The sequence below is a fragment of the Comamonas humi genome, assembly GCF_054782535.1.
In genome coordinates, this window is sequence record NZ_BAAGSH010000008.1 from 168006 (window position 1) to 222291 (window position 54286).

The 54286-nt window shown below is 67.9% G+C and carries 55 protein-coding genes and 8 tRNA genes (2 of these 63 only partly in view); 40 read left to right on the plus strand and 23 right to left on the minus strand.

The features are described from left to right. From ACYVKR_RS10655 to ACYVKR_RS10670, 4 genes are all read right to left on the minus strand, one after another. Positions 1-614: the 5' portion of a tryptophan--tRNA ligase gene (locus ACYVKR_RS10655; RefSeq protein ID WP_460480868.1), read on the minus strand. It extends 685 nt beyond the left edge of the window; 614 of the gene's 1299 nt are visible here — the first part of the coding sequence; its start codon is at positions 612-614; its stop codon lies beyond the left edge, outside the window. Positions 615-733: 119 nt separating this feature from the next. Then, positions 734-1396 carry a site-2 protease family protein gene (locus tag ACYVKR_RS10660; protein WP_460480869.1) on the minus strand — a complete coding sequence of 221 codons (663 nt, stop codon included), beginning with the start codon at positions 1394-1396 and terminating at the stop codon, positions 734-736. 130 nt (positions 1397-1526) lie between these two features. After that, positions 1527-2162 carry an L-threonylcarbamoyladenylate synthase gene (locus ACYVKR_RS10665; RefSeq protein WP_460480870.1) on the minus strand — a complete coding sequence of 212 codons (636 nt, stop codon included), beginning with the start codon at positions 2160-2162 and terminating at the stop codon, positions 1527-1529. A 4-nt stretch (positions 2163-2166) separates the two neighbouring features. Next, the gene (locus ACYVKR_RS10670; RefSeq protein WP_460480871.1) at positions 2167-3036 is read right to left on the minus strand and encodes a 3',5'-nucleoside bisphosphate phosphatase; all 870 of its coding nucleotides are present in this window, start codon (positions 3034-3036) and stop codon (positions 2167-2169) included. Between the two features lie 190 nt (positions 3037-3226). On the opposite strand from ACYVKR_RS10670, the gene ACYVKR_RS10675 reads away from it, so the two are divergent. The 5 genes from ACYVKR_RS10675 to ACYVKR_RS10695 are packed head-to-tail and all read left to right on the plus strand — an operon-like array spanning position 3227 to position 6699. Then, the gene (locus ACYVKR_RS10675; RefSeq protein ID WP_460480872.1) at positions 3227-4060 is read left to right on the plus strand and encodes a type 2 periplasmic-binding domain-containing protein; all 834 of its coding nucleotides are present in this window, start codon (positions 3227-3229) and stop codon (positions 4058-4060) included. 48 nt (positions 4061-4108) lie between these two features. Further along, entirely contained in the window at positions 4109-4774 is a 666-nt protein-coding gene (locus tag ACYVKR_RS10680; protein ID WP_460480874.1) for an amino acid ABC transporter permease, read from the plus strand. Between the two features lies 1 nt (position 4775). Further along, positions 4776-5546 carry an amino acid ABC transporter ATP-binding protein gene (locus ACYVKR_RS10685; protein ID WP_460480875.1) on the plus strand — a complete coding sequence of 257 codons (771 nt, stop codon included), beginning with the start codon at positions 4776-4778 and terminating at the stop codon, positions 5544-5546. A gap of 26 nt (positions 5547-5572) precedes the next feature. Then, positions 5573-6043: an Lrp/AsnC family transcriptional regulator gene (locus ACYVKR_RS10690; protein WP_460480876.1), complete on the plus strand. Its 471-nt coding sequence runs from the start codon at positions 5573-5575 to the stop codon at positions 6041-6043. Further along, positions 6043-6699: an aspartate/glutamate racemase family protein gene (locus ACYVKR_RS10695; protein ID WP_460480877.1), complete on the plus strand. Its 657-nt coding sequence runs from the start codon at positions 6043-6045 to the stop codon at positions 6697-6699. Before ACYVKR_RS10690 ends, ACYVKR_RS10695 begins: the two co-directional genes overlap by 1 nt. Positions 6700-7464: 765 nt before the next feature. Here the strand turns inward: ACYVKR_RS10695 and ACYVKR_RS10700 are convergent. From ACYVKR_RS10700 to sigJ, 6 genes are all read right to left on the minus strand, one after another. After that, positions 7465-8244, minus strand: coding sequence for an ABC transporter ATP-binding protein (locus ACYVKR_RS10700; protein WP_460480878.1), 780 nt, complete (start codon positions 8242-8244; stop codon positions 7465-7467). A gap of 2 nt (positions 8245-8246) precedes the next feature. After that, positions 8247-8960, minus strand: a complete 714-nt coding sequence (locus tag ACYVKR_RS10705; protein WP_460480879.1) for an ABC transporter permease — start codon at positions 8958-8960, stop codon at positions 8247-8249. After that, a complete protein-coding gene (locus ACYVKR_RS10710) occupies positions 8957-9643 on the minus strand; it encodes an ABC transporter permease (RefSeq protein ID WP_460480880.1) in 687 nt (228 codons plus the stop codon). Before ACYVKR_RS10710 ends, ACYVKR_RS10705 begins: the two co-directional genes overlap by 4 nt. Before the next feature lie 54 nt (positions 9644-9697). Beyond that, positions 9698-10468: a type 2 periplasmic-binding domain-containing protein gene (locus tag ACYVKR_RS10715; protein ID WP_460480881.1), complete on the minus strand. Its 771-nt coding sequence runs from the start codon at positions 10466-10468 to the stop codon at positions 9698-9700. A 114-nt stretch (positions 10469-10582) separates the two neighbouring features. Continuing rightward, on the minus strand, positions 10583-11344 hold the full coding sequence (locus tag ACYVKR_RS10720) for a type 2 periplasmic-binding domain-containing protein (protein ID WP_460480882.1): 762 nt from the start codon (positions 11342-11344) through the stop codon (positions 10583-10585). Between the two features lie 91 nt (positions 11345-11435). After that, the gene (gene sigJ, locus ACYVKR_RS10725) at positions 11436-12314 is read right to left on the minus strand and encodes a sigma-70 family RNA polymerase sigma factor family protein (protein WP_460480883.1); all 879 of its coding nucleotides are present in this window, start codon (positions 12312-12314) and stop codon (positions 11436-11438) included. Between the two features lie 159 nt (positions 12315-12473). Here sigJ and ACYVKR_RS10730 point away from each other — a divergent pair, with 159 nt between their 5' ends. Further along, positions 12474-13145: a 7-cyano-7-deazaguanine/7-aminomethyl-7-deazaguanine transporter gene (locus ACYVKR_RS10730; RefSeq protein ID WP_460480884.1), complete on the plus strand. Its 672-nt coding sequence runs from the start codon at positions 12474-12476 to the stop codon at positions 13143-13145. A 271-nt stretch (positions 13146-13416) separates the two neighbouring features. Here ACYVKR_RS10730 and ACYVKR_RS10735 read toward each other — a convergent pair whose 3' ends face one another. From ACYVKR_RS10735 to ACYVKR_RS10760, 6 genes are all read right to left on the minus strand, one after another. Beyond that, the gene (locus ACYVKR_RS10735; protein ID WP_460480885.1) at positions 13417-14418 is read right to left on the minus strand and encodes an aromatic ring-hydroxylating dioxygenase subunit alpha; all 1002 of its coding nucleotides are present in this window, start codon (positions 14416-14418) and stop codon (positions 13417-13419) included. Between the two features lie 58 nt (positions 14419-14476). After that, complete coding sequence (locus tag ACYVKR_RS10740; RefSeq protein WP_460480886.1) at positions 14477-15625, minus strand: BMP family ABC transporter substrate-binding protein; 1149 nt, start codon at positions 15623-15625, stop codon at positions 14477-14479. 177 nt (positions 15626-15802) lie between these two features. Next, positions 15803-17146, minus strand: a complete 1344-nt coding sequence (gene argG / locus ACYVKR_RS10745; RefSeq protein WP_460480887.1) for an argininosuccinate synthase — start codon at positions 17144-17146, stop codon at positions 15803-15805. A gap of 73 nt (positions 17147-17219) precedes the next feature. Further along, positions 17220-17537: a pyrimidine/purine nucleoside phosphorylase gene (gene ppnP / locus ACYVKR_RS10750; RefSeq protein ID WP_460480888.1), complete on the minus strand. Its 318-nt coding sequence runs from the start codon at positions 17535-17537 to the stop codon at positions 17220-17222. 107 nt (positions 17538-17644) lie between these two features. Next, positions 17645-18370, minus strand: a complete 726-nt coding sequence (locus tag ACYVKR_RS10755) for a glycine zipper 2TM domain-containing protein (RefSeq protein ID WP_460480889.1) — start codon at positions 18368-18370, stop codon at positions 17645-17647. Positions 18371-18474: 104 nt separating this feature from the next. Then, positions 18475-18831: an arsenate reductase gene (locus ACYVKR_RS10760; RefSeq protein WP_460480890.1), complete on the minus strand. Its 357-nt coding sequence runs from the start codon at positions 18829-18831 to the stop codon at positions 18475-18477. A gap of 150 nt (positions 18832-18981) precedes the next feature. Between ACYVKR_RS10760 and ACYVKR_RS10765 the strand changes: the two genes are divergently transcribed. The 29 genes from ACYVKR_RS10765 to ACYVKR_RS10905 all read left to right on the plus strand — a co-directional run bounded on the left by ACYVKR_RS10765 (position 18982) and on the right by ACYVKR_RS10905 (position 41617). Continuing rightward, complete coding sequence (locus tag ACYVKR_RS10765) at positions 18982-19683, plus strand: FadR/GntR family transcriptional regulator (protein ID WP_460480892.1); 702 nt, start codon at positions 18982-18984, stop codon at positions 19681-19683. Between the two features lie 351 nt (positions 19684-20034). Further along, positions 20035-20805: a Rossmann-fold NAD(P)-binding domain-containing protein gene (locus ACYVKR_RS10770; protein ID WP_460480893.1), complete on the plus strand. Its 771-nt coding sequence runs from the start codon at positions 20035-20037 to the stop codon at positions 20803-20805. A 7-nt stretch (positions 20806-20812) separates the two neighbouring features. After that, a complete protein-coding gene (locus ACYVKR_RS10775; protein ID WP_460480894.1) occupies positions 20813-22060 on the plus strand; it encodes an enolase-like domain-containing protein in 1248 nt (415 codons plus the stop codon). A gap of 32 nt (positions 22061-22092) precedes the next feature. Further along, positions 22093-23106, plus strand: a complete 1014-nt coding sequence (locus tag ACYVKR_RS10780) for a TRAP transporter substrate-binding protein (RefSeq protein ID WP_460480895.1) — start codon at positions 22093-22095, stop codon at positions 23104-23106. Between the two features lie 108 nt (positions 23107-23214). After that, positions 23215-23808, plus strand: coding sequence for a TRAP transporter small permease (locus tag ACYVKR_RS10785; protein ID WP_460480896.1), 594 nt, complete (start codon positions 23215-23217; stop codon positions 23806-23808). Beyond that, positions 23805-25085, plus strand: a complete 1281-nt coding sequence (locus tag ACYVKR_RS10790) for a TRAP transporter large permease (protein ID WP_460480897.1) — start codon at positions 23805-23807, stop codon at positions 25083-25085. The genes ACYVKR_RS10785 and ACYVKR_RS10790 overlap by 4 nt, the downstream gene beginning before the upstream one ends. Positions 25086-25164: 79 nt before the next feature. Next, a complete protein-coding gene (locus ACYVKR_RS10795) occupies positions 25165-26184 on the plus strand; it encodes a DctP family TRAP transporter solute-binding subunit (protein ID WP_460480898.1) in 1020 nt (339 codons plus the stop codon). 79 nt (positions 26185-26263) lie between these two features. Beyond that, positions 26264-27301 carry an L-idonate 5-dehydrogenase gene (locus tag ACYVKR_RS10800; RefSeq protein WP_460480899.1) on the plus strand — a complete coding sequence of 346 codons (1038 nt, stop codon included), beginning with the start codon at positions 26264-26266 and terminating at the stop codon, positions 27299-27301. 719 nt (positions 27302-28020) lie between these two features. Beyond that, positions 28021-29001, plus strand: a complete 981-nt coding sequence (locus ACYVKR_RS10805) for a 2-dehydro-3-deoxygalactonokinase (protein ID WP_460480900.1) — start codon at positions 28021-28023, stop codon at positions 28999-29001. Positions 29002-29009: 8 nt separating this feature from the next. Beyond that, entirely contained in the window at positions 29010-29648 is a 639-nt protein-coding gene (locus ACYVKR_RS10810; protein WP_460480901.1) for a 2-dehydro-3-deoxy-6-phosphogalactonate aldolase, read from the plus strand. 28 nt (positions 29649-29676) lie between these two features. After that, positions 29677-30825 (plus strand): D-galactonate dehydratase, encoded by a 1149-nt coding sequence (gene dgoD / locus ACYVKR_RS10815; RefSeq protein WP_460480902.1) that lies wholly within the window; start codon positions 29677-29679, stop codon positions 30823-30825. A gap of 161 nt (positions 30826-30986) precedes the next feature. Further along, entirely contained in the window at positions 30987-32309 is a 1323-nt protein-coding gene (folC, locus tag ACYVKR_RS10820; RefSeq protein WP_460480903.1) for a bifunctional tetrahydrofolate synthase/dihydrofolate synthase, read from the plus strand. Between the two features lie 8 nt (positions 32310-32317). Then, on the plus strand, positions 32318-33280 hold the full coding sequence (locus tag ACYVKR_RS10825) for an SPOR domain-containing protein (RefSeq protein ID WP_460480904.1): 963 nt from the start codon (positions 32318-32320) through the stop codon (positions 33278-33280). Positions 33281-33312: 32 nt separating this feature from the next. After that, positions 33313-33852, plus strand: coding sequence for a CvpA family protein (locus ACYVKR_RS10830; RefSeq protein ID WP_460480906.1), 540 nt, complete (start codon positions 33313-33315; stop codon positions 33850-33852). A 17-nt stretch (positions 33853-33869) separates the two neighbouring features. Then, entirely contained in the window at positions 33870-35375 is a 1506-nt protein-coding gene (gene purF, locus ACYVKR_RS10835) for an amidophosphoribosyltransferase (protein WP_460480907.1), read from the plus strand. A 29-nt stretch (positions 35376-35404) separates the two neighbouring features. Continuing rightward, positions 35405-36619: a PLP-dependent aminotransferase family protein gene (locus ACYVKR_RS10840; protein ID WP_460480908.1), complete on the plus strand. Its 1215-nt coding sequence runs from the start codon at positions 35405-35407 to the stop codon at positions 36617-36619. A 2-nt stretch (positions 36620-36621) separates the two neighbouring features. Next, complete coding sequence (gene gltX / locus ACYVKR_RS10845; protein ID WP_460480909.1) at positions 36622-38019, plus strand: glutamate--tRNA ligase; 1398 nt, start codon at positions 36622-36624, stop codon at positions 38017-38019. 64 nt (positions 38020-38083) lie between these two features. Then, positions 38084-38159 (plus strand) — tRNA-Ala (locus tag ACYVKR_RS10850). Positions 38160-38172: 13 nt separating this feature from the next. After that, positions 38173-38248, plus strand: a tRNA-Glu gene (locus ACYVKR_RS10855). A 44-nt stretch (positions 38249-38292) separates the two neighbouring features. Next, positions 38293-38369 (plus strand) — tRNA-Asp (locus ACYVKR_RS10860). Between the two features lie 11 nt (positions 38370-38380). Continuing rightward, positions 38381-38456: transfer RNA gene (locus ACYVKR_RS10865), tRNA-Ala, on the plus strand. Positions 38457-38483: 27 nt separating this feature from the next. Then, positions 38484-38559 (plus strand) — tRNA-Glu (locus ACYVKR_RS10870). A gap of 44 nt (positions 38560-38603) precedes the next feature. Then, positions 38604-38680 (plus strand) — tRNA-Asp (locus tag ACYVKR_RS10875). 47 nt (positions 38681-38727) lie between these two features. Then, positions 38728-38803 (plus strand) — tRNA-Glu (locus ACYVKR_RS10880). A gap of 44 nt (positions 38804-38847) precedes the next feature. Next, positions 38848-38924 (plus strand) — tRNA-Asp (locus ACYVKR_RS10885). A gap of 157 nt (positions 38925-39081) precedes the next feature. Then, positions 39082-39807 (plus strand): ferredoxin--NADP reductase, encoded by a 726-nt coding sequence (locus ACYVKR_RS10890; RefSeq protein WP_460480911.1) that lies wholly within the window; start codon positions 39082-39084, stop codon positions 39805-39807. A 22-nt stretch (positions 39808-39829) separates the two neighbouring features. Beyond that, entirely contained in the window at positions 39830-40540 is a 711-nt protein-coding gene (locus ACYVKR_RS10895; RefSeq protein ID WP_460480912.1) for an RNA polymerase sigma factor, read from the plus strand. A gap of 112 nt (positions 40541-40652) precedes the next feature. Then, positions 40653-41219 (plus strand): ferritin-like domain-containing protein, encoded by a 567-nt coding sequence (locus ACYVKR_RS10900; protein WP_460480913.1) that lies wholly within the window; start codon positions 40653-40655, stop codon positions 41217-41219. Positions 41220-41224: 5 nt separating this feature from the next. Then, positions 41225-41617, plus strand: coding sequence for a c-type cytochrome (locus ACYVKR_RS10905; RefSeq protein WP_460480997.1), 393 nt, complete (start codon positions 41225-41227; stop codon positions 41615-41617). A gap of 10 nt (positions 41618-41627) precedes the next feature. Here ACYVKR_RS10905 and ACYVKR_RS10910 read toward each other — a convergent pair whose 3' ends face one another. The 5 genes from ACYVKR_RS10910 to yjgA form a co-directional block, all read right to left on the minus strand. After that, positions 41628-42398: a 3-hydroxyacyl-CoA dehydrogenase gene (locus ACYVKR_RS10910; protein ID WP_460480914.1), complete on the minus strand. Its 771-nt coding sequence runs from the start codon at positions 42396-42398 to the stop codon at positions 41628-41630. A gap of 201 nt (positions 42399-42599) precedes the next feature. Next, positions 42600-43649 carry a type 2 periplasmic-binding domain-containing protein gene (locus ACYVKR_RS10915; protein WP_460480916.1) on the minus strand — a complete coding sequence of 350 codons (1050 nt, stop codon included), beginning with the start codon at positions 43647-43649 and terminating at the stop codon, positions 42600-42602. Positions 43650-43998: 349 nt separating this feature from the next. Continuing rightward, on the minus strand, positions 43999-44925 hold the full coding sequence (locus tag ACYVKR_RS10920) for a ketopantoate reductase family protein (RefSeq protein ID WP_460480917.1): 927 nt from the start codon (positions 44923-44925) through the stop codon (positions 43999-44001). Beyond that, on the minus strand, positions 44922-45512 hold the full coding sequence (gene mog / locus ACYVKR_RS10925) for a molybdopterin adenylyltransferase (protein ID WP_460480918.1): 591 nt from the start codon (positions 45510-45512) through the stop codon (positions 44922-44924). Before mog ends, ACYVKR_RS10920 begins: the two co-directional genes overlap by 4 nt. Before the next feature lie 43 nt (positions 45513-45555). Beyond that, complete coding sequence (gene yjgA / locus ACYVKR_RS10930) at positions 45556-46224, minus strand: DarP family protein (RefSeq protein WP_460480919.1); 669 nt, start codon at positions 46222-46224, stop codon at positions 45556-45558. A 71-nt stretch (positions 46225-46295) separates the two neighbouring features. Between yjgA and pmbA the strand changes: the two genes are divergently transcribed. From pmbA to ACYVKR_RS10945, 3 genes are all read left to right on the plus strand, one after another. Continuing rightward, positions 46296-47696, plus strand: coding sequence for a metalloprotease PmbA/TldD family protein (gene pmbA, locus ACYVKR_RS10935; RefSeq protein WP_460480920.1), 1401 nt, complete (start codon positions 46296-46298; stop codon positions 47694-47696). A 106-nt stretch (positions 47697-47802) separates the two neighbouring features. Further along, the gene (locus ACYVKR_RS10940; protein ID WP_460480922.1) at positions 47803-48510 is read left to right on the plus strand and encodes a riboflavin synthase; all 708 of its coding nucleotides are present in this window, start codon (positions 47803-47805) and stop codon (positions 48508-48510) included. A 69-nt stretch (positions 48511-48579) separates the two neighbouring features. Next, positions 48580-49776 (plus strand): alpha-hydroxy acid oxidase, encoded by a 1197-nt coding sequence (locus tag ACYVKR_RS10945; protein ID WP_460480923.1) that lies wholly within the window; start codon positions 48580-48582, stop codon positions 49774-49776. Here ACYVKR_RS10945 and ACYVKR_RS10950 read toward each other — a convergent pair. Beyond that, positions 49766-51070: an MFS transporter gene (locus tag ACYVKR_RS10950; RefSeq protein WP_460480924.1), complete on the minus strand. Its 1305-nt coding sequence runs from the start codon at positions 51068-51070 to the stop codon at positions 49766-49768. The two genes, ACYVKR_RS10945 and ACYVKR_RS10950, sit on opposite strands and share 11 nt — an antisense overlap. A gap of 76 nt (positions 51071-51146) precedes the next feature. After that, positions 51147-52115: a Bug family tripartite tricarboxylate transporter substrate binding protein gene (locus ACYVKR_RS10955; RefSeq protein WP_460480925.1), complete on the minus strand. Its 969-nt coding sequence runs from the start codon at positions 52113-52115 to the stop codon at positions 51147-51149. A gap of 198 nt (positions 52116-52313) precedes the next feature. On the opposite strand from ACYVKR_RS10955, the gene ACYVKR_RS10960 reads away from it, so the two are divergent. Together ACYVKR_RS10960 and ACYVKR_RS10965 are read left to right on the plus strand one after the other, a co-directional pair. Then, the gene (locus tag ACYVKR_RS10960) at positions 52314-53276 is read left to right on the plus strand and encodes a chromate resistance protein ChrB domain-containing protein (protein WP_460480926.1); all 963 of its coding nucleotides are present in this window, start codon (positions 52314-52316) and stop codon (positions 53274-53276) included. 14 nt (positions 53277-53290) lie between these two features. Then, a protein-coding gene (locus tag ACYVKR_RS10965; protein ID WP_460480927.1) for a chromate transporter crosses the window boundary here: on the plus strand, positions 53291-54286 show its 5' portion. Its footprint extends 156 nt past the window's final position; 996 of the gene's 1152 nt are visible here — the first part of the coding sequence; the start codon lies at positions 53291-53293; the stop codon falls past the right edge of the window.

Here is a 54286-nt window from a genome sequence, read left to right on the forward strand (position 1 = left end):
TTGCTCATCTTGCGGCCGTCGAGGCCGGGCAGCGTGGCCACGGCTTCCTCGATCACGGCCTCGGGCAGCGTGAAGAATTCGCCGTAGAGGTGGTTGAAGCTCGACGCCATGTCGCGCGCCATCTCGATGTGCTGGATCTGGTCGCGGCCCACCGGCACCTTGTGCGCGTTGAAGGCCAGGATGTCGGCGCCCATCAGCACCGGGTACATGAAGAGGCCCGCGGAGACGCCGTCGTCGGTGTCACGGCCGGCCTCGGCGTTCTTGTCCTGCGCGGCCTTGTAGGCGTGGGCGCGGTTGAGCAGGCCCTTGCCGGTGACGCAGGTGAGGAACCAGGTCAGCTCGGGGATCTCGGGCACGTCGGACTGGCGGTAGAAGGTGACGCGCGCCGGGTCCAGCCCCGCGGCCAGCCAGCTGGCCGAGATCTCCAGCGTCGAGCGGTTCACGCGCTCGGGCTCCTGGCACTTGATCAGCGCGTGGTAGTCGGCCAGGAAGTAGAAGCTCTCCACGCCGGGGTTCAGGCTGGCCTGCACCGCGGGGCGGATCATGCCGGCGTAGTTGCCCAGGTGCGGCGTGCCGGACGGGGTGATGCCGGTCAGGAAGCGGGTTTTCTGCATAGGATAGTCAGGCGATTTTCTTGAAAAAGTGAGCTGCTTGCGCTTGTCTGGCAATGGTTTTCAATATTTTTCTGTTTGAAACCTAGATGTGACGAGCGCTGGCAGCTATGTTTTTGTGATTACAGCAGCCACGAGAAAGGCGTCAGCACCAGGCCGATGACCAGGTTGCCGAGCTTGAGCAGCGGGCGCATCCACACGGTGCTGACCACGCCGGCGATCACCAGGCCCATGACGATGAAGAAGCCGTAGGGCTCGATGCGCGCCACGACCGACGCTGGCTTGTAGGGCAGCAGGCCGACCAACACCCGGCCGCCGTCGAGCGGCGGCAGCGGGAACAGGTTGAAGGCCCACATCACCAGGTTGACCAGCACGCCGGCCTGCGCCATGCGCAGGAAGAAGGGCTCGTCCACGCCCGCCACGCTGAGGATGCCGAAGACCACGGCCCAGGCTATGGCCTGCAGGAAGTTAGACGCCGGGCCGGCCAGCGCCACCCAGACCATGTCGCGCTTGGGATTGCGCAGGTTGCCGACCTGCACCGGCACTGGCTTGGCGTAGCCGAAGACGAAGCTGCCCGAGGTGGCGAAGTACAGCAGCAGCGGCATGGCGATGGTGCCGATGGGGTCGATGTGCTTGAGCGGGTTGAGCGTCAGGCGCCCCATCATCGCTGCGGTGTCGTCGCCGAAATGGCGCGCGGCATAGCCGTGGGCGGCCTCGTGCACGGTGATGGAGAAGAGCACCGGCAGGGCGTAAATCAGGATGGTCTGGATCAGGTCTGCGTTCACGGGGCTATTGTCGCAAAGGTTGGTGGCGGCCTGCGCCGGGGCAGGGCCGTTTTTATAAGGGCATTGGCCTGCGGCGCCGGCCGGGTGGGCGTGCGCAGCTATTTTTCGGGAAGCACGGGCGGCCCGGAATTCACAGGCCGAGCGCCGCCAGCGGGCCGCGCCCTTCGCGCACCACCACCGGCGCCCCGCCCGAGGACATGGGCGTCAGGTCGAGGATGGTGGTGGGCTCCAGCGGGCAGGGGCCGGCGTCGACCACCAGCTCGATCTGCGACTCGAAGCGCTCGCGGATCTCCTGCGGGTCGTTCAAAGGCTCGGTCTCGCCGGGCGGGATCAGCGTGGTCGACAGCAGCGGCTCGCCGTGCAGCTCCAGCAGCATCAAGAGGCCCTTGCGGTCGGGCACGCGCAGGCCGATGGTCTTGCGCGACGGGTGGCTGATGCGGCGCGGCACTTCCTTGGTCGCGTCGAGGATGAAGACGTAGGGGCCGGGCGTGCCCAGCTTGAGCAGGCGGAACTGCGAGTTGTCCACCATCGCGTAGTTGGCCAGCTCCGACAGGTCGCGGCACAGCAAAGTGAGCATGCGCTTCTCGTCGATCTGGCGGATGCGGCGCAGCCGGTCCACGACCTGCTTGTTGTCGAGCTGGCAGACGAAGGCGTAGCTGGAGTCGGTGGGGACGGCGAGGATGCCGCCGGCCTTGAGCATGGCGGCGGCCTGCTTGAGCAGGCGCGGCTGCGGGTTGTCGGGGTGGACTTCGAAATACTGTGCCATGTCGTCAATGCAAAGGGGCGGATGGCGTGATGATGCGCGGGATCAGTGCATCCCAGACGGCGGGCAAACCCGCGGGCAGCGGCGGCAGCGCGCCGAAGTCGGTGTGCGACTCGGTGGGGCTGTGGAAGTCGCTGCCGCGCGAGGCGTACAGGCCGAACTCGCGCGCCATGCCGGCGTAGGTCTGGTACTCGTGCGGCAGGTGGCTGCCGCAGACCACCTCCACGCCCAGGCCGCCGTGGTTCTTGAACTCGGAGAACAGCGCGAACTCCTCGGTGGGCGTGAAGCCATAGCGCGCCGGGTGCGCGATCACCGCCATGCCGCCGGCCTCGGTGATCCAGCGCACCGCATCACCCAGCCGGGCCCAGCGGTGCGGCACGTAGCCGGGCTTGCCTTCGTTGAGGTAGTGGCGGAAGACCTCGTAGGTGTCGCGGCAGACCTTGGCCTCGACGAGGAAGCGCGCGAAGTGCGTGCGCGAGATCAGCTCGGGGTTGCCCACATGGGCCAGCGCGCCTTCGTAGGCACCGGGGATGCCGGCCTGGGCCAGGCTCTCGGCCATCTCGCGGGCGCGCCGCTCGCGCCCGCCGCGCGTGGCGGCGAGGCCCTGGCGCAGCGCCTCGTCGCGCCAGTCGACGCCCAGGCCGATGATGTGCACCGTGGTCTCGATGAAGGTGACCGAGATCTCGACGCCCGAGAGGAAGGGCAGCCCGAGCTGGGCGGCGGCCTGCGCGGCGCGGTCGAGGCCACCGATCTCGTCGTGGTCGGTCAGCGCCCACAGCGTCACGCCGCGCGCATGGGCGCGCTGCGCCAGCGCCTCGGGGCTGAGGGTTCCGTCCGAGACGGTGGAGTGGCAGTGGAGGTCGGCGTTGTCGTACATACGGAACTGGTCATTCTAGACCCTGGCGTCGGGCTATCGCTGTCGCCGGAATGATGAGAAATCTAGGTGACACTTGCCGAAGTGACTGCGCAATCGGGCTATGTGGCGGGACTACACTGTGGTTTTTTCGTTGTCATCGGGCGGTCTGGCGGCAGGTGTTGCGGGTCCGGCGCCTTCTCAGGAGAGCAATATGTTGTCGATCAAGCAATGGGTGCGCGCCACCGTCATCGCCACTGCCGCCGTGGCCGCGGCATCGGCCGCGCTGGCCGACGAGACCGCGATGGAACGCGTGCAGCGCACCAAGGAACTGCGCGTGGGCGCCATCGCCGGGGCGATTCCCTACTTCAGCAAGGACATCGTCACGCAGAAGTGGGAAGGCTTCGGCCCCGACTTCGGCGAGAGCCTGGCCCAGAAGCTCGGCGCCAAGGTGAAGTTCGTCGAGACCACCTGGGGCAACGCGGTGCTGGACCTGCAGGCGAACAAGATCGACGTGATGTTCGCGCTGGCGCCCACGCCGCAGCGCGAGGAGGTGGTGGGCTTCTCCAAGCCGCTCTTGAACAACACCTTCACGGCGGTTTGCAAGAAGGGCTTCCCGGCCGTCAAGAGCTGGGAGCAGTTGGACAACCCGAACACCAAGGTCGTGGTCGACGTGGGCTCGAACCAGGACCAGTTCGCCACCCGCGCGCTGCCCAAGGCCAACATCGCGCGCCTGGATACGTCTGGCGCGGCAACCATGTCGGTGCAGACCGGCCGCTCCGACTGCCAGGTGCTGGTGGTGCTGCTGTCACAGCCGCTGATCGCCAAGCGCCCCGACGTGGGCTCGGTCTACATCCCGCAGCCCATCCAGACCGCCAACACCAACGTTGGCGTGCGCAAGGAGGCCGACAAGGCCTTCGTGAACGCGATCAACGCCTGGCTGGACGAGTCGCGCGCCAAGGGCGAGATCCAGTCCGTGGTGCTGAAGAACATGGAAAAGCTCGCCGGCGTGAAGCCCGAGAGCTTCCCCAAGGAAGTGAAGTTCTGACCGTTGTGAGCGCGCGGGGCCTGGCCCCGCGTGCGGGGATGTGTGTCTATGTATGAATGGGACTTTGCCTCGCTGTGGAAGTACCGCACGCTGCTGATCGGGGGCATCGGCTACACGCTGCTGTTCACTGTGATCTGCGTGATCGGCGGGCTGGCGATCGGCATGGTGGCGGGCATGGGGCGGCTGTCGCGCCACAAGTGGGTGGCGGCGCCGATGCGTGCCTATGTCGAGGTGTTCCGCTGCACGCCGGTGCTGGTGCAGCTGGTGTGGTTCTACTACGCGCTGCCGGTGCTGACCGGCATCGAGATGACCGCGCCGGTGGCGGCGGCGCTGTGCCTGTCGCTGTATGGCGGGGCCTTCTATTCCGAGATCATCCGCGGCGGCATCATCTCCACCGACGTGGGCCAGACCGAGGCCGGCCAGGCGCTGGGCATGACGCGCGGCCAGGTGATGCGCCGCGTGGTGCTGCCCCAGGCCTTCCGCAAGATGGTGCCGCCGCTGGTGAGCCAGTCCATCATGCAGCTCAAGAACACCTCGCTGCTGTCGGTGCTGGCCGTGCCCGACCTGCTGTACCAGGGCCAGGTGATCGCGCACGACACCTACCGCCCGCTGGAGGTCTACACCTTCATCGCGGTGGCGTATTTCATCATCCTGTTCCCGATCACGCTGTGGGCCAAGCGGCTGGAGCATGGCGAGGCCAAGGGAGAGCACTGAGATGGGCGAGCCACTGATCCGCATCCGCGGCTTGAAGAAATCGTTCGGCGCCAACACGGTGCTCAAGGACATCTGCCTGGACGTCGAGCGCGGCCAGGTGGTGGCGCTGATCGGGCCCTCGGGCTCGGGCAAGTCCACGCTGCTGCGCTGCATCAACCTGCTCACCGTGCCCGATGGCGGCGAGATCCGCGTCGATGCGCAGGCGCTGTCCTTCGGCGGAGCCGCGCCGCAGCTGCCGTCCGACAAGGTGCTGGCAGGCTTTCGCGCGCGCACCGGCATGGTGTTCCAGCACTTCAACCTGTTCCCGCACATGACGGTGCTGGGCAATGTGATGGAAGGCCCGGTCACGGTGCTGCGCGTGCCCAAGGCCGAGGCCGAGCAGCGCGCGCTGGCGCTGCTCGCCAAGGTGGGCCTGGCCGAGCGCGCGCACATGATGCCCGACAAGCTCTCGGGCGGGCAGAAGCAGCGCGTGGCCATCGCCCGCGCACTGGCCATGCAGCCCGGCGTGATGCTGTTCGACGAGGCCACCAGCGCGCTCGACCCCGAGCTGGTGGGCGAGGTGCTGCAGGTGATCCAGTCGCTGGCAGAGGGTGGCATGACCATGATCCTGGTGACGCACGAGATCGCCTTCGCCCGCGAGGTGGCCGACAAGGTGGTCTTCATGCGCGACGGCGTGGTGGTCGAGGAAGGCCCGCCGGTGCAGGTGATAGACAACCCGCAGCAGGAAGCGACGCGCAGCTTCCTGGGCCGCATCATTGGCCACGCTGCATAAGCAAGAGGATGGGAGAGAGTGTTTCCATGGATCTGAGACTGGATGAGGTCGACCGTCGCCTGCTGGCGCTGCTGCAGGCCAATGCCCGCGAATCCACCGCGCTGCTGGCGCGCAAGATGAACCTGGCGCGCACCACCGTGGTGGCGCGCATCGCGCGGCTCGAGAAAGAGGGCGTGATCGCCGGCTACGGCGTGCGCCTGGGCGCGCGGCTGGAGCAGTCCGCCGTGCGCGCCTACTGCGGCATCAGCGTGATGCCGAAGATGGCGCAGTCGGTGATGAAGGTGCTGGAGGGCTTTCCCGAGGTCGAGGAGGTCTCGGCCGTCTCGGGCCAGCACGACTACATGATCTTTTTGCGCTGCGACTCCAACGAAAAGCTCGACGCGCTGCTCGACCGCATCGGCCTGATCGAGGGCATCCGCCAGACCTACACCTCGGTGGTGCTCAGCCGCAAGATCGACCGGCGCGGCGCCATTGCCGCACCTTCGGAATCCGTTTGATGCGGCCCTTCCTCGGCATCCTGATGCTCGACACGCGCTTTCCGCGCCCGCTCGGCGATATCGGCAATGCGGGGACGTGGGAGCAGCTGGGCGTTCCGGTGCGCATGCAGGTGGTGCAGGGCGCCTCGCCGGCCAAGATTGTGCAGCAGGCCGCGCCCGAGTTTGCCCAGCCCTTCGTGCGGGCCGCGCAGGCGCTGGTGGAGCAGGGCGCCGCGATAGTCTCGACCAGCTGCGGCTTCCTGGCCGCTTACCAGGACCTGCTGCAGGGCAGCGTCCCGGTGCCGGTGGTCAGCTCCAGCCTGCTGCAGTGCCAAGATCTGGAATCGCCCGGCGTGGTCACGATCTCGGCCGCCAGCCTCACGCCCGCCATCCTGGCCGCGGTGGGGGTGCCGGCGGGCACGCCGGTGCAGGGCGTGGAGGTGGACTGCGAGTTTCACCGCCGCATTCTGCGCAACGAGACCGAGCTGGACGTGGCCGAGGCCGAGCGCAACGTGGTCGACGCCGCACTGGCCCTAGTGGCGCGCCACCCCGAGGTGCGCAGCCTGGTGCTGGAGTGCACCAACATGCCGGTCTATCGGGAGGCCGTGGCGCGGGCTACGGGGCGGGAGGTGCATGACATCGTGAGTCTGCTGGAGCGGCGCTGGGCGGGGTTGTGAGCTTGCTGGGTTCTCTGCTTGAATTGGCTGAGACTTTATTTCCAGGAGCCGGGATGTGCGCCCGGCGGCGCAGTAACTTTCTTTTGCTTCGCCAAAAGAAAGTCACCAAAGAAAAGGCGACCCTGCTGTCCGTGACCCCAGCGCCTGGAGGCGCTGGGGCAACCTGCGATGCTCGGGCGCGGGGCCTGCTGCGGAACTCGACTGCGCGCGCCAAGGCGCGCTCCGCTCGGACAACCGCAGCAAGTCAGACCACGAAGCATGCGCGCTCCGACGCGCATGCGGCCCCGCGCCCTGTGCTTCTCGGCACGGACAGAAGGGAACCCAGACAGCCACACGGGCCATCGCTGCGCTCGGCCCCCAAGTGCAAGGCCGAGCGCAGCGATGGCCCGAATAACCCCCTTCTGTATGCGCCTGTGGCGTGGCGTTTGCGGGGTGGCATGCGCGTCGGAGCGCGCATGCTTCGTGGTCTGACTCGCCGCGGTTGTCCGAACGGAGCGCCTTTGGCGCGAAGAGAGTTCTGCGGCGCACCCCGCAAACGTCATGCCGCAGGTTGCCCCAACGCAAGGCGTTGGGGTCGCAGACAGCAGGGGCGCTTTCTTTGCCTACTTTCTTGCGCGGGCAAGAAAGTAGGTCGCCCGCCGGGGCGAGTCCCGGTCTCTGTCCTTAAAACAAAAACAATAGCTGCCAGCGCTCGTCATACAAGGGTTTCAAATGAAAAACCATTTGAAACCCTTAAGCAGCAAGCGCCAGCAGCTATGCTTTTGATTACTTGAGATTGCCCGACAGGAACCTGGCCAGCCGCTCGCTCTTCGGACTGGTGAGCACTTCTCGCGGATGCCCCTGTTCCTCGATCAGCCCCTGGTGCAGGAAGATCACGTGGTTCGACACTTCGCGGGCGAAGCCCATCTCGTGCGTCACCACCAGCATGGTGCGGCCCTGCTGCGCCAGCACCTGCATCACGCGCAGCACCTCGCCGACCAGCTCCGGGTCGAGCGCGCTGGTTGGTTCGTCGAACAGCATCACCTCCGGCTCCACCGCCAGCGCGCGGGCGATCGCCACGCGCTGCTGCTGGCCGCCGCTCATGTGGCCGGGGTAGGTGTCCTCGCGGCCCTCCAGGCCCACCAGCTGCAGGTACTTGCGGGCGCGCGCCACCGCTTCGTTGCGGGGCAGGCCCAGCACATGCACCGGCACCTCGATGATGTTCTGCAGCACCGTCATGTGGGCCCACAGGTTGAAGTGCTGGAACACCATGGCCAGGCGCGAGCGCAGGCGCTGCAGCTGGCGCTGGTCGGCCGCCTGCAGCGCGCCATCGCGGCCGGGGCGCAGCTGCAGCTCCTCGCCGGCGACCACGATGCGGCCCTGCTGCGGCTGCTCCAGCAGGTTGATGCAGCGCAGGAAGGTGCTCTTGCCCGAGCCCGAGCTGCCGATGATGCTGATCACGTCGCCGGCGCAGGCGTTGAGCGAAACGCCCTTGAGCACTTCGTTGCTGCCGTAGCGCTTGTGGATGTCCAGCGCCTGGAGTTTGTAGGGGGTGTTGCTTGTCATGGTCATGCCTTGCGCGGTGCCAGGTAGCCCAGGTAGCGGCGCTCCAGCAGGCGGCAGCCGCCGATCAGGCTGAAGGTGATGCACAGGTAGATGGCCGCCGCGAAGAGGTAGGCCTCGAACGGCAGGTAGAAATCGGAATACACGCGGCTGGCCGCGCCGGTCAGGTCCAGCAGCGACGGCACGGTGCTCGCCAGGCTGGAGCTGTGCAGCATCATCACCACCTCGTTGCCGTAGGCCGGCAGCATGCGGCGGATGGCGCTGGGCAGCACGATGCGGCGCATCAGCTGCCAGTGGCCCATGCCCATGGCGCGCGCGGCCTCGACCTCACCCTTGTGGGTCTCGCGGATCGCGCCGGCCAGCATCTCGGCGGTGTAGGCGGCGGTGTTCAGGCTGAAGGACAGCAGCGCGCAGAAGAAGGGCTCCTTGAACTGCGTCCAGGGCCAGACATCGTCCCAGCGCGCCTGCACCCATTCGAGCTGGGCGAAGCCGTAGTAGATCAGGTACACCTGGATCAAGAGCGGCGTGCCGCGCATGAAGTAGGTGAAGGCCGCCACCGGCAGCCGGATGGCCGCGGTGCGGCTGACCAGCGCCAGCGCCATCAAGAGCGCCAGCACGGCGCCCACGGCCAGGCTGATGAGAGTCAGCTCCAGCGTCACGAGCAGGCCCTGCGCGTACATGGCCAGCGTGTCGGGCTCGAAGATCACGCTCCAGTTCATAGCTGCACCTTGTCCGTTCCGAGGCTGTAGCGCGCGGACAGGCGCTTGAGCAGTTGCAGCGACACGGCGGTGAAGACCAGGTACAGCGCCGCGGTGAACAGGAAGAACGCGAACGGCTCGCGCGCCGCCGCGCTGGCCTGCTTGGCCAGGTAGGTCATGTCATGCAGGCCGATCAGGCTGACCAGGGCCGTGGCCTTGATGAGCACCAGCCAGTTGTTGGTGAAGCTGGGCAGCGCGTAGCGCACCATCTGCGGCAGCGTGATGCGCACGAAGGTGCGCGCCGGGCCCATGCCGAAGGCCCAGGCGGCTTCCATCTGGCCCTTGGGGATGGCGAGGATGGCGCCGCGGAAGGTCTCGGTCATGTAGGCGCCGTAGATGAAGCCGATGGTCATCACGCCGGCGACGAAGGGGTTCAGGTCCACGCCCTGCTCGCTGCCCAGGAGCTCGAGCAGGTTGTTCAGGCCGATGGCGCCGCCGTAGAAGATCAGCAGCATCATCAAGAGCTCGGGAATGCCGCGCACCACCGTGGTGTAGCACGTGGCCAGCCAGACCAACGGGCGCCGGCCCGACAGCTTGGCCGCCGCGCCCGCGAGCCCGATCAGCGTGGCCACCAGCAGCGATGACAGCGACACCGCGACCGTGAGCAGTGCCCCGTGCAGGATCGAGTAATAGTATCCGCTCATAAGCTATGCAAGCCTGGCTGCGCGCGGCCCGGGGCCGCGCGGCGCCTCATGGCCTTATTGGCCGTAGGGGTCGAAGTCGAAGTACTTCTTGGCGATCTTGGCGTAGGTGCCGTTCTTGCGGATCGTGTCGATCGCCTCGTCGAGCTGCTGCTTGAGCTCCTTCTGGCCCTTGCGCATGGCGATGCCTATGCCTTCGCCGTAGTACTTCTCGTCGTACTGGTCGCGGCCCACGTAGCCGTAGTCCTTGCCCTCGGGCTTGCGCAGGAAGCCGCCGTTCACTTCCACCTTGTCGGCCACGGTGCCGTCGAGGCGGCCAGCCTGCAGGTCGAGGTAGACCTGGTCCTGCGACTGGTAGGCCACCACGTTCACGCCGGCGGGCTTGAGTTCGCCCAGGGCCCACTTTTCCTGTGTGCTGCCCTTGAGCACGCCGATCTTCATGCCCTTGAGCGAGGCCGGGTTGTCGTACTTGACGGTCTTCTTCACCACGATGGCGCTGGGCGTCTTGTAGTAGCGCTTGGTGAAGTCCACCACGCGCTGGCGCTCGGGGGTGATCGAGATCGAGCTGATGATGACGTCGAACTTCTTGGCCTGCAGGCCGGGGATCACGCTGTCGAACTCGGATTCGACGAACACGCACTTGCGCTTGAGCTGCTCGCACAGCGCGTTGGCGATGTCGATGTCGAAGCCGACGATCTCGCCCGACGGGGTCTTGTACTCGAAGGGCTCGTAGGCCGGGTTGGTGCCCACCCGCAGGTCGGCGGCCAGGGCGGAGCCGGCGAGGGTGGCCAACGTGGCAACGGCCACAGCCGTCAGCGATGCGCGCATGGTGATTCCTTGTGTTGGATGCTGGAGCGCCCGGCGGGGGAGCCGCGCCATGGCACGGCCGCCCCGGGGCGGTAAACCCGCTATTTTCGCCGCTTCTGGCCGCGGCGGCGGAATTTAATTCCCGTAGGGGTCGAAGTCGAAGTATTTCTTGGCCAGCGTGGCATAGGTGCCGTTGCCGCGGATGGCCTTGATCGCGTCGTTGACCTGCTTCTTCAGCTCGCCCTGGCCCTTGCGCATGGCGATGCCTATGCCATCGCCGTAGTACTTGGTGTCGTACTGGTCGGGGCCGACGTAGCCGTAGTCCTTGCCCTCGGGCTTGCGCAGGAAGCCGCCATGCACCTCGACCTTGTCGGCCACGGTGCCGTCCAGCCGGCCGGACTTGATGTCCAGGTAGACCTGGTCCTGCGCTTCGTAGGCCACGATGGCGGCGCCGGCGGGCTTGAGTTCGCCCATGGCCCACTTCTCCTGCGTGCTGCCCTTGAGCACGCCGATCTTCATGCCCTTGAGCGAGGCCGGGCCGTCATACTTGACCGTCTTCTTCACCACGATGGCGCTGGGCGTCTTGTAGTAGCGGTCGCTGAAGTCCACCACGCGGCGGCGCTCGTCGGTCATCGACATGGAGCTGACGATCACGTCGTACTTCCTGGCCTGCAGGCCAGGGATCATGCTGTCCCACACCTGCTCGACGAACACGCACTTGCGCTTGAGCTGCTCGCACACCGCCTTGGCGATGTCCACGTCGAAGCCCGTCAGCTCGCCGTTGGCGGTCTTGTAGGTAAAGGGTTCGTAGGTGGGGTCCACGGCCACCCGCAGGTCCGCCGCCAGGGCGGGGCCTGCCAGCGCGGCTGCGGCCAGGGCCATCAGTGTTTTACGCACGGTGTCTCCTTATGTCGCAAAAACAGGCGGCCATTGTCGGCCCTGGCGGCACCGGCCATGGGCGGGATGCCGGCGATCGCAGGGAAACTACTTACAGGCCGCGCAGCTTATCGGGGTTGAGGACCGAGTACACGCCGAGAATGTGCGTGCCGTCGGTCTCAAACGCCATCACCGAGCGCACCTCGCCGCCGGCATCGCGCAGCAGCAGCCCGGGTCCGCCGTTGACCTGCACCGGCTCGATGCGGTGCTGCTGGATGTACAGCCGCCACACGGCCACGGCCAGACGCGTGATGGCGCGCGGCCCGCGCAGCACCTTGCTGGCCGCGTTCACCTTGCCGCCGCCGTCGGCGGTCCATTGCGCATCCTCGGCGAACAGCGCCAGCAGCGCGCCATGGTCCTGCGTGCGCATGCCCTGCACGAAGCGCTCGATCAGCGCGCGCGAGGCCTCGGGCGTGGCGTGGAAGCGGGTCTTGCGCTGGCGCACCTGAGTGCGCGCGCGGTGCACGAGCTGGCGGCAGGCGGCCTCGCTCTTGCCCAGCACGGTGGCCACCTCGGGGTAGTCGCTGTCGAACACGTCGTGCAGCAGGAAGGCCGCGCGCTCGTCGGGGGACAGGCTCTCCAGCACCACCAGTAGCGCCACCGACAGGTCGCTGGCCAGCTCGGCGCGGGCGTCGGCGGGCGGGGCCGGCTCGGGGGCGATCCAGGGCTCGGGCAGCCAGGGACCGTCGTAGGCCTCGCGCTCGGTGCGGGCGGCACGCAGCCGGTCCACGCACAGCCGCGTCACGGTGGTCACCAGCCAGGCCTCGGCCGTGTGCACGCGCTCGAGCGGCGTGGCCTGCCAGCGCAGCCAGGCGTCCTGCAGCACGTCGTCGGCGTCGGCGCGGCTGCCGAGCATGCGGTAGGCCACGCCGGCCAGGCGCGGGCGGTGCTGCTGGAAGACGGTGGTGTGCGGGTCCATGGTGGAGTGCATTGTCGCGTTCATACCCCCAAGACGGGCGAGCGGGGCATTCTGTGACAGCCGGGGCGCAGAAAGGCCGCAATCGTATAATCACGGGTTATCCCGCATATCTGCGTTCTTTGCAGCTGCGGCCATGGGTTCCCTCGCCCCCATTCACCAAAAAGGATCATCATGATGCCTCTCCAGGCGCAGCCGTCGCGCGTGCCGTTCTACCTTTCGCTGCTGGTGGCGTTCCACATCGCCATCGTCATCGCCAGCAACTACCTGGTGCAGCTGCCCATCAACCTGCTGGGTTTCCACAGCACCTGGGGGGCGTTCAGCTTCCCGTTCATCTTCCTGGCCACCGATTTGACGGTGCGGCTGATTGGCAAGACGCCGGCGCGGCGCGTCATCACGCGCGCCATGCTGCCGGCGCTGCTGGCCTCGTACGTGGTCGGCGTGCTGTTCCACGAGGGCCGTTTCAACGGCCTGGGTTCGCTGGGCGACTTCAACGCCTTCGTGTTCCGCATCGCGCTGGCCAGCTTCGCGGCCTATGTGCTGGGGCAGCTGCTGGACATCCAGGTCTTCGACCGCATCCGCCAGAAAAGCCACGCCTGGTGGCTGGCGCCGGCTGCGGCCTCGGTGTTCGGCCAGGCGCTGGACACGGCGGCCTTCTTCGCCATCGCCTTCTGGCGCAGCGCCGATCCCTTCATGGCGGCGAACTGGGTGGAGATCGCGGTGGTCGACTACGTGATCAAGCTGGCCGTGAGTCTGCTGCTGTTCGTGCCGGCCTATGGCGTGGCGCTGGCGGCCATCGTGCGCACCATGCGCCAGAGCGCAGCGCCCGCGGTGGCGCTGCGCTGACTTAGAACGTGTTCACGATCTGTACGATGCCGCGCCAGCGCCTTTGCGGGATGGGATGCTAGGCGAGACACCGCAGCCATAGCTCTGCTATGGCGAGGATTCGCAACGCCGCAGACCGCCCGCAAAGGCACTGGCCCTCCGGGTTGGGTCGCCATCGGGCGATTGCTTCGCGCTGCGGCTGGCATGCACATGAGTGCATTGCCAGCCACATCGACTCGCACTCATCCCGATGGCGACCCAACGCGGCACCGTAGAGATCGTGAACACGTTCTTAGGCCAGCGTGCCGAAGCGGATGCCGCTGTCCGTGAGGTAGCGGCGGTAGGCGATGGACATGCGGTCGGCCGCGCAGGCCATTTCGGCCCCGGGCTGCAGCGGCAGGCGCTTGGGGCGCTGCGACTCGAGCACCGGCCGGTCCTGGCCGAAGATGGTGTCCTGGAAATCGATGAGCCGGGCATCCGGCGATTCGAAGTCGTTCATCGCCATGCGCGTCCAGGCCACGCTGGTTTCCTCGGTCACGGGGCAGACGAACATGGCGATCGCCTCGCGCATGCCTTCGATGGCGGTGGTGCCGGCCTCGGGCACCTTGGTCAGCACGGCCATGTAGGGCGCGGTGACTTCGTAGGTGTACTCCACCTGGGCGCCGCTCTCGGCGTGGATGGACGAGCGCGGTTGCCAGGCCAGGCAGCCCGTGGCCAGCACGCCGCGCTCGGTGCGCTCCACCTCGTACGGCGGAATGGCCGTGTGCTCGCGGCTGCCGAGCCAGTCCTCGTGCACGTAGCCGAAATGCGCCATATCGAGGAAGTTCTCGATGATGCGCGGTGCGCTGGTGTTGACGAAGTACGGGCCGCTGGTGGTCTTGCGCAGGCGCGGCTCGGATTCGGCTGCGAAAAGTGGCAGCGCATGCAGCGGCTGCGGCGCGCCCTCGGGCTCCTGCAGCCGCACCCACAGCATGCCGTAGGCCTCCTGCGCCGCGTAGCTGCGGGCGCAGTAGCGCGGGCCGGGCTGGAACTCCGGCGTCGCCGGTATGTGCGCGCACTGGCCGCTGCCCTCGAAGCGCCAGCCGTGGTAGGCGCATTCGAGCTGGCCCTGGCGCACGCGGCCCAGCGACAGGCGGGCGCCGCGGTGCGGGCATTGGTCCATCCAGGCATGGGCCTGGCCGGCGCCGTCGCGCCACAGCACGAGGTCTTCGCCCAGCAGGGTGGCGGCCAGGGGCTGGCCGCCCACGGCGTGGCTCAGGGCGACGGGATGCCACAGGGTACGTTCGAGTTGCATGGTGGGTTTTATAGGTCTGATTGGCTTGAAATGGCGCCAATGAAGCGCCAGCAGCTATTTATTTTGAAGTGGGCACGGCGCCGTCCACGCCCTTGACGAAGAAGTCGATGGCGCCCATCCAGGCGTCGTCGGCGCGCGCGCCGGCAGGCAGGCGCTCCTTGCCGGCGGTGTCCACCACGGGGCCGGTGAAGACGTCGAAGCTGCCGTCCTTCATCCGGCCCTTGATGGCTTCGACCTTGGCGCGCACCTCGGCGGGGATTCTGTCGGACAGCTTGATGAGGTCGTTCTGCCCCTCGGGCACGCCCCAGCGCGTGACCTGGCCGCCCTTCCAGCTGCCGTCCAGCACGCTCTTGACCGCCTTCAGGTAGTAGTGGCTCCAGTCGGCGATGCACGAGCCCAGGTGGGCGTTGCCGCCGAACGCGCTCATGTCCGAGTCCCAGCCGAAGGCCAGCTTGCCGGCCTTGTCCACGGCCTGGATGACGGCCGGCGAATCGGTGTTCTGCAGCAGCACGTCGGCGCCGCTGCCCAGCAGCGAGACGGCGGCCTCGGTCTCGCGCGGCGGGTCGTACCAGCTGTTGGTCCAGACCACCTGGGTCTTGATCTGCGGGTTCACGCTCTGCGCGCCCAGCGTGAAGGCATTGATGTTGCGCAGCACCTCGGGGATGGGCACCGAGCCCACGTAGCCCAGCTTGCCGCTCTGGCTCATGTGGCCCGCGATGATGCCGGCCAGGTAGGTGTCCTGGTAGAAGCGCGAGTCGTAGACGTTCAGGTTCTCGGCGGTCTTGTAGCCGGTGGCGTGCTCGAACTTCACCTGCGGGAATTCCGCCGCCACCTTGACCATGGCCTCCATGAAGCCGAAGCTGGTGCCGAAGATGAGGGTGTTGCCCTGGCTGATAAGGTCGCGCAGCACGCGCTCGGTGTCGGCGCCCTCGGGCACGCTTTCGATGAAGCTGGTGAGCACCTGGTCGCCCAAGGCGGCCTGGACGGCCTTGCGCCCCTGGTCGTGCGCATAGCTCCAGCCGGCGCTGCCGACGGGGCCGACATAGATCCAGGCGGCTTTCAACGGGCCTGCGGCCGTGGACGGAGCGGGCGTGGCGCCGGCCGGGGCCGCTGCATCCTTCTTGCCGCAGGCGGCCAGGCCGGTGGCGCCGAGCGCCGAGGCGGCGGCCAGGCGAAGCAGGTGGCGTTTGCGCAGATCGAGGTTCATGGGAGGCCTATATGCAGTGAAGGTGGAATTGGTGTGGCACGCAACTAGTATGCCAATCATGCCTGGGCGGGCGAAAAAAAAGCAACCGCCAGGCCAGAGGCCGGGCGGTTGCCTGGGGGCGGGAGGGCACGCGGTGCTTGCAGGAGAAGCGCCCGATGCCGGTCCACCTGGGCAGCCTTACTTCTTGGCGCTGCCGTCGTTCAGCTGGGCCAGTGCGGCATCGCCGCCCAGCGACAGCAGGCCGGCGCGCGAGTACACGCCGAGCTTGTCGCGCGTGTCGGAGATGTCGAGGTTGCGCATGGTCAGCTGGCCGATGCGGTCCAGCGGGCTGAACGGCGCGTCTTCGACCTTTTCCATCGACAGGCGCTCGGGCGCGTAGGTCAGGTTGGGCGACTCGGTGTTCAGCAGCGAGTAGTCGTTGCCGCGGCGCAGCTCCAGCGTCACGGTGCCGGTGATGGCGCGGGCCACCCAGCGCTGGGCGGTTTCGCGCAGCATGATGGCCTGGGGGTCGAACCAGCGGCCCTGGTACAGCAGGCGGCCGAGCTTGAGGCCGTTGACGCGGTACTGCTCGATGGTGTCCTCGTTGTGGATGCCGGTGACCAGGCGCTCGTAGGCGATGTGCAGCAGCGCCATGCCGGGGGCTTCGTAGATGCCGCGGCTCTTGGCCTCGATGATGCGGTTCTCGATCTGGTCGCTCATGCCCAGGCCGTGGCGGCCGCCGATGCGGTTGGCTTCGAGGAACAGCTCCACCGGGTCTTCGATGCGCTTGCCGTTCAGGGCGACGGGGCGGCCTTCCTCGAAGGTCACCGAGACTTCCTCGGCCTTGACCTCGACCTCGGGCTTCCAGAACGCCACGCCCATGATGGGGTTGACGATGCGGATGCCGCTGTTCAGGAACTCCAGGTCCTTGGCCTCGTGCGTGGCGCCCAGCATGTTGGAGTCGGTGGAGTAGGCCTTCTCGGCCGACATCTTGTAGCCGAAGCCTTCCTTGGTCATGAAGGCCGACATCTCGGCGCGGCCGCCCAGCTCGTCGATGAACTGCTGGTCCAGCCAGGGCTTGTAGATCTTCAGCGACGGGTTGGTCAGCAGGCCGTAGCGGTAGAAGCGCTCGATGTCGTTGCCCTTGAAGGTCGAGCCGTCGCCCCAGATGTTGACGTCGTCTTCCTTCATCGCGGCCACCAGCATGGTGCCGGTCACGGCGCGGCCCAGCGGCGTGGTGTTGAAGTAGGTGATGCCGCCGGTGCTGATGTGGAAGGCGCCGGCCTGGATGGCGGCGAGGCCTTCGTTGGCCAGCTGCGTGCGGCAGTCGATCAGGCGGGCCTGCTCGGCGCCGTATTCCATGGCCTTGCGCGGGATGGCGTCGTAGTCCGATTCGTCGGGCTGGCCCAGGTTGGCGGTGTAGGCGTAGGGCAGGGCGCCCTTGTTCTTCATCCAGCGCAGTGCGGCGCTGGTGTCGAGGCCGCCCGAGAAGGCGATGCCGACCTTCTGGCCGACGGGGATGGATTGCAGGATGGTTGCCATGGGGATTCTCTCAAAAACGATAGCTGCTCGCGCTTGGTGGATAAGCGCTGGAGGCCAAAATGGCCTCAAACTATCAGGCGTAGTGGCAGATGTAGTGGTAGCTGTCGGTCACGCGGATGTCGAACTTGGAGTTCGCGGGGATCTGGAAGCGCTCGCCGGGGGCCGAGGTCTTCCATTCGTCGCTGCCGTCCAGCTTGTATTCGCAGGAGCCGGCCACGCATTCCATGATCTCGGCGGCGGCCGTGCCGAAGGTCAGCGTCGCGGGCAGCACCACGCCGGCGGACTTCTTGGTGCCGTCGGCCAGCGTGAAGCTGTGGCTGACGCACTTGCCGTCGAAATAGACATTGGCCTTGGCGGTGAGGGTGACGCCCTGGATGCTCTCTGTGGTCATGGGTGGCTGCTGCGAAAGGTTGAAACTGTTGATTTTAGCGGGAGCGGCCCGCAAAAAAGGCGACCGGGGGTCGCCTGTGCTCTGCAGCAGGGGTTATTGCCCGGCGGCTAGCGCCAGTGCCGGTGCCCGCCGCCCCAGACGCCGCCTATGCCCAGCGAGATCACGGGCTGGATCACCGGCGCCGCATAAACAGGTGCCGCATACGCGGGCGCCGGGTAGTACACCGGCGCGGGTGCGCCGACGACCACGGCCGGCTGCGGCGCCATGTATTGCGGCGGCGGAGGCGGTGCGTAGTAGTTGTCGTAGGCGGCCGGCGGCGGTGCGACGTTGGCGCTGCTGCCCACGGGCTGGATGGTCAGCGGAATCCAGTCGCCGGGGTGCTGGGCCGTGTGCGTGGTGAAGCGCTGGTTGGCGTACTCGTACTCGACCGTGTAGCCGGTCTGCTGGTTTTGCGCCACGTACTGGGTGCCGCACTGGCGCACCGTCTGGTACTGCGGGTAGCCTCCTTCGAGCTGGTTGCCGACGGCGGCGCCGCCCACCACGCCGACAGCCGTTGCTGCGGCCCGGCCGAAGCCGCCGCCGATGCTGTTGCCGAACACGCCGCCCACCACGGCGCCGGCGATCGCGCCCAGGCCCGAGTTGGTGCTGCCGGCATAGGCCTGCTGGTCCTGGCAGACCTGCTGAGGCACGCTGACCTGCTGGTAATCAGGCCGCACCGAGACCACGCGGCCCATGGGCTGCTCGCCGCCGGGCGCATAGGACTGTGCCCAGCCGGGCAGCGCGGCCGCCAGCGCCGCGGTGGCGGCCAGGGTGGACATCAGAAGTCGTGGCATGGGGTGCCTCCATCCAATCAATACAAGTAGACAGCTGGATAGTGTAGGCGTGCAGGTTAGCCGGGGCTTAAAACGCCGGTAAACCTCGGTAAATGCCAGTGTTTCTAGATTTTCCCGGTCCAGGCGGCCTCGTCGAAACCCACGGTCACGCTGCCGTCGGGCCACTCGACCACGGGGCGCTTGATGACGCTGGGCTGCTCCATCATCAGGCGGCTGGCGCTGGCGGCGTCCGTCACGGCCGCCTGGGCCTCGGGCGGCAGCTTGCGCCAGGTCGTGCCCTGGCGGTTGACCAGCTTCTCCCAGCCTGCCTGCGCGATCCACTGCGGCAGATGCGACTCAGGTACGCCGGCCTTCTTGAAGTCGTGGAACTCGTAGGCGCGCTCCTGGCCGTCCAGCCAGGTGCGGGCCTTCTTGACGGTGGTGCAGTTGGGGATGCCGTAGACGATCGGTGTGGAAGCCATAGAGATGCCGGAATTTGGAAAACGGAAAAGGCCGTTTGTAGCACCTGCCGCGCCGCCCGGGTTGGCGAGGCGGTAATCTGGCGGCCTAGATAGCTCCTTGGAGGGCTATTGTTTTGTATGATGAATAAACCAGAATCGCCATCCCCCGCCATGTCCCTCTCTTCGCTTTCCGGCAGCAGTCTGCACCACCAGGTCATGGACAGCCTGGGGCGGCTGATCGCCAGCCCCGCCTACGGCCCGGGCGCCACGCTGCCCAATGAGGAGGAGCTGTGCGAGCGCTTCGGCGTGAGTCGCACGGCGGTACGCGAGGCCATCAAGGCGCTCAGTGCCAAGGGCATGCTGGAGGCGCGCCCGCGCACCGGCACCCGCGTGCGGCCGCGTGAGCAGTGGAGCCTGTTCGACGCCGATGTGCTGGGCTGGCTGTGCAGCCAGGGCGTGGACCGCGACCTGGGCCGGCACCTGATGGTGATGCGCGGCATTCTCGAGCCGGCGGCCGCGTCGCTGGCGGCGCGCATGTGCAGCGAGGCGCAGCTGGCGGTGCTGCAGCAGGCGTTCAAGGCGATGGCGGATGCCTCGTGCATCGACGAGTGGGTGGTGGCCGACCTGGCCTTTCACCAGGCCATCCTGCATGCGACGGGCAATCCGCTATTGATCTCTCTGGGCGGTATCGTTGCGTCGGCGCTGGAGTCGCTGCTCACGGTGAACGCGCAGGAGGCGGGCAACTACAACGACGGTCTGCCCATGCATGGCAAGGTGCTGGCGGCCATCGAGCGGCGCAGCCCCGAGGACGCCGAACTGTGGATGCGGGCGCTGCTGGCGGACACGATCGCGCGCTGGGGTTCGCCGGGGTGATCTAGGGCCTGTTCACCTCAAACTGGGAGTGCGAAGGACGGATGCCGGGGTGCAGTGCAAGGCGCGGTGCCCAGCCAATAGCCGTAGCTATTGGTTGGGTGCTGCAACGCCGCAATGCGCCCGGCATTCGTCCTTCCCTTCGGGTTGCCCCGCCGTGGGGTGTCTGCTTTGTCGCTTGGTATCCCCAATAGCTGCGGCTATTGGGGATACCAAGCTTCGCGCATCCATCCCCACGGCGGGGCAACGCATCTCTCAGTTTTAGGCGAGCAGGCCCTAGGGTTTGCTCTGATTTAATCATCATACAAATTAAAAGATGATGGCGCCGTTCTGATCCACGTCGCCACCATCTCCATGTCCCATCCCCTGTTTGATCTTTCGGGCCGCACCGCGCTCATCACCGGCTCCACGCGCGGCATCGGCCTGGCACTGGCCCGCGGCCTGGCCGAATCGGGCGCCACGGTCATCGTCAACAGCCGCCAGCAGGCCGCCGTCGATGCGGCGGTGGCCGAATTGCAGGGCCTGGACCTGAAGGCGCAGGGTGCGGCGTTCGATGTGGCCGACCAGGCGGCGGTGGAGGCGGCCTTCGCCCGCTTCGACGCCGAGGGCCTGGCCATCGACATCGTGGTCAACAACGCCGGCATCCAGCACCGCCAGCCGCTGCTGGAGGTGTCGCTCGAGGACTGGCGCCGCGTCATCGACACCAACCTGACGGCCGCCTTCGTGGTGGGCCGCACGGCGGCGCGCCGCATGATCGAGCGCGGCACCGGCGGCAAGGTCATCAACATCGGCTCGCTGACCAGCGAGGCGGCGCGCGCCACCGTGGCGCCCTACACGGTGGCTAAGGGCGGCATCAAGATGCTGTCCAAGGCCATGGCGGCCGAGTGGGCGGCGCACGGCATCCAGGCCAACTCCATCGGCCCGGGCTACATCCTGACCGACATGAACGAGGCGCTGGTGAGCAACGCCGCCTTCGACGCCTGGGTCAAGGCCAGCAACCCGACCCAGCGCTGGGGCCGCCCGGACGAGCTGGTCGGCACGGCCATCTACCTCGCCTCCAGCGCCTCCAACTACGTCAACGGCCAGATCATCTATGTGGATGGCGGCTGGCTGGCCGTGCTCTGAGATCGCCATGGCTACGCTGATCACCGACGTCAAGGTCATCCTGACGGCGCCCGAGGGCATCAACCTCATCGTCGTCAAGGTCGAGACCAACCAGCCCGGCCTATACGGCCTGGGCTGCGCCACCTTCGCCTACCGCCACCTGGCGGTGAAGTGCCTGATCGAGGAATACCTGCGGCCGCTCTTGATCGGGCGCGACGCCGGCCAGATCGAGGAGCTGTGGCAGCTGATGCACCAGAACGCCTACTGGCGCAACGGCCCCATCGAGAACAACGCCATCTCGGGCGTGGACATGGCGCTGTGGGACATCCTGGGCAAGCAGGCTGGCATGCCGCTGTACCAGCTCTTCGGTGGCAAGGTGCGCGAGGGCGTGCCCATCTACCGCCATGCCGACGGGCGCGACCTGGCCGAGCTGTGCGACAACATCCAGAAGTACCGCGAGCAAGGCATCACCCACATCCGCTGCCAGAGCGGCGGCTATGGCGGCGGCGGCTTCGGCCCCGCGCCCGCCGGCGCGCCGCGCAACGCGCCCCCGGGCGTCTACCTCGATGCGCGCCGGTACATGTGCGAGACGCTGAAGCTGTTCGACGGCATCCGCAGCCGCATCGGCTTCGACGTGGAGCTGTGCCACGACGTGCACGAGCGCCTCAAGCCCGTGGACGCCATCCGCTTCGCGCAGGAGCTGGAGCCGTTCGAGCTGTTCTTCCTCGAGGATGCGATCGCGCTGGAGGAGGGCGCCTGGCTGCGCCAGCTGCGCGAGAAGACCTCGGTGCCGCTGGCGCAGGGCGAGCTGTTCAACCACCCCTTCGAGTGGCGCGGAATCATTGCCGAGCAGCTGATCGACTTCATCCGCGTGCACCTGAGCCAGATCGGCGGCATCACGCCGGCACGCAAGCTGCAGCTGTTTGCCGAACAGTACGGCGTGCGCACCGCGTGGCACGGCCCGGGCGACATGTCGCCGCTGGCGCATGCGGCCAACATCCACATCGACCTGGCGGCGCGCAACTTCGGCGTGCAGGAATGGTCGGGCACCGAGCCGCCGAACTTCGTGATCCAGGAGCTCAAGGGCCCGCGCGACGCGCTGCTCGCCGTCTTCCCCGGCCTGCCCGAGTTCCGCCAGGGCTTCGTCTACGCCAACGACAGGCCCGGCCTGGGCGTGGACATCGACGAACGCGAGGCCGCCAAGTACTCCTGCGACAGCGGCGTGACCACCTGGACCCAGACGCGCCTGGCCGACGGCACGCTGCAGACCCCCTGACTTTTCATCCATAACCAGACGGAGACATACCAATGACCCCTCGCTTCACCCTGCGCCGCGGCCTGCTGGCCGCGCTGGCGGCTTCGGCACTGTGCGCCGGCACGGCCTTCGCCGAGGTCAAGGCGCGCGTCGGCCACGCCATGCCCGAGACCCATCCCCAGGCCATCGCGATGAACAAGTTCGCCGAGCTGGCGTCCACCTACACCAAGGGCAACGTCAAGATCCAGGCTTACCACAGCGCCATGCTGGGCAGCGACGAGAAGCAGCTGCAGGCCGTGCAGGCCGGCACGCAGGACCTGTACGTGGGCACGCTGGCGCCGCTGTCCTCGCGGGTGAAGGAGGTGCAGGTCTGGGACCTGCCGTTCATGTTCCGTAACTCGCGCGAGGTCTACGCGGTGCTCGACGGCGCCTCGTCGAAGAAGATCTTCGAGAAGATCGCGCCGGCCGGCCTGGTGGGCCTGACCTGGACCGGCATGGGTTTCCGCAACCTGTCGAACAGCAAGCATCGCGTCACCAAGCCCGAGGACGTGGGCGGCCTCAAGGTGCGCGTGATGACCAACCCGGTGGCGCTCGACACCTGGAAGACCCTGGGCGCCAACGCCACGCCCATGGCCTTCGCCGAGGTGTTCCCGGCGCTGGAGATCAAGGCGCTGGACGGCCAGGAGAACCCGCTGCAGCACATGTGGGCGAACAAGATGCAGGAAGTGCAGAAGTTCATCACCGTCACCAACCACGTCTACACGCCGTCGGCGCTGGTGGCCTCGAAGAAGTTCTGGGATGGCCTCTCCGCCGCCGACAAGGCCGGCCTGCAGCGGGCCGCCACCGAGGCCGGCCTGCTGCAGCGCAAGCTGCTGGACGAGGGCGACAGCGAGGCCATCGAGAACTTCCGCAAGGCCGGCGTGACCGTCGACACCATGCCGCCGGCCGAGCTGGCGCGCATGCAGGACAAGGTCAAGCCGGTGCTGGCCAAGTTCGCGCCGCAGATCGGCGACGAGTTCGTCAAGGGCTTCTTCGCCGAGATCGAGCAGGCGCGCAAGGCCCAGTAATCAAAAGCGGCTGCAGCGCTTGCGGGGCAAGCGCGGGCAGCTATTCATAACGAAGCAAACAAGGCGGTGGCGCGGTGCAGTGGCCGGGCCGCCGGGAAAGGTGCTGCCATGGGCAAGGTGCTCAAGATGCTCGCCGACGGGCTCACGCGGGTGCTCGAAATCGTCATGGTGCTGTGCATGCTCGTCATGCTGGTCATGGTCTTCGGCAACGTGGTGCTGCGGCTGTTCTTCAACACGGGCATCGACCTGTCGGAGGAGCTGCCGCGCTTCGCCTTCGTGTGGATGACCTTCCTGGGCGCCATCGTCGGCATGCGCCGCCGCGCCCACCTGGGCGTGGACATCGTGGTGCAGCTGCTGCCCACGGCCGGGCGCCGCGTGTGCTGGGGCATCAGCCAGGCCATCATGCTGGTGTGCTGCATCTACATCGTCTATGGCACCTGGATGCAGCACGACATCATCGCCGGCAACGCTTCGCCGGTGGCCCAGCTCAGCATGCTGTGGGTGTATGGCGTGAGCTACCTCACCGGCGGCGCCATCGGTCTGATCTGCCTGTCCAACCTGGTGCGGCTGGCGCTGGGCCTGGTGCCCGACGACGAGCTGATCGACGTGCAGGAGGAGGGCATGGAAGAAGCCCGCGAAGCCGAGCACGAACTGCAGCAACAGACCTCGGCACAGACCGGGACGCAAGGAGGCCGCGCATGACCATCTTCATCTTCATCGCCTCGCTGCTCGGCCTGATGGCCCTGGGCATGCCCGTGGCCTTCGCGCTGATCGGCTGCGGCCTGGCGCTGATGTACTACATGGGCTTCACCGATCCGCAGATCGTGGTGCAGAACATGTGGGACGGCGCCAACAGCTTCCCGCTGCTGGCCGTGCCCTTCTTCATGCTGGCCGGCGAGTTCATGAATGCTGGCGGCATGACGCGGCGCATCATCCACATGGCCATGGCCTGGATCGGCCACATCCGCGGCGGCCTGGGTTACGTGGCCGTGGGCGCGGCGGTCATCATGGCCTCGCTGTCGGGCTCGGCCGTGGCCGACACCGCCGCGCTGGCCGCCGTGCTGGTGCCGCTGATGCGCAAGGCCGGCTACGACGTGAACCGCTCGTGCGGGCTGATCGCCTGCGGCGGCATCATCGCGCCGGTGATCCCGCCGTCCATCGCGATGATCCTGTACGGCGTGACCGGCGGCGTGTCCATCACCAAGCTGTTCATGGCCGGCATCGTGCCCGGCCTGCTGATGGGCCTGGCCATCCTGCTGGCCTGGCGCTGGTGCATAGGGCGCGACCCCATCGTCACCGAGCCCAAACGGTCGATGCCCGAGCGCATCGCCGCCACGCGCGCGTCGCTGTGGGCCATGGTGCTGCCGATCGTGATCGTCGGCGGCCTGAAGTTTGGCTGGTTCACGCCGACCGAGGCGGCGGTGATCGCGGCGGTGTATTCGCTGCTGGTGGGCCTCTTGGTGTACCGCGAGATCAAGCTGTCGCAGCTGTTCGGGCTGATCTACCGCGCGGCCGAGACCACGGCCATCATCATGTTCCTGGTGTCGGCGGCCGGCGTGTCGGCCTGGCTCATCACCACGGCCAACATCCCGCAGCAGCTGGCCGAGCTGGTCGAGCCGCTGATGGGCAACAAGATGCTGCTGACCTTTGCGCTGATGGTGCTGGTGCTGCTGGTGGGCACGGCGCTGGATTTCACGCCCACGGTGCTCATCATGACGCCGGTGCTGATGCCGGTGCTCAAGCAGGCCGGCATCGATCCGGTGTACTTCGGCGTGCTGTTCATCATGAACAACGCCATCGGCCTGGTCACGCCGCCGGTGGGCACGGTGCTCAACGTGGTCTGCGGGGTGGCCAAGATCCCGATGGGCGGCGCCATCCGCGGCGTCGTGCCCTTCATGGTGGCGCAGACCATCGTGATGTTCCTGCTGGTGGTGTTCCCGCAGATCGTCATGTGGCCGCTGCAGATGATGAGCCGCTGAGGCTATCAAAAACCATAGCTGCTGGCGCTTGATGCATGAGCGCCAGAGGCCGATTTGACTAAAAAACCAGGAGATGACCATGAACCACCGCCGCTTGCTCGCCGCCGCCGTGGCCGGCGCCACGCTGCTGCTCGCCGGCCTTGCGCCCGCCCAGGCGCAGGACGCCAAGCGCGCCCGGCTGGGCCATTCGTTCACCGACTCGCACCCGCGCGCCGTGGCGATGAAGCAGTTCGCCGCCGACGTGGCCCAGGCCACTGGCGGCAAGGTGGCCATCGACGTCTACGGCAGCGCCACGCTGGGCAGCGAGGACAAGATGCTGATCGCCGTGCAGAGCGGCACGCAGGACCTGTACATGGGCGCGCTGTCGCCGATCGCCGCGCGCAGGAAGGAATTGCAGATCTTCGACTTCCCCTTCCTCTTCGCCAGCGATGCCGAGGCCGCCCACGTGCTCGACGGCCCGGTGGGGCGCAGGATGCTCGACGGCCTGGCCGACATGAAGATGCAGGGCCTGGTATGGGCGGGCGGGGCCTTCCGCAACATGTCCAACAGCAAGCGGCCGCTGGCCTCGATGGCCGACATGAAGGGCCTGAAGGTGCGCGTGATGCAAAGCCCGATGGCTCTGGCCAGCTTCAATGCCATGGGCATGAACGCCGTGCCCATGGCGTTCTCCGAGGTCTACCCGGCGCTGGAGATCAAGGCGCTCGACGGCTACGAGCACCCGGTGGTCGACATGTACGCCAACAAGATGTACGAGGTGCAGAAGTACCTGACCATCACCAACCACGTCTACACGCCGGTGGCGCTGGTGGCGTCGCAAAAGTGGTGGGCCAGCCTCACGCCGGCGCAGCAGCAGGCGGTGCAGAAGGCCGCCGAGCAGGCGCGCGGCCTGCAGCGCCGCGAGGAGCTGCGCCAGGCCGGTGAGGTGGTGGCGCAGCTCAAGTCGCACGGCATGGTTGTCGGCGAGATGCCGCCGGCCGAGCTGGAGAAGATCCGCGCGGCCGTGCAGCCGGTGGTCGACAAGAACCAGGCCACGGTGGGCCCGGACTTCGCCAAGGCCTTCTACGGCGAACTGGCCAGCTACCGCGCCGCCAAGCGTTGATTTGAAGAATTTTGGGCCTCCAGCGCTTATGCAGTAAGCGCGAACAGCTCTCTTTTTTGAAGAACAGGACCTCCTCGATATGGAAGCGCTCGTCATCCACGCACCCGGCGATCTGCGGGTGGAATCCGTGCCCACGCCCGAGCCGGGCCCCGGGCAGCTGCTGGTGCGCGTGCGCTGCGGCGGCATCTGCGGCTCGGACCTGCACTACTACCAGCACGGCGGCTTCGGCACCGTGCGCATCCAGGAGCCGATGGTGCTGGGCCACGAGGTGGCCGGCGTGATCGAGGCCCTGGGCGCCGGCGCCAGCGGCTTCGCCGTGGGCCAGCGGCTCGCCGTCAGCCCCAGCCGGCCCTGCGGCCTGTGCCGCTTCTGCCAGCAGGGGCTGCAGAACCACTGCCTGGACATGCGCTACTACGGCAGCGCCATGCGCATGCCGCATGTGCAGGGCGCCTTTCGCCAGCAGATCGTGGTCGAGCCCCACCAGGCGCACCTGCTGGCCGACCACGTGAGCGACGCCGAGGGCGCGATGGCCGAGCCGCTGGCCGTGGCGCTGCACGGCGTGCAGCGCGCCGGCCCGCTGCTGGGCCGCAAGGTGCTGGTGACGGGCTGCGGCCCCATCGGCGCGCTGGCCATCATCGCGGCGCGCCGCGCCGGCGCCGCGCACATCGTGGCCACCGACATGAGCGCGCACCCGCTGTCCAAGGCGCTGCAGGTGGGGGCGGACGAGGTGGTGAACGTGGCCGAATCGCCCGACGGCCTGGCCCGCTTTGCCGCCGACAAGGGCCAGTTCGACGTGCTGCTGGAGGCCAGCGGCAACGAGCGCGCGCTGCGAGGCGCCTTCGACGTGCTGCGCCCGCGCGGCGTGATCGTGCAGCTGGGCCTCTCAGGCGGCGAGATGACGCTGCCGGTGAACATGCTGGTGTCCAAGGAGTTCGACTGGCGCGGCACCTTCCGCTTCCACGAGGAGTTCGCCACCGCGGTGGAGTTGCTGAACAAGCGCCTGGTGGACGTGAAGCCGCTGATCTCGGCCACGCTGTCGTACCGAGACCCGGCAAGGGCCTTTGCGCTGGCGGCGGATCGCACGCAGGCGATGAAGGTGTTGCTCAATTTTGAGTGAGGGCGTTGATGGCTTGTGGTCACTATGGGCTTCGTTCTGCTGGCGCAGGGCAGAGGCCGGGTCTCGCCCCGGCGGGCGAGGTACTTTCTTGTCGCGCGACAAGAAAGTACCCAAAGAAACGCGCCCTGCTGTCCGTGACCCCAGCGCCGCAGGCGCTGGGGCAACCTGCGATGCTCGGGCGCGGGGCCTGCTGCGGAACTCGACTGCGCGCGCCAAGGCGCGCTCCGCTCGGACAACCGCAGCAAGTCAGACCACGAAGCATGCGCGCTCCGACGCGCATGCGGCCCCGCGCCCTGTGCTTCTCGGCACGGACAGAAGGGAACCCAAGAGCAGCCACACGGGCCATCGCTGCGCTCGGCCTCGCCTTGTGGGGCCGAGCGCAGCGATGGCTCGGCTAGTCTCCCCACCCCTTCTGTATGTGCCTGTGGCGTGGCGTTTGCGGGGTGGCATGCGCGTCGGAGCGCGCATGCTTCGTTATCTGACTCGCCGCGGTTGTTTGAACGGAGCGCCTTTGGCGCGGAGAGAGTTCTGCGGCGCACCCCGCGAACGTCACGTCACAGGTTGCCCCAACGCAAGGCGTTGGGGTCGCAGACAGCAGGGGCGCTTTCTTTGCTTCCTTTCTTGCGCGGGCAAGAAAGGAAGTCGCCCGCCGGGGCGAGACCCGGCCTCGGAAAGCAAATGAGCAAACTATTCGTTGATGAAGCGCCATGGTTGAAACAATGCAAACACCGACCCTAACCCCAACCCTGATCGCCCTCGACTGGGGCACCACCTCCCTGCGCGCCTACGCCTACGCCCCGGGCGGCCAGGTGCTCGAACGCCGCCACTCGCCCCATGGCATCACCCAGCTGCCCGCGCCGGGCGAGGCCGGCTTTGCCCAGGCGCTGTCGGCGCTGGTGGGCGACTGGGTGGCCGCCAGCCCCGGCGCGCCGCTCGTGGCCTGCGGCATGGTCGGCAGCGCCCAGGGCTGGCGCGAGGCTGCCTATGTGCCCGTGCCCACGGGGCTGGGCCAGCTGGCCTCGCGCGCCACGGCCGTGCCGCTGGATGCGCTGGGCGGGCCTTTCGCCGGCAAGCGGCTGCACATCCTGCCCGGCCTGATCGAGCACGGCGAGCTGCCCAACGTGATGCGTGGCGAGGAGACGCAGATCTTCGGCGCGCTGCTGGAACAGGCGCCGGAGACCGGCCGGCCGCTGGTGATCGGCCTGCCCGGCACGCACAGCAAGTGGGCGCGCGTCGAGCAGGGCAGGGTGGTCCACTTCGACACCTTCATGACCGGCGAGGTCTATACCGCGCTGTGCAACCACACCATCCTAGGCCGCACCATGGAGCGCGGCGGCCCGCTGCAGCCCGCGGCCTTCGAGCGCGGCCTGCGCGTCGCCGCCTCGCAGCTGGGCGTCCAGGGCGCGCTAGGCACCATCTTCAGCAGCCGCACGCTGGGGCTGACCGGGGCGCTCGCGCCCGCCGAGCAGCCCGACTACCTCTCGGGCCTGCTGATCGGCCACGAGGTGCAGGCGCTGGCGCGCCAGTGGGGCAGCGCGCCGCCCGATATCTGGCTGATCGGTGACGAGGCGCTGTGCGGCCGCTACCTGCAGGCGCTGCGCCTGCACGGCATCGCCGACGCGCGCTGGCTGCCCCAGGCCACCGAGACCGGGCTGTGGCACCTGGGGCAGGCCATCGCCGCAACCACCGCTTCCATTTGAGGACGAGCATGCATTCCTTCACCCCCACCCCAGACTTTTTGCGCGGCCTGGTCGCCATCCTGCGCGGGCTCACGCCGGACGAGAGCGTGGCCGTCGGCCAGGCGCTGTACGAGACCGGCTTTCGCCTGATCGAGGTGCCGATGAACTCGCCCGAGCCGCTGCAGAGCATCACCCGCCTGCGCGCGGCACTGCCGGCGGACTGCCGCATCGGCGCCGGCACGGTGCTGTCCACCGCGGTGGTGGACGCGGTGCGCGCCGCCGGCGGCGACCTCATCGTGATGCCGCATGCGGATGTGGCCGTCATCGCCCACGCCCGTGCGGCAGGCCTTCATTGCGTGCCCGGCGTGGCCACGCCCACCGAGGCCTTCGCGGCGCTGGCCGCGGGCGCCGCGGCGCTGAAGATGTTTCCGGCCGAGCAGCTCGGGCCGGCGGTGCTCAAGGCCTGGCGCGCCGTCATCCCGGCGGATATCGGCCTGCTGCCGGTGGGCGGCATCACGCCAGCCAACATGGCCGAGTACCTGCAGGCCGGCGCCTCGGGCTTCGGCCTGGGCTCGGCGCTGTTCAAGCCCGGCCAGGGCGTGGCGCAGATCCGCGAGCAGGCGCTGGCCTTCCAGCGGCGCTGGGCCGAACTGGCCGCCGGCCGCTGACCTTTCCCTTTCTTCTTCGCTGTCACCCATGAAAATCACCAAACTCACCACCTTCATCGTCCCGCCGCGCTGGTGCTTCCTCAAGATCGAGACCGACGAGGGCGTCGTCGGCTGGGGCGAGCCCGTGGTCGAGGGCCGGGCCCACACCGTGGCCGCAGCGGTCGACGAGCTGTCCGACTACCTGGTCGGGCGCGACCCGCGCCATGTGCAGGACCTGTGGAACGTGATGTACCGCTCGGGCTTCTACCGCGGCGGGCCGGTGATGATGAGCGCCATCGCCGGCGTGGACCAGGCGCTGTGGGACATCAAGGGCAAGGCGCTGGGCGTGCCGGTGCACGAACTGCTCGGCGGCCCGGTGCGCGACAGGATCCGCGTGTACTCGTGGATCGGCGGCGACCGCCCGGCCGACACCGCCGCCCAGGCCCAGGCCGCCGTGGCGCGCGGCTTCACCGCGGTCAAGATGAACGGCACCGAGGAGATGCAGTACATCGACAGCCATGCCAAGGTCGAGCAGGCCGTGGCCAACGTGGCCATGATCCGCGAGGCCGTGGGCAAGCACATCGGCATCGGCGTGGACTTCCACGGCCGCGTGCACAAGCCCATGGCCAAGGTGCTGATGCGCGAGCTGCGCGAGTTCGACCTGATGTTCATCGAGGAGCCGGTGCTCAGCGAGCACCTCGAGGTGATCCCCGAGCTGGCCGCCATCGGCGCCGCGCCCATCGCGCTGGGCGAGCGGCTGTACTCGCGCTGGGATTTCAAGCGCGTCTTCGCGCATGGCGGTGTGGACATCATCCAGCCCGACCCGTCGCACGCCGGCGGCATCACCGAGACCTGCAAGATCGCCGCCATGGCCGAGGCCCACGACGTGGCGGTGGCCCTGCACTGCCCGCTGGGGCCGATCGCGCTGGCGGCCAACCTGCAGATCGACGCGGTCTCGTACAACGCCTTCATCCAGGAGCAGAGCCTGGGCATCCACTACAACCAGAGCAACGACCTGCTCGACTACGTGCACAACCCCGAGGCCTTCGACTACCGCGACGGCTACGTCGCCATCCCCGGCGGGCCGGGGCTGGGCATCGAGGTCAACGAGGCCTACGTGGCCGAGCGCGCCAAGGAAGGCCACCGCTGGCGCAACCCGGTGTGGCGCCACGCCGACGGCAGCGTGGCCGAGTGGTGACTCCCAAAAAAAAAGAGCTGCTGGCGCTTGATATACAAGGGTTTCCAATACAAAGCCTATTGAAATCCTTTGGTAGAGAGCGCCAGCAGCTCTCATTTTTGTGGGGCAACAAGCCCGACTCGCGCGGGGGAAAGCGCGGCTCGGCCACAATACGGCCCCGTATGCACACCACATTCCCCACCCTGGATGCTTGGCTCGCGCACTGCGAAAGCCTGCATCCCCAGGCCATCGACATGGGCCTGGCCCGCGTGAGCGAAGTCGCGCGCCGCCTGCAACTGCGCTTCGACTGCCCCGTCATCACCGTGGCGGGCACCAACGGCAAGGGATCGACCTGCGCCATGCTGGAGGCGGTGGCGCTGTCGGCCGGCTACCGCACCGGCGTGTTCACCTCGCCGCACCTGGTGCATTTCGAGGAACGCTGCCGCCTGCGCGGCGAGATCGTCACCGCCGACGAGCTGCTGCCGCAGTTCGAGGAGGTGGAGGCAGCGCGGCTGGCGGCGCCCGAGGTGTCGCTGAGCTACTTCGAATTCACCACGCTGGCCATCCTGCGGCTGATGTCGCTGGCCAAGCTCGACGTCGCCATCCTCGAGGTGGGCCTGGGCGGGCGGCTCGACGCCACCAACATCATCGACGCCGACTGCGCCGTCATCACCAGCATCGACCTCGACCACACCGAGCTGCTCGGCCCCGACCGCGACAGCATCGGCCGCGAGAAGGCCGGCATCATGCGCCCCGGCCGCCCGGTGATCGTCAGCGACCCGGTGCCGCCGCAGAGCGTGATCGACCATGCCGCCGCCATCGGCGCCGACCTGTGGCGCTTCGGCCGCGACTTCAACTACGACGGCGACCAGCAGCAGTGGAGCTGGGCCGGGCGCGGCCGGCGCTACTCGGGCATGGCCTACCCGGCGCTGCGCGGCGCCAACCAGCTCGTCAACGCGGCCGGCGTGCTGGCGGCGCTCGAAGCGCTGCGCCAGCGCCTGCCCGTCACCGCGCAGGCCGTGCGCAACGGCCTGGCCATGGTCGAGCTGCCCGGGCGATTCCAGATCGTGCCGGGCGAGCCCACGCTGGTGCTCGACGTGGGCCACAACCCGCACGCCATCGCGGCGCTCACCGCCAACCTCGACGCCATGGGCTACCACCCGACCACGCACGCCGTGTTCGGCGCCATGCACGACAAGGACCTGACGCCGATGCTGCAGAAGATAGGCCCGGTCATCGACCGCTGGTACTTCACCGACCTGCCCACGCCGCGCGCCGAAAAGGCCGCCGTGCTGCAGCAGAAATGGAACGCGCTGCAGATGGCGGCTGGCGGGCACCGCAACGTCACCACCAGCACCCACGCCGATCCCATGCAGGCGCTGCAGGCCGCCCTGGAGGCGGCGGAGGGCGCTGATAGAATCGTGGTTTTTGGTTCGTTCTATACGGTGGGCGGGGTGCTGAAAGACGGAATTCCCCGCCTGAAAGCCAAGCATCTGAACGATTGACCCACTCCATGGCATTTTTCAAACTCCGGTGGCCCGGCAAGAAGCAGGAGCCCGAACGTGTCATCCGCGGCGCGCGCAACGCGTCGGTGGAAAGCGTCGAGGCCATGCGCCGCCGCGCGCGCCATCGCCTGATCGGCGCCACGCTGCTGGTGCTGGCCGCGATCCTGGGCTTTCCGCTGCTGTTCGACACCCAGCCGCGCCCGGTGGCGGTGAATGCGTCCATCGAGATCCCCGACAAGGAAAAAGTGGCGGCCCTGACGGTGCCGTCCGTGCCCGACCGCGGCGCGGCGCAAGCCGGCCGCCCCGCCAATCCCGCAGTGCAGGACAGCCTGGGCGCCGGCGAAGAGATCGTGCAGGAGCCGCGCTCCGGCGTGGATGCGCGCAGCGCCGCAGCGGCCGCTGCAGCTGGCGCTGCGGCCACCGCCGCCGCCCGCAGCCAGGCCGTGGCCAGCGCCCCCAAGCCCGAAGCCAAGCCTGAGCCCAAGCCCGAGGCGAAGCCGAAACCCGAGCCCAAGCCGGAGCCCAAACCCGAACACAAGCCCGAGGCCAAGCCGAAGCCGGAAGCCAAGCCCGAAGCGAAGCCCGAGCCGAAACCGGAAGCCAAACCCAAGCCCGAGCCCAAGCCGGAAAAGCCCAAGCGCGACAGCGACGACGCCGACCGCATCCGCGCGATGATGGAAGGGCGCACCGCCGCGGCAGCAGCGGCGGCTGCGCCCAAGCCCGAGGCGCCGGCGGCCAGCAGCAAGTACGTGGTGCAGGTGGGCGCGTTTGCCGATGCCGACAAGGCCGCCGAGGTGCGCGCCAAGCTGCAGATGGCCGGCGTGTCGGCCTTCACCCAGAACGTGAACGCGGCCAATGGCAAGAAGGTGGTGCGCGTGCGCGTGGGCCCCTTCGCCAGCAAGGAAGAGGCCGACAAGGCCGCGGCCCGGGTCAAGGCGCAGGGCCTGTCCGCATCGCTGGTGCCGATGTGATGCTGCCGGTGGCTGGCTGAGAAGCGTTCCAAGTGTCGGCATTGGACTGGTTTTTCGTCGTGGTGGCGGTGGGCTCCGTGGTCGTCGGGGCCTGGCGCGGCCTGGTGTTCGAGGTGCTGTCGCTGTGCAGCTGGATCGTCGCTTTCGTGGTGGCGCGCACTTGGGGCGCGGCGGTGGGGCACTGGCTGCCCATCACCGAGATGGATGAAGGCATACGCACCGGCGCCGGTTTCGTGCTGCTCTTCATCGCCGCCATGTTTGCCTGCAGCTTTGCCATCTGGCTGGTGGGCAAGCTGGTCAAGTCGGTGGGGCTGCGCCCGGCCGACCGCGCCATGGGGGCGCTGTTCGGGCTGGCGCGCGGCAGCTTGCTGCTGGTGCTGGTGGCCCTGATTTTTCTCTGGACGCCATTGCGGGATTCGGAACTCTGGAAGACTTCCACCGTGGCGCCCCATCTGGTGGCTGTGGTCTCGAAGCTGCAGCCCTGGCTGCCCCAGGAAATGGGGGAGCGTTGGTCTTCGTTGGTGAATCAGTCGCTAGAGACTGCTTCGCAGGTCGTGGGTGAACCCCGCTAAAAATCTGGAACGCAACTATGTGTGGAATTGTCGGAGTCGTCAGCAACGCCCCGGTCAACCAATTGATCTATGACGCGCTGCTGCTGCTGCAGCACCGAGGCCAGGATGCCGCCGGCATCGTGACGCAGCAGGAACGCAAGTTCTTCATGCACAAGGCCAAGGGCATGGTGAAGGACGTGTTCCGTACCCGCAACATGCGCGCGCTGCCGGGCAATGTGGGCCTGGGGCAGGTGCGCTACCCCACGGCGGGCAACGCCTACAGCGAAGAAGAGGCCCAGCCTTTCTACGTGAATGCGCCCTTCGGCATCGTGCTGGTGCACAACGGCAACCTCACCAACGCCGTGGAGCTGCGCAAGGAGCTGTTCTCCACCGACCACCGCCACACCAACACCGAGAGCGACTCGGAGGTGCTGCTCAACGTCTTCGCGCACGAGCTGGAGCGCGCCACCCGCGGCGTGCCGCTGCAGAAGGAAGACGTGTTCCGCGCGGTGCGCGCCGTGCACAAGCGCATCCAGGGCTCGTATGCAGTGATCGCGCTGATCGCCGGGCATGGCCTGGTGGCCTTCCGCGACCCGAACGGCATCCGCCCGCTGTGCATGGGCCGCGGCGCCGACGGCACCATCATGGTGGCCAGCGAATCGGTGGCGCTCGAAGGCACCTCGCAGGTGCTGGAGCGTGACATTGCGCCGGGCGAGGCGATGTACGTATCCGCCAGCGGCGAGATCACCTTCGAGCAGTGCGCTGAGAACCCGCAACTGCACCCCTGCATTTTCGAATTCGTCTACCTGGCACGGCCTGACTCGGTGCTCGACGGCATGTCGGTCTACCAGGCCCGCCTGAACCTGGGCGAGACGCTGGCCAAGCGCGTGATCTCCACCGTGCCGCCGAACCAGATCGATGCGGTGATCCCGATCCCCGAATCGAGCCGGCCCAGCGCCATGCAGCTGGCCTACCGCCTGGGCATCCCGTACCGCGAGGGCTTCGTCAAGAACCGCTACGTGGGCCGCACCTTCATCATGCCCGGCCAGGGTGTGCGCAAGAAATCGGTGCGCCAGAAGCTCAACGCCATCGCCAGCGAGTTCAAGGGCCGCAACGTGCTGCTGGTGGACGACTCCATCGTGCGCGGCACCACCAGCCGCGAGATCGTGCAGATGGCGCGCGACGCCGGCGCCAACAAGGTCTACCTGGCCAGCGCCGCGCCGCCGGTGCGCTATCCCAACGTCTATGGCATCGACATGCCCACGGCCAGCGAGCTGGTGGCCCATGGCCGCTCGCTGGAGGACATCCGCGCCTACATCGGCTGCGATGCGCTGATCTACCAGGACGTGGACGCGATGAAGTCGGCCGTGGGCCGCCTCAATGCCGGCGTGAGCGGCTTCGAGGCCTCGTGCTTCGACGGCGTGTACGTCACCGGCAACATCACGGCCGACGGCATCTCGCGCCTCAACGAAGGGCGCACTCAGGCGGAAGAGGACGATGCCGACACCTCGCGCCTGGCGCTGCCGAACGCCGATCTGGCCTGATCCCCGTATTTTTGCGAGCGACGACAAGCATGACTGACAAATCCCTGCCCCCCGGCCTGCGGCCCGAGACGCTGGCCATCCGCGCGGCCATCCCGCCCAGCCAGTACGGCGAGAACTCCGAAACGCTGTACCTCACCACCGGCTTCGTGCAGCCCGATGCCGCCACGTCGGCCGAGCGCTTCGCCAGCGGCGAGGGCTATACCTACGCGCGCACGTCCAACCCCACGGTCACCAGTTTTGAACAGCGCCTGGCGGCGCTCGAAGGGGCCGAGGCCGCCATCGGCGCGGCCAGCGGCATGGGCGCCATCCTGATGATGATCATGGGTCTGCTGAAGGCGGGCGACCATGTCATCCTGTCACGCTCCATGTTCGGCTCCACGCTCAACCTGTTCGCCAAGGAGTTTGGCAAGTTCGGCGTGGAAACCACCTTCTGCTCGCAGACCGATGTGGATGAATGGCGCGCCGCCGTGCGCCCGAACACGAAGCTGCTGTTCGCCGAGACGCCGACCAACCCGCTCACCGAGGTCTGCGACATCGCCGCGCTGGCCGACATCGCCCACCAGGCCGGTGCGCTGCTGGCCGTTGACAACGCCTTCGCCACGCCCATCCTGCAAAAGCCGCTGAGCCTGGGCGCCGACATCGTCATGCACTCGGGCACCAAGTACCTGGACGGCCAGGGCCGCGTGATGGCCGGCGCGCTGTGCGCCAGCAAGCAGCTCGTGACCGAGAAGTTCGCGCCCGTGGTGCGCACCGCCGGCATGGTGCTGTCGCCTTTCAACGCCTGGGTGGTGCTCAAGGGCATGGAAACCCTGGCCGTGCGCGTCAAGGCACATTGCGAAAACACGCTGGCCATCGCCCGCTGGCTGGAGGCGCAGCCCCAGGTCGCCCGCGTGCTCTATCCGGGCCTGCCTTCGCACCCGCAGCACGAGCTGGCGATGCGCCAGCAGAACGGCCTGGGCGGCGGCGTGCTGTCGTTCGAGCTGGCGGGCGACACGCCCGAGGAAGCCCGGGCCAAGGCCTTCCATGTGCTCGACAGCTGCCGGCTGCTCTCGCTGGCCACGAACCTGGGCGACACCAAGACCATCATCAGCCACCCGGCCACCACCTCGCACGGCCGCCTGACCGAGGCGCAGCGCCAGGCCGCCGGCATCAGCCAAGGCGTCATCCGGCTCGCCGTGGGCCTGGAGCACGTGGAAGACATCCAAGACGATTTGTTGCGCGGCCTGTCCAGCCTGAATAAATAGAAATGACCCAAGTACGCACCCGTTTCGCCCCGTCCCCCACGGGCTTCATCCACCTGGGCAACATCCGCTCGGCGCTGTACCCCTGGGCGTTTGCACGTGCCAACCAGGGCGTGTTCATCCTGCGCATCGAGGACACCGACGTGGAGCGCTCCACGCAGGCCTCGGTCGATGTGATCCTCGAAGGCATGGCCTGGCTGCAGCTGGGCCACGACGAGGGCCCGTTCTACCAGATGCAGCGCATGGAGCGCTACAAGCAGGTGCTGGCCACGCTGCTCGACAAGGGCGATGTCTATCCCTGCTATATGAGCATGGAGGAGCTGGACGCGCTGCGCGAAAAGCAGATGGCCAACAAGGAAAAGCCGCGCTACGACGGCACCTGGCGCCCCGAGCTCGGCAAGGTGCTGCCGCCCGTGCCCGAAGGCGTCAAGCCCGTGCTGCGATTCAAGACGCCGCAGACCGGCGTGGTCGGCTGGGACGATAAGTGCAAGGGCCGCATCGAGTTCCAGAACTCCGAGCTCGACGATCTGGTGATCGCCCGCCCCGACGGCACGCCCACCTACAACTTCTGCGTCTGCGTGGACGATATGGACATGGCCATCACCCATGTCATCCGGGGCGACGACCACGTCAACAACACGCCGCGCCAGATCCACATCTTCGAGGCGCTGGGTGCGCACGTGCCGACCTTCGCCCACCTGCCCACCGTGCTCAACGAGCAGGGCGAGAAGATGAGCAAGCGCAACGGCGCCAAGCCCGTCACGCAGTATCGCGACGAAGGCTACCTGCCCGATGCCATGGTCAACTACCTGGCCCGTCTGGGCTGGAGCCACGGCGACGACGAGATCTTCAGCCGCCAGCAGTTCCTGGAGTGGTTCGACCTCGACCACCTGGGCCGCAGCGCTGGCCAGTTCGACGAGGCCAAGCTGCGCTGGGTCAACGCCCAGCACATCAAGTCCACGCCGGACGATGCGCTGGCCGCCATGCTGGTGCCCTTTGTGCAGAAGCTGGGCGTCGACGGCAAGGACCTGGCCGACGGCCGCCTGCCGCGCATCTGCGGCTTGTTCAAGGACCGCTGTGACACGCTGGTGGACCTGGCGCAATGGGCGCGCATGTTTTACCAGGACGTCCAGCCTTCGGCCGAAGACCTGGCGCAGCACGTCACGCCCGCGATCACGCCGGCCATCGACAGCCTGCTGCAGGCCCTGGAGCAGGGCGACTGGAGCAAGGAATCGATCGCCGCTGCCTTCAAGCAGGTGCTCAAGGACCATGGCATCAAGATGCCCCAACTAGCCATGCCGGTGCGGGTGCTGACGGCGGGTACGCCCCATACGCCATCGGTCGATGCCATGCTCGCATTGCTCGGTCGTGAAAAAATTATCGAAAGACTTCAAAAGCGCTGAAATTCATCCTATAATTGCAGTCTTTCGGGAGTCGGATGAAATGCTCAAACGGCTCAAGAAATTTGGGGGTATAGCTCAGCTGGGAGAGCGCTTGCATGGCATGCAAGAGGTCATCGGTTCGATCCCGTTTACCTCCACCAAGTTTTAGGTTACGACCCTATCGTCTAGAGGCCTAGGACATCACCCTTTCACGGTGAGTACCGGGGTTCGAATCCCCGTAGGGTCGCCAAGTTTGCAGCACTTGGCTCGCAAGAGCGCAAAAGCTGTCTGCCAGGAGTGGTAGTTCAGTTGGTTAGAATACCGGCCTGTCACGCCGGGGGTCGCGGGTTCGAGTCCCGTCCACTCCGCCACAGATTCCCTTGGGGGTATAGCTCAGCTGGGAGAGCGCTTGCATGGCATGCAAGAGGTCATCGGTTCGATCCCGTTTACCTCCACCAAGATACAGAACGCAAGTTCTAGGAATTGACCCTATCGTCTAGAGGCCTAGGACATCACCCTTTCACGGTGAGTACCGGGGTTCGAATCCCCGTAGGGTCGCCAAGTCCACAGCGCTTGGCCCGCAAGGGCGCAAAAGCTGTCTGCCAGGAGTGGTAGTTCAGTTGGTTAGAATACCGGCCTGTCACGCCGGGGGTCGCGGGTTCGAGTCCCGTCCACTCCGCCAGATTTCATCGTCGGCAGCCCGCCTGCCGCACAGCCAGTCCTGGTTACGACCCTATCGTCTAGAGGCCTAGGACATCACCCTTTCACGGTGAGTACCGGGGTTCGAATCCCCGTAGGGTCGCCAAGTTTGCAGCACTTGGCTCGCAAGAGCGCAAAAGCTGTCTGCCAGGAGTGGTAGTTCAGTTGGTTAGAATACCGGCCTGTCACGCCGGGGGTCGCGGGTTCGAGTCCCGTCCACTCCGCCATATCGCTAAAAGCCGCTTTGCCAGTGCAAAGCGGCTTTTTCTTTATGCTGGCCCTGTCGGGAACGCGTGCAGCCGCTGCGCCATCCAATGACGGAAGCGCTGGGGCGAGGTCGCCCGCCTGCAATGGCATTCCCGCGCATCCGACAGGAGGTGTCCCATGGCCATGCTCTCCACCCGGCTCCTGCGCCGCGAGCAGATTGCGGAAGGCACGATGGCCTTCCATTTCGAAAAGCCCGCCGGCTTCGGGTTCGTGCCCGGGCAGGCGATGGACCTGGTGCTGCGCCAGCCCGCATCCGCGGCCGATCCGCGCGACGGGGTCCATGCGTTCTCCATCGTCAGCGCACCGCACGAGAACGACCTGACCATCGCCACCCGCATGCGCGATACGCCGTTCAAGAACGCCCTGGGCCGGTTGCCCATAGGCTCTGCCATCCAGATCGACGGCCCCTTCGGCGAGCTGTGCCTGCGGGGCGGCCCCGAGCATGCCGCTGTATGCATTGCCGGAGGCATAGGCATCACCCCCTTCATGAGCATGCTGCGCCATGCGGCGCACGAGCAGTCGCCGCAGCCATTGCGACTGGTTTATGCGAACCACCGGCCCGAGGAGGCGGCCTTCCTCGGTGAACTCAAGCGCATGGAGGTGAAGAACCCGCAGTTCGGCCTGCTCGCTACCATGACACGGCTGGCGCACGCCGGCCTGCCCTGGAGTGGCCACACCGGTGCGGTCGACCGCGAACTGCTCGCGGCGGTGGCCAAGCCGCTGCCCGCACCCATCTTCTATGTGGCCGGGCCGCCGGCCATGGTCGAGTCCATGCAGCAGGTGCTGGCCGACGCGGGCGTGCCGCCGGAGGCCGTGTGTAGCGAAGGATTCGATGGCTATTGAGCCTGCCGTGAGGGAGACCGACATGCAGAACCTGCACACCGGAACCAGAACCAGAACCAGAGCCAGGACCGGCACCGCCGACGCCCTGAGCGATGCGGAACTGGCGCAGCGCGCCGCCGAGGGCGACGAGGGTGCATTCGAGGCCATCATGCGCCGCCACAACCGGCTGCTGTTCCGCACGGCGAGCAGCATCCTCAAGCGCGACGCCGAGGCCGAGGAGGTGCTGCAGGAGGCCTACCTGCGCGCTTGGCGAGGGCTAGATGGCTTTCGGGCCGAGGCCCGGCTGTCCACCTGGCTGGTGCGTATCGTGATGAATGAGGCCTTGGCGAGAGTGCGCCGGCCCCGCGCGCAGGTCGTGCCGTTGGATGCTGCGATGGACGCCATGGTGGTGGAGGGTGACGAGCTGTGGCATGCCGATGCCGATCTGCAGCCCGACCGCATGGCCATGCGCGGCGAGATCCGCCGGTTGATGGAGGCGCGCATCGACATGCTGCCGGACGTGTTCCGCAGCGTCTTCATCCTGCGCGGCATCGAGGAGATGAGCGTGGAGGAGGTGGCGCAGGCGCTGCACATTCCCGAGGCCACGGTGCGCACGCGCTTCTTCCGCGCCCGCAGCCTGCTGCGCGAGCAGCTGTCATGCGAGATCGACATGGCGCTCGCCGATGCGTTCTCGTTTGATGGCGCACGCTGCGACCGCATCGTCGCGGGCGTGCTGGCCCGGCTGGCGCGCTAAGCCGGAAACCAGGAACGCCCGAACGAGCGCCTCCATCCAATGGGCAGAGTGGCTGGTTCTGCATGCCGAGGGTTCGGCACCGCGGCCGCTCCCATCCCGATGGAGGTTCCCCATGTCCTTTCTCCTGATGCCGCATCCCGTGGCGGCCCGCCGCCTGTTTCTGGGACAGTCCGGCCTGGCCCTGTCCGGCGCCGCGGTGGCCTTGCTCGCCGGCCGAGACGTGCTGGCCGCGCAGGCCGGCGCTGGAGCGCAGGACGCCCAGATCCTGAACACCGCGCTGGGTGCCGAGCTGGAGGCCATTGCGGCCTACCAGCTGGGCGCCGAGAGCGGGCTGCTGCAAAAGCCGGTGAAAGAGTTGGCACTCACCTTCCAGAGCCACCACAAGGCGCACGCCGACGTGCTGGCCAAGACCGTGGAAAAACTGGGCGGCAAGCCCGTGGCCGCCAAGGCCCGCTACAGCTTTCCGGTGGACCAGCTGAAGTCGCAGGCCGATGTGCTGCGGTTCGCAGCTGGGCTGGAGCAGGGCGCGGTCAGCGCCTACCTGGGGGCGGTGCCGCTGTTCGACAACCGCGAGCTGTCCAAGGCCGCGGCCAGCATCCTGGGCGACGAGGCCATGCATTGGGCCGTGCTGCGGCAGGCGCTGGGCGATGTGCCGGTGCCGGCGGCCTTCGTGTCATGAGCGCCGTGCGACCGGGGCTGGCCTGGCTGCTTGCTGGCCTGGCGGCCGGTGCGGCGCAGGCCGCCCCGGAGGGCGATGCCGCCCTGGGCCGGCAGGTCTATGCACGCTGCCTGGCCTGCCACGCGCTGGCCTACGACCGGGTGGGGCCGCGCCACTGCGGCTTGCTGGGGCGCAAGGCGGGCAGCGTGCCCGGCTTTGCTTACTCGCCGGCCATGAAAGGGTCGGGCATCACCTGGGACGAGGCCACGCTGAACCGCTTCCTGGCCCAGCCCCTGCAGGCCGTGCCGGGCACGACGATGACCTACGCCGGCGTGCCCGACGCCAAGGAGCGCGCCGACCTGATCGCCTACCTGCGCGCGGTGAACGGCACGCCGGAGTGCCCGCCGCCCGCGCGCTGAAAGTGGGCGCTTATTTCGGCGCCAGGCGCACCGCGCCGTCCAGGCGGATCACCTCGCCGTTGAGCATGTCGTTCTCGACGATGTGCTTGACCAGCTTGGCGTAGTCCTGCGGCGTGCCGAGGCGGCTGGGGAAGGGGATGCCGGCGGCCAGTGCGTCCTGCACCGCCTGCGGCATGCCGAAGACCATGGGCGTGCCGAAGATGCCGGGCGCGATGGTCATGTTGCGGATGCCGCTGCGCGCCAGGTCGCGGGCAATGGGCAGGGTCATGCCGACCACGCCGCCCTTGGAGGCGGAATACGCGGCCTGGCCGATCTGGCCGTCGTAGGCGGCCACGCTGGCGGTGGAGATCAGCACGCCGCGCTCGCCGGTGGGCTCGGGTGCGTTGCCGGCCATGGCGGCGGCGCACAGGCGGATCATGTTGAAGCTGCCCACCAGGTTGACGGTGATGGTCTTGGTGAACAGGTCTAGCGCGTGCGCGCCGTTCTTGCCCACGGTCTTTTCGGCCGGGGCGATGCCGGCGCAGTTCACCAGGCCGAACAGCGGACCCAGCTCCAGCGCCTGGCGCACCACGGCCTCGCCGTCCTCGGCCTTGCTGACGTCGCAGCGTACGAAGGCCGCCTGGCCAGCGCCGCCCAGCTCGGCCGCCAGCGCTTCGCCCTTGTCGGCCTGCAGGTCGGCGATCACCACCTTGGCGCCTTCGGCGCTCAGCATGCGGGCCGTGCCTTCACCCAGGCCCGAGGCGCCTCCGGTGACGACGAATACTTTTCCTGCGATCTGCATGGAGATGTCCCCTTGTGTTGACGTGAACGTAAACCGACATCTTAATCGCAGGGCCTCTCGCAGGAGGTTGCAAAAAGTGCCCCCACGCTTGCTCACTACGTGTAGCCGCTGCCCCCCCAAGGGGGCCGTTTTTTGCCTAGGGGCGGCCCGGCGACAAAAAAGCCCGCGAACGGGCTTTTGTGCATGGGTGTGAGGCGCAGCTTACTGGAAGCCGGCGCGGTCCAGCATCTGCTGCACCTTGCCCATGTTGGCGCCCACGGCGCTGATCGGGATGGTTTCGCTCTTGAAGGGCTTGCCCAGCGTCATGGCCTTCAGTGCCGGGTTGTCGGTCTGCACGCCCTTGGCGACGGGCCACTCGTTGTTGCCGTTGGCAAAGTAGTTCTGCGCCTGGGCGCTGGCCAGGTATTCGAGGAACTTGACTGCGTTCTCGGGGTGCTTGGCGTACTTCGCCACGGCGCCGCCGGCGATGTTCAGGTGCGTGCCCCAGCTGTTCTGGTTGGGGAAGACCACGCCCACCTTGTTGGCGGCCGCCACGTCCTCGGGGTTGGACGAACGCAGCATGCGCGCGAAGTAGTAGCTGTTGGTGACGGCGATGTCGCACTCGCCCGCCGCCACGGCCTTGATCTGGTCGGTGTCGCCGCCCTTGGGCGCGCGGGCCAGGTTGTTCTTCACGCCCTGGATCCATTCCTGGGCCTTGGCCTCGCCCATGTGCTCGGTGATGGCGCCGAACAGGCTCAGGTTGTAGGGGTGCGAGCCCGAGCGGATGCAGATCTTGCCCTTGTTCTTGGGGTCGGCCAGCTGCTCGTAGTTCTCCACGTCTTCCTTCTTCATGCGCACCTTGCTGTAGGCGATGATGCGCGCGCGGGTCGAGAAGCCGAACCACGAGATGCCGCCATCGGCCGCGGGCTGGCTGCGCAGGTTGGCGGGGATGGCTTCTTCCAGCGCCTGCGAGCGGATGGGCTTGAACAGGTCGTCCTTCTCGCCGCGGTACAGGCGCGCGGCGTCCACCATCAGGATCACGTCGGCCGGCGAGGCCGAGCCCTCGGCCTTCAGGCGGGCGACGATGCCGGCGTCGTCCGAATCCACGCGGTTGATCTTGATGCCGGTGGCCTTGGTGAAGTTGTTGTACAGGTCCTCGTCGGTCGAGTAGTGGCGCGCCGAATAGAGATTGAGAACGGCTTCTTCGGCATGGGCCGCGGCAGCGGAGAACACGGCGCAGGCCAGCGCGATGGCTTTGAGCGAGGAGGTCATGTACGGATGGGTAGCTGAGGGTTGGTGTGGGCGAGATGATAACTTAAGCGAGAATCATTCTTATTGCAGGAATGACCTTAGGGCCTGTTCACCTAAAACTGGGAGTGCGAAGGATGAATGCCGGGATGCAGTGCTAGACGCAGTGCCCAGCCAATAGCCGCAGCTATTGGTTGGGTGCTGCAACACCGCAATGCGCCCGGCATTCGTCCTTCCCTTCGGGTTGCCCCGCCGTGGGGCGCCTGCTTTGTCGCTCGGCATCCCCAATAGCTGCGGCTATTGGGAATACCAAGCTTCGCGCATCCATCCCCACGGCGGGGCAACGCATCTCCCAGTTTTAGGTGAACAGGCCCTAAGCCTGCATCCGCGCCGCCTCGGCCATGCGCACTAGTACCAGCAGCGCGCGGTTGGCCGGCGTGGCCACGTCCAGCGCGGCGCCGCGGCGCACCACGTAGCCGTTCAGGTGCTCGATCTCGGTGGGCTTGGCCAGGGCCAGGTCCTGCGCGGTGGACGAGCGCTGGCCGGGCATGGTCTCGGCGATGGCGCGCACGGCGGCGTGGATGTCGCCGGGCAGCTGCACGCCGTCTGCGCGCGCCACGGCCAGGCATTCGGCCACCAGGTCGGCGATCACCTCGGTGCAGCCGGGCTGCTGCACCAGCCAGCCGTAGGGCTGCTGCACCAGGGCCGAGAGCGCGTTGTAGGCGCAGTTGATGACCAGCTTGGCCCACAGCTCGCCGCGCACCTCGCCCGACACCCGCGTCGGGATGCCGGCCTCGCCCAGCTCGCGCGCGGCGCGCTCGCTGGCAGGCGACGGGGCGATCACCAGCTCGCCGCGGCCGAAGTGCCGTACATGGCCGGGCCCGGCCATGGCGGTGGCCACGTAGACCACGGCGGCGGCCACCGGCTGCGCGGGGCCGAGCACCGCGCGCACGCGCTCGTCGTTGTCCACGCCGTTCTGCAGTGTCAGCACCAGCGCGCCGGGCGCCAGGTGCGGCTGCAGCTGCCGCGCGGCGTCTTCGGTGGCGGTGGATTTCACGCACAGCAGCACCAGCTCGGCGCCTTGCGCGGCGCTGGCCTCGGTGCTGGCGGCCAGCGGCACGTAGCTGTCCTCGGTGGCGGTCTGCAGGCGCAGGCCGTGCTCGGCGATGGCCTGCACATGGGCCGGCCGGGCGATCAGCGTGACCGCGTGGCCGGCGCGCGCGAGCAGGGCGCCGAAGTAGCAGCCCACGGCGCCCGCGCCCATGACGGCGACGCGCAGTCGTGCGGCGGCTGCGGTCATGGCTGGGCGGGACGGATCGCGCTCTTGGGGCGGAAGGCTTTGCACACCTCGGGGCGGCTTTCGAGGTAGGGGCCGCCGATCAGGTCGATGCAGTAGGGCACGGCCGCAAAGATGCCGGGCACGAGCTGCTGGCCTTGTTCGTCCTTCAGGCCTTCCAAGGTCTCGGCGATGGCCTTGGGCTGGCCGGGCAGGTTGATGATCAGGCAGTTGCCGCGGATCACCGCGACCTGGCGCGACAGGATGGCCGTGGGCACGAAGCGCAGGCTGATCTGGCGCATCTGCTCGCCAAAGCCCGGCATCTCCTTGTCGGCCACGGCCAGCGTGGCCTCGGGCGTCACGTCGCGCTTGGCGGGGCCGGTGCCGCCGGTGGTCAGCACCAGGTGGCAGCCGGCGTCCACCAGCTCGATGAGCGTGCGGCTGATGAGCGCCTGCTCGTCGGCGATCAGGCGCGGCTCGAAGGCGATCGGGTTGTGCAGCGCGCGCCCCAGCCAGTCCTGCAGCGCGGGCAGGCCCTGGTCCTGGTAGACGCCGCTGCTGGCGCGGTCGCTGACCGAGACGATGCCGATCTTGATGTTCTCAAAATTCATAGCTGTTGGCGCTTGCGTAGCAAGGGTTGGAGGCTGATTTTTCTCAAATTTCGTCGTCGGCATCGTCGCCGGCCGGCGCGGCGCCGGGCTTGGCGTGGGCGGCATCGAGCCGCTCGCGCACCAGCTGGAACAGCTCGCGGTAGGCGCGGCCCTTGCGCGGTGCCAGCCCCTGGGACTCGGCGGCGTTGTCGGCCGGCGGCGCATCCTTGCGGGCCTGGCGCACCAGGGCGCGCAGCTGCTGGATGTCGGTCTGCGGGAACTCGTTGATCCACAGCGACACGGCCTCGTCGCCCACGATCATGCGGTCGCGCCACTGCTCGGCCATGTGCAGCAGCACCTTCTCGGCGGCCGAGCCGTCGCGCTGCTCGTCCAGCGCGGCCTGGATGGCCTCGACCTGGGCGTCCTCGAGCTTGCGCATCAGCTTGCCGATGAACTGCATCTGGCGGCGCTTGCCCTCGAAGTTGGTGATGCGCTTGGCCTCGGCCAGCGCGTCCTGCAGCTTGTCGGGCAGCTGCAGGCGGTTGAACAGGTCGGCGCGCAGCGTCAGCAGGTCCTTGCCGAGGTCTTGCAATGCATCCATCTCGCGTTTGAGATCGGTCTTGCTCGACTCGGTCGTGCCTTTGAGCTCGGCTTTCAGCTCCAGGTCCAGTTCGCTGCCTTCGGCAACGAAGTGGCCTTTGACGAAATAGCCTTTTTTGGGTTTTCTTGACATGGGAGAGGGGAAAAAATCAAAAGGCAGTCGCTCCAAGAGCGCCGCCGCAGTTCAGTATCATAGCGGCCAGTATGACCAAGACCCGAACCCGCACCCCGCGCACGGCTGCCCAGCCGGCGCAAACCGGCTTCAGCTACAGCCGCGAATTCTTTCAAGACCTGGTGGAACAGGCGCTGGCCCATGCCAAGCATCTGGGCGCCAGCGACGCGGGAGCCGATGCCTCGGAGGGCGCGGGCCTGTCGGTCAGCGTGCGCAAGGGCGAGCTGGAGACCGTGGAGCGCAACCGCGACAAGTCGCTGGGCGTGACGGTCTACCTCGGCCAGCGCCGCGGCAATGCCAGCACCTCCGATTTCTCGACCGAAGCCGTCAAGCGCACGGTGCAGGCGGCCTACGACATCGCCCGCTTCACCGCCGAAGACCCGATGGCCGGCCTGCCCGACGCGGGCGACATCGTGGCCGCCGGCGAGCAGCGCGACCTGGACCTGTTCCACCCCTGGGCCATCGACAGCGAGGCCGCGGCCCAGCTGGCGCTGGAGTGCGAGGCCGCGGCGTTCTCGACCGATGCGCGCATCACCAACAGCGAGGGCGCGGGCGTGTCGGCGCAGCAAAGCCATTTCTACAGCGCGCACACGCGGGGCTTCGCGGGCGGCTATGCCAGCTCGCGGCACAGCGTGTCGGTGGCGCCCATCGCTGGCACTGGCGCCGACATGCAGCGCGATGCCTGGTACACCTCCATGCGCAACGCCAAGGACCTGGCGCCGCCGCAAGTCGTGGGCCGCTATGCCGCCGAGCGTGCGCTCAGCCGCCTGAATGCGCGCAAGATCCCGACCACCGAATGCCCGGTGCTGTTCGAGGCGCCGGTGGCCGCGGGCCTGATCGGCAGCTTCGTGCAGGCCATCAGCGGCGGCGCGCTGTACCGCCACAGCTCGTTCCTGATGAACTCGCTGGGCAAGCGCGTGTTTCCCAAGCACATCCACCTGCTCGAAGACCCGTTCGTCATCGGCGGCAAGGGCAGTGCGCCGTATGACGACGAAGGCGTGCGCGTGCAGCCGCGCAGCGTGGTCGAGGACGGCCGGGTGCAGGGCTATTTCCTGTCGACCTACTCGGCGCGCAAGCTGGGCATGAAGACCACCGGCAACGCCGGCGGCGCGCACAACCTGGTCTTCAACTCCAGCAAGACGCGGCCCGGCGACGACTTGGCCGCGATGCTGCGCAAGCTGGACACGGGCCTGTTCGTGATCGAGCTGATGGGCCAGGGCGTGAACCCGGTGACCGGCGACTACTCGCGCGGCGCCAGCGGCTTCTGGGTCGAGAAGGGGCAGATCGCCTTCCCGGTGCAGGAGATCACCATCGCCGGCAACCTCAAGGACATGTTCAAGGGCATCGAGGCCGTGGGCTCCGACGTGTACGACGCGGGCTCGCGCGCCGTGGGCTCCATCCTGGTCAACCGCATGAAGGTTGCGGGCAGCTGAAAAACCATAGCTGTTTGCGCTTGGTATGCAAGGGTTTCAAATAGAAATGCATTTGAAATGCTTGTGCAGAAAGCGCTAGCAGCTATCAATTTGACAGGGTTCATCCATGTTCACCGGCATCATCCAGGCCGTGGCGCGCATCGCCGCGGTGCGCGACACCCAGGGCCTGCGCACCTTCGAGGTCGAGTTTCCCGAGGGCTTCTGCCAGGACCTGGCGATTGGCGCGAGCGTCTCGCATGACGGTGTCTGCCTCACGGTCACCGAGCTGATCGACGCCCGCCACGCCAGCTTCGACGTGATGCAGCAGAGCCTGAACATCACCACGCTGGGCGGCCTGCAGGTGGGCTCGCCGGTCAACGTCGAGCGCGCGGCCAAGGACGGCGCCGAGATCGGCGGCCACCCGCTTTCGGGCCATGTGGACTTCACCGGCACGCTGGCTCAGGTGCGCGAGTTCGACAACAACTACGTGATGCGCGTGTCGGTGCCCGAGCCCTTCCGCCGCTACGTGTTCGCCAAGGGCTACATCGCCATCAACGGCGCCAGCCTGACGGTGGCCGAGGTCAATCGCCGCGAGGGCTGGTTCGAGGTCTGGCTCATCCCCGAGACCCGGCGCATGACGGTGTTCGAATCCAAGCGCGTGGGCGACGGGCTGAACATCGAGATCGAGCGCGGCACCCAGGTGGTGGTGGACACGGTGCGCGAGGCCGTCGACGAGAGCCTGGGCGCGCTCAAGCCGGTGCTCGAGGCGCTGCTGCGCGAGAAGGGCCTGTCGCTGGACGAGCTGGTCACGCCGCCCCAGCTGCCGCGCAGCTGATGTCCCCCAGGCTCTTGCGCCGAGCGCGGAGCCTCCCACAATAGCCGGCAATCGCCAGCCGGAGACACCGTGGGAATACTGCACAACTGTTTGTCCATCGCCGACCTGGAGCGCGCCGCACGCCGCCGCATGCCCGACTGCGTGCGCGGCTATGTCTGCGGCGGCACGGAGGACGGCGCCTCGCTGGCCGAAAGCCTGCAGGCCTTCCGCCGCCTGGGCTTCGTGCCCCGCGGCCTGCGCCGGGTGGACCAGCGCAGCGCCGACACCACGCTCTGGGGGCAGCGCTATTCGCTGCCACTGGGCTTTGCGCCCACCGGCTTCGCGGCCATCGTGATGCAGGACTGCGACGCCGCGCTGGCCGCCGTGGCGCGGCAGCAGCAACTGCCCTTCGTCATCAGCGGTGCCTCGACCGTGCCGCTGGAGCGGCTGCAGCAGATCAACGACGGGCACTGCTGGTACCAGGCCTACCTGCCGGGCAACCTGGCGCGCATCCGGCCGCTGCTCGAACGGCTGGAGCGCGCCCGCATACCGGTGCTGGTCATCACCATCGACACCTGCGTGGGCGCCAACCGCGAGAACCTGCAGCGGCTGAAGTTCACCGTGCCGTTCCGGCCCAGCTGGCGCCTGCTGGCCGACGGCCTGCGCCATCCGCGCTGGACGGCCGGGGTGTTCCTGAAGACCATGCTCGGCGAAGGCATTCCGCGCTTTGCCAACCTGGCGCACGAGGGCGGGCCGGCGATCACCGCCGAGCCGCCCCACGGCTTTCGCGGCGAGCGCGACCAGCTCGACTGGGACTGCGTGGCGCAGATCCGCGCGGCCTGGAAGGGCCGGCTGGTGCTCAAGGGCGTGATGCACCCGGACGACGCGCGCCTGGCCGTGGCGCAGGGCGTGGATGCGGTCGTGGTCTCCACCCACGGCGGGCGCCAGCTCGACGGCTGCATCTCGCCGCTGCAGACGCTGCCCGAGATCCGCCGCGCGGTGCCGGCGGATTTTCCGTTGTTCATCGACGGCGGCTTTCGCCGCGGCACTGATGTGCTCAAGGCCCTGGCCCTGGGTGCGCAGATGGTCTTCACCGGCCGGCCGCAGCTCTATGGCGCCGCCGTGGCGGGCCAGGCCGGCATCGCGCATGCGGTGCAGATCTTCCGCCAGGAGATCCTCACCGACCTGGCCCTGCTGGGCTGCAGCAGCCCGGCCGAGGTCACGCCCGACCTGCTGCGGGAATGCGGCGACTTCGCGGCGCTGCGGCCCGCTGCCGCTAGCGCCTGAGCTGCGTGGGCAGCCGCAGCGACACCGTGGCCGCCACACCCAGCAGCGCGGCCGCGGCGCCGAAGGCGATCCAGTGCGTGCCGAACTGCTCGTAGGCCCAGCCGCCAAGCCAGCTGCTGATCATCGCGCCCACCTGGTGGCCCACATAGGCCCAGCCGTAGAGCAGGCCCACGAGCTTGACGCCATACAGGTCGGCCAATATGGCCGACGACGAGGCGATCGAGCCCGCCCACACGATGCCGCCGATGGCCGCCACCGCATAGAGCTGCCAGTGGTGCACCACCGCCACCAGCCCCACGAAGCCCAGGCCGCGCACCAGGTAGATCACCGCCAGGATGTAGCGGCGCGGCACCCGGTCGGAGAGCTTGCCCAGCGCCAGCGTGCTGAAGATGGCCACCAGGCCGATCAGCCCGATGCCGCCGGCGCTGCTGCCGGCGTCGAAGCCATGGTCCATCAGCATGGGCACGCCGTGCGTGCCCAGCAGGTTCATGCTGAAGCCGCAGGCGAACAGGCCCAGGAAGATCTGCCAGAACGGCGTGGTGGCAATCGCCTGCATGAAGCGCAGGCTGGCCGGGGCCGCCGCGACGCCGCTCGAGGCCGCAGCTGCTGCCTGCGCCTGGCGGGCGGCGATCTGCTGCGGCAGCAGGTCGGCGTGCTCGGGCGCCTGGTCGCGCACCACCCAGCAGGCCATCGCCGCGACGATGACGGCGAACACCGCGGCAAAGCCCATCAGCGTGTACTGCCAGCCCGAGTGGCCGATGGTGTAGGTGAACACCGGCGTCATCACCGCGATGCCGGCCATGGAGCCGGTCGAGAGGCAGAACAGTGCCATGCCGCGCTGGCGCGTGAACCAGCGGCTGATCATCGGCGTCACTGCCACCGGGCTGGTGAAGGCCAGGCCCAGCGACAGCGCCACGCCGTAGGCCCAGAAGAAGCTCCACGGCGTGCGCGCGTAGATCGTCCAGATGCACGACAGCACCACCGCCACCGCGCCGAACAGCAGCACCGCGCGCGTGCCCCAGCGCGCCACCGCCCAGCCGGCCACCGGCATGCCCAGGCCATAGCACAGCATGCCGATGGCGACGATGGACGACAGCAGGCTGCGGCTGAAGCCCAGGTCCTGCGCCATCGGCAGCATGAACGGGCCTATGCCCATGCGCATGCCGACGGTGAGCAGGGTCAGCACCGTGGACGCCGCCACGATGACCCAGCCGAAATACAGGCCGTCCGCCGGCTGCGGCGCTTGCGGGGACGGGGAGGCGGAAGGGCCCGAGGGCGCGGCAATGGAGGTCATGGCGCAGGCGGCTGGTGCTCTGAGGATGTGCGGATGATAGGCCCCGCGCGCGCGGGGCCATGTCCCGCCGGCGGCATCAGTCCGCCTTCACGCCGAGGGACTTGGCCAGCGGCATCCACTGCTTGCGCTCGGCATCGATGAACTGCCCCAACTGCTGCGCCGAACCCGGCATGGGCATGGCGCCGATGTTGCGCAGCTTTTCCTGCACCTCGGGCTTGGCCAGGGCCTGGTTGATGGCCTGGTTCAGCGACTCGATGGCCGTGGCCGGCGTGCCCGTGCGGGCCATCACGCCGAACCAGGCACTGGCTTCCAGGCCCGGGTAACCCAGCTCAGCCAGCGTGGGCACGTCGGGCAACTGCGCGAAGCGCTGCGCATCGAGGATGGCCAGCGGAACGATGCGCCGGGCCTTGGCCTGCTGCATGCACGAGGGCAGGGCGTCGAACATCAGGTCCACGTTGCCGCCCATCATGCTGACGATGGCCGGCGCGCTGCCGGCGAACGGCACATGGGTGACCTTGAAGCCCAGCTTGCTGCTCGCGTACTCGCCGGCCAGGTGGGTGATGTTGCCGCTGCTGGCCGAGCCCATGGTGAGCTTGCCGGGGTCCTTCTGCCCCAGCGCGACCAGCGCCTTCACGTCGGCCGCGCCAAGGTCCTTGCGGGTGACCAGCAGCAGCGGCGACTTGCCCATGCCGGCCACCGGCACGAAGTCCCTGGCCGGGTCGTAGGCCATCTTGCTGTAGATGGCCTGGTTGATGACCATGGGCGCATTCGCGCCGACGAAGAAGGTCGTGCCGTCGGCCGGCGCGTGCAGCACGGTCTCGGCGGCGATCATGCCGGCCGCGCCACCCTTGTTGTCTATCACCACTGGCGTGCCCAGCACGGCGGCGGCGTCGGTCATCACGATGCGGGTGATCTGGTCTGCCGCGCCGCCCGCGGGGTAGGGCACGACGATGCGCAGCGGCGGCTTGCCCTGGGCCTGGGCGAGAGGTGTGAAAGGCACAGCGGCCGCCACGGTGGCGGCCGCCAGGAAGTCGCGGCGTTGCATGCAGGTCTCCTGATCGGTATCGGTGGTTCTGTGGGCCGCAGGTGCAGCGGCTTGGCCGGCCAGGATACGGAGGGGCTGATAGCGCGTCTAATACTATTTGCCCGGCGGCTGATTCCGGCCAGGTATCAATGGCGGGTGGGTGTTTGTAGAGATCGCTACGGAATTGCAGTAGTTGTGACGAGGTTCTATGCTGCGGCCATGACTCCTGTTCCTGGTTCCTGGCTGGCCCTGGTCGTCAGCCTCCCTTCCACCGCGGCCACGGCGCGCATGCGGATCTGGCGCGCCGTCAAGGCGATGGGCTGTGCCGCGCTGCGCGACGGCGCCTACCTGCTGCCGGCGCAGGCCGAGCAGGCCGCGCAGCTGCAGCCCCTGGCCGACGAGGCCTTGCGCGAGGGCGGGCACGCCTGGCTGCTGCAGGTGCGGGCCGCAACGCCTGCCGAGCAGGCCGCCTTCCAGACCCTGTTCGACCGCACCGACGACTACACGCCCTGGCTGGCGGAGCTGGCCGAGGCGCGCAAGACGCTGTCCGGCCTGGCGGCGGTGGAGTTGGGCCGCCTGCAGCGCCGGCACGCACGGGCCTACGAGGCGATCCGCAAGCTCGACTTCTTTCCCGACGCCACCTCGCTGCGGGCCGAAGCCCAGTGGCGCGACTTCGCCGCCGCCATCGATGCCCTGCAGTCGCCCGGCGAGCCGCAGGCCAGGGCCGGCCGCATTGCGCGGCGCGACCGCATGCAGTACCAGGGCCGGCTCTGGGCCACGCGCCGCCACCTGTGGGTGGACCGCGTGGCCAGCGCCTGGCTTATCCAGCGCTTCATTGACCCGCACGCGCGCTTTGCGTGGCTGGACGCGCCGGCCGACTGCCCGGCGGATGCGCTGGGCTTCGATTTCGACGGCGCGGCCTTCTCGCATGTGGGCGAGCAGGTGACGTTCGAGGTCCTGCTGGCGAGCTTCGGCCTGGAGGGCGACCGCGGCCTGGCCCGGCTGGGCGCCATGGTGCATGCGCTGGACGTGGGCGGCACCCCCACGCCCGAGGCGGCCGGTTTCGAGGCCGTGCTGGCCGGTGCCCGCAAGCGCCTGCCGGATGACGATGCGCTGCTCGCCGACATGGCCGGCGTGCTGGATTCGCTGCACGCGCATTTTTCCGGCGCGCGCAGGCCATGACAGGAGGGACGAACATGAACGGTCCAGGCTACACGCTCTGGCAGCTCGTGCGCTACATGCTGGCGCTGGGTACCTGGGGCTTTGGCGGCCCGGTGGCGCTCGCGGGCTACATGTACCGAGACCTGGTGGAAAAGCGCCGCTGGATCACCGATGCGGACTACAAGGAAGGCCTGGCGCTGGCCCAGCTGATGCCGGGGCCGCTGGCCGCGCAACTGGCCATCTACCTGGGCTATGTGCACTACCGCTTCATCGGCGCCAGCCTGGTGGGCGTGGCCTTCGTGCTGCCTTCCTTCCTGATGGTGGTGGCGCTCGGCGCGGCCTATACGGCCTACGGCGGCATCGGCTGGATGCAGTCGGTGTTCTACGGCGTGGGCGCCGCGGTGATCGGCATCATCGCCATGAGCGCCTGGAAGCTGACCAGCAAGAGCATCGGCAAGGACAAGCTGCTGTGGCCGATTTTCCTGGTCAGCGCGGCCGTCACGGTGATCACCAAATCGGAAGAGGTCTGGCTTTTCCTCGGGGCCGGCGTGCTGGTGTGGTTCTGGCGCGCGCCGCCCGCATGGCTCAGGCGCGGCGGCAACCTGAACGGCGTGGCAGCACCCGCGGCCGGCCTGTTCGCGCTGAACACCATTGACTGGGTGAAGCTCAAGCAGATCGGCCTGTATTTCGCCTACGCTGGCAGCTTTGTCTTTGGCAGCGGCCTGGCGATCGTGCCCTTCCTCTATGGCGGCGTCGTCAAGGAGTACGGCTGGCTGACCGACCGGCAGTTCGTGGACGCGGTGGCCGTGGCGATGATTACGCCGGGGCCGGTGGTCATCACCACGGGCTTCATCGGCTTTCTCGTGTCCGGTTTCTGGGGCGCGGTGGTGGCGGCGCTGGCCACCTTCGTGCCCTGCTACCTGTTCACCGTGCTGCCCGCGCCGTACTTCAAGAAATACGGCAAGCGCCCGGATGTCGTCGCCTTCGTCGATGGCGTCACGGCGGCGGCCATCGGCTCGATCGCCGGCGCG

Bases quoted from the DNA above. Each gene is read 5' to 3' on its own strand.
- ACYVKR_RS10665 (WP_460480870.1), bottom strand. From the start codon at position 2,162: ATGGCACAGTATTTCGAAGTCCACCCCGACAACCCGCAGCCGCGCCTG.
- ACYVKR_RS10670 (WP_460480871.1), bottom strand. From the start codon at position 3,036: ATGTACGACAACGCCGACCTCCACTGCCACTCCACCGTCTCGGACGGA.
- ACYVKR_RS10675 (WP_460480872.1), top strand. From the start codon at position 3,227: ATGTTGTCGATCAAGCAATGGGTGCGCGCCACCGTCATCGCCACTGCC.
- ACYVKR_RS10680 (WP_460480874.1), top strand. From the start codon at position 4,109: ATGTATGAATGGGACTTTGCCTCGCTGTGGAAGTACCGCACGCTGCTG.
- ACYVKR_RS10685 (WP_460480875.1), top strand. From the start codon at position 4,776: ATGGGCGAGCCACTGATCCGCATCCGCGGCTTGAAGAAATCGTTCGGC.
- ACYVKR_RS10690 (WP_460480876.1), top strand. From the start codon at position 5,573: ATGGATCTGAGACTGGATGAGGTCGACCGTCGCCTGCTGGCGCTGCTG.
- ACYVKR_RS10695 (WP_460480877.1), top strand. From the start codon at position 6,043: ATGCGGCCCTTCCTCGGCATCCTGATGCTCGACACGCGCTTTCCGCGC.
- ACYVKR_RS10700 (WP_460480878.1), bottom strand. From the start codon at position 8,244: ATGACAAGCAACACCCCCTACAAACTCCAGGCGCTGGACATCCACAAG.
- ACYVKR_RS10705 (WP_460480879.1), bottom strand. From the start codon at position 8,960: ATGAACTGGAGCGTGATCTTCGAGCCCGACACGCTGGCCATGTACGCG.
- ACYVKR_RS10710 (WP_460480880.1), bottom strand. From the start codon at position 9,643: ATGAGCGGATACTATTACTCGATCCTGCACGGGGCACTGCTCACGGTC.
- ACYVKR_RS10715 (WP_460480881.1), bottom strand. From the start codon at position 10,468: ATGCGCGCATCGCTGACGGCTGTGGCCGTTGCCACGTTGGCCACCCTC.
- sigJ (WP_460480883.1), bottom strand. From the start codon at position 12,314: ATGCACTCCACCATGGACCCGCACACCACCGTCTTCCAGCAGCACCGC.
- ACYVKR_RS10730 (WP_460480884.1), top strand. From the start codon at position 12,474: ATGATGCCTCTCCAGGCGCAGCCGTCGCGCGTGCCGTTCTACCTTTCG.
- ACYVKR_RS10735 (WP_460480885.1), bottom strand. From the start codon at position 14,418: ATGCAACTCGAACGTACCCTGTGGCATCCCGTCGCCCTGAGCCACGCC.
- ACYVKR_RS10740 (WP_460480886.1), bottom strand. From the start codon at position 15,625: ATGAACCTCGATCTGCGCAAACGCCACCTGCTTCGCCTGGCCGCCGCC.
- argG (WP_460480887.1), bottom strand. From the start codon at position 17,146: ATGGCAACCATCCTGCAATCCATCCCCGTCGGCCAGAAGGTCGGCATC.
- ppnP (WP_460480888.1), bottom strand. From the start codon at position 17,537: ATGACCACAGAGAGCATCCAGGGCGTCACCCTCACCGCCAAGGCCAAT.
- ACYVKR_RS10755 (WP_460480889.1), bottom strand. From the start codon at position 18,370: ATGCCACGACTTCTGATGTCCACCCTGGCCGCCACCGCGGCGCTGGCG.
- ACYVKR_RS10760 (WP_460480890.1), bottom strand. From the start codon at position 18,831: ATGGCTTCCACACCGATCGTCTACGGCATCCCCAACTGCACCACCGTC.
- ACYVKR_RS10765 (WP_460480892.1), top strand. From the start codon at position 18,982: ATGTCCCTCTCTTCGCTTTCCGGCAGCAGTCTGCACCACCAGGTCATG.
- ACYVKR_RS10770 (WP_460480893.1), top strand. From the start codon at position 20,035: ATGTCCCATCCCCTGTTTGATCTTTCGGGCCGCACCGCGCTCATCACC.
- ACYVKR_RS10775 (WP_460480894.1), top strand. From the start codon at position 20,813: ATGGCTACGCTGATCACCGACGTCAAGGTCATCCTGACGGCGCCCGAG.
- ACYVKR_RS10780 (WP_460480895.1), top strand. From the start codon at position 22,093: ATGACCCCTCGCTTCACCCTGCGCCGCGGCCTGCTGGCCGCGCTGGCG.
- ACYVKR_RS10785 (WP_460480896.1), top strand. From the start codon at position 23,215: ATGGGCAAGGTGCTCAAGATGCTCGCCGACGGGCTCACGCGGGTGCTC.
- ACYVKR_RS10790 (WP_460480897.1), top strand. From the start codon at position 23,805: ATGACCATCTTCATCTTCATCGCCTCGCTGCTCGGCCTGATGGCCCTG.
- ACYVKR_RS10795 (WP_460480898.1), top strand. From the start codon at position 25,165: ATGAACCACCGCCGCTTGCTCGCCGCCGCCGTGGCCGGCGCCACGCTG.
- ACYVKR_RS10800 (WP_460480899.1), top strand. From the start codon at position 26,264: ATGGAAGCGCTCGTCATCCACGCACCCGGCGATCTGCGGGTGGAATCC.
- ACYVKR_RS10805 (WP_460480900.1), top strand. From the start codon at position 28,021: ATGCAAACACCGACCCTAACCCCAACCCTGATCGCCCTCGACTGGGGC.
- ACYVKR_RS10810 (WP_460480901.1), top strand. From the start codon at position 29,010: ATGCATTCCTTCACCCCCACCCCAGACTTTTTGCGCGGCCTGGTCGCC.
- dgoD (WP_460480902.1), top strand. From the start codon at position 29,677: ATGAAAATCACCAAACTCACCACCTTCATCGTCCCGCCGCGCTGGTGC.
- folC (WP_460480903.1), top strand. From the start codon at position 30,987: ATGCACACCACATTCCCCACCCTGGATGCTTGGCTCGCGCACTGCGAA.
- ACYVKR_RS10825 (WP_460480904.1), top strand. From the start codon at position 32,318: ATGGCATTTTTCAAACTCCGGTGGCCCGGCAAGAAGCAGGAGCCCGAA.
- purF (WP_460480907.1), top strand. From the start codon at position 33,870: ATGTGTGGAATTGTCGGAGTCGTCAGCAACGCCCCGGTCAACCAATTG.
- ACYVKR_RS10840 (WP_460480908.1), top strand. From the start codon at position 35,405: ATGACTGACAAATCCCTGCCCCCCGGCCTGCGGCCCGAGACGCTGGCC.
- gltX (WP_460480909.1), top strand. From the start codon at position 36,622: ATGACCCAAGTACGCACCCGTTTCGCCCCGTCCCCCACGGGCTTCATC.
- ACYVKR_RS10890 (WP_460480911.1), top strand. From the start codon at position 39,082: ATGGCCATGCTCTCCACCCGGCTCCTGCGCCGCGAGCAGATTGCGGAA.
- ACYVKR_RS10895 (WP_460480912.1), top strand. From the start codon at position 39,830: ATGCAGAACCTGCACACCGGAACCAGAACCAGAACCAGAGCCAGGACC.
- ACYVKR_RS10900 (WP_460480913.1), top strand. From the start codon at position 40,653: ATGTCCTTTCTCCTGATGCCGCATCCCGTGGCGGCCCGCCGCCTGTTT.
- ACYVKR_RS10910 (WP_460480914.1), bottom strand. From the start codon at position 42,398: ATGCAGATCGCAGGAAAAGTATTCGTCGTCACCGGAGGCGCCTCGGGC.
- ACYVKR_RS10915 (WP_460480916.1), bottom strand. From the start codon at position 43,649: ATGACCTCCTCGCTCAAAGCCATCGCGCTGGCCTGCGCCGTGTTCTCC.
- ACYVKR_RS10920 (WP_460480917.1), bottom strand. From the start codon at position 44,925: ATGACCGCAGCCGCCGCACGACTGCGCGTCGCCGTCATGGGCGCGGGC.
- mog (WP_460480918.1), bottom strand. From the start codon at position 45,512: ATGAATTTTGAGAACATCAAGATCGGCATCGTCTCGGTCAGCGACCGC.
- yjgA (WP_460480919.1), bottom strand. From the start codon at position 46,224: ATGTCAAGAAAACCCAAAAAAGGCTATTTCGTCAAAGGCCACTTCGTT.
- pmbA (WP_460480920.1), top strand. From the start codon at position 46,296: ATGACCAAGACCCGAACCCGCACCCCGCGCACGGCTGCCCAGCCGGCG.
- ACYVKR_RS10940 (WP_460480922.1), top strand. From the start codon at position 47,803: ATGTTCACCGGCATCATCCAGGCCGTGGCGCGCATCGCCGCGGTGCGC.
- ACYVKR_RS10950 (WP_460480924.1), bottom strand. From the start codon at position 51,070: ATGACCTCCATTGCCGCGCCCTCGGGCCCTTCCGCCTCCCCGTCCCCG.
- ACYVKR_RS10955 (WP_460480925.1), bottom strand. From the start codon at position 52,115: ATGCAACGCCGCGACTTCCTGGCGGCCGCCACCGTGGCGGCCGCTGTG.
- ACYVKR_RS10960 (WP_460480926.1), top strand. From the start codon at position 52,314: ATGACTCCTGTTCCTGGTTCCTGGCTGGCCCTGGTCGTCAGCCTCCCT.